Genomic DNA, 57,671 nt, shown 5'->3' on the forward strand with positions numbered 1-57,671 from the left:
AATATCAGAAAAAATATCTTTTGTATATTGTTCACTCTCATAATGCCCCAACTCTGCTAATAAAATATTTTCATCATTTCCAAAATAATCATGATACTTTATTTCGCCCGTAATAAATACGTCGGCATTCGAATTTATCGCATCTTTCATCAAAAAAGAACCAGCGCCTCCACATAAAGCAATACGCCTAACAGTCGGTTTTAATATGCGAGAGTGTTTGAGACAAGTTAGCGAAAACAGTGTTTTTAGTTTTTTCAAAAACTGAATAGTATCCATTTCTTCTGGCAAATCACCGATTACACCACTCCCGGCTTTTTGCCATGAATTCTGTAATTCAATAATATCGAAAGCCGGTTCTTCATAAGGATGAGAAGATAGTAAGGCCTTAATTACCGTTGTTTTCTTAAAGTCAGGCAATATCATTTCTAACCTTACCTCTTTCTCGGTATGCTCTGTTCCTATATAACCACAAAAAGGATGACTACTCTCTCCCGCCCTAAATGTACCATATCCCTCACTTGTAAAGCTGCATCGATCATAATTACCTATCGATCCCGCACCGGCGTCATACATTGCATTTTTTACCTGATCGACCTGTTCTAACGGGACAAAAGTAACGATCTTCAATAATCGATTTTCTAAAGGAGATAATATTTTATTATTAGTAAGGCCTATTTTCTCCGCAATTTTATCGTTTACCCCATAAAAAGCATTATCAAGATTGGTATGAGCCGCATAAATGGTAATATCATTCTTAATCGCTTTTATAACGATTCTTTCGATATATCCGTTACCCGTTATTGCTTTCAATCCTTTGAACAATAACGGATGATGAGATATAACCAAATTTATCCCTAACGAAATCGCTTCATCTATTACCTCTTCGGTAACATCGATACATAGCAAAGCACTGTTACATTCTCGATTAACACTTCCTATCTGAACGCCAGCATTATCATAATTTTCTTGCAACGAACGAGGCGCGACTTCTTCTATCGAATTTATTATTTCAGAAACTTTCATCCGTTTATTTTGCGTCTTTCAGGTCGAGTTTCAACTGCAATTCTTCAAGTTGCGAATCGTCGATAATAGATGGCGCTCCACTCATAACATCCCTACCTGAATTATTTTTGGGAAATGCAATACAATCACGAATAGAATCAAGCCCTGCAAACAAAGATACAAAACGGTCGAGACCGAAAGCCAGTCCTCCATGAGGAGGTGCCCCATATTTGAAAGCATCCATTAAGAACCCAAACTGATAATGAGCTTTTTCTTCAGTAAATCCTAATACCTTGAACATCTTATCCTGAAGTTCACCATCGTGAATACGAATCGATCCACCACCCAATTCTACACCATTGAATACCATGTCGTATGCGTTTGCTCTTACTTTACCGGGATCGGTATCAAGTAAAGGTATATCTTCTTCTTTTGGAGACGTAAAAGGATGATGCATAGCATAATAGCGTTGTGTATCTTCATCCCACTCAAGTAATGGAAAATCAACCACCCATAAAGGTGCGAATTTATTTTTATCCCGTAATCCCAAACGACTTCCCATCTCAAGACGAAGCTCACCTAAAGCTTTTTGTGTCTTCAACCTATTTCCAGCAAGAATCAGCATAAGATCTCCCGGTTTTGCTCCGAAACGGTCTGCCCAGGATTTCAACTCTTCTTGCGTATAAAATTTATCAACAGATGATTTAAGTGTCCCATCGGCATCATAACGCACATATACTAACCCTTTTGCCCCTATTTGAGGACGTTTTACAAAATCGGTCAATCCATCGATTTGTTTACGGGTATAATTAGCACATCCTTCGGCACATATTCCTGCAACATATTCGGAACTATCAAATACGACAAAATCTTTACCGGAAGTCAAATCCTTTATTTCCACAAACTTCATTCCGAAACGAATATCCGGTTTATCGCTTCCGTAATATTTCATCGCATCTGCCCAAGTCATACGTGGGAAAGGTTCTGTAAAGTCTATATTTTTTATTTGTTTAAACAGATGCTTAGTCATTCCTTCGAATATATTCAGCACATCTTCTTGTTCGACAAAAGACATTTCACAATCGATCTGTGTAAATTCTGGCTGGCGATCGGCCCTTAAATCTTCATCTCGAAAACATTTCGCAATCTGGAAGTAACGGTCGAATCCGGCTACCATAAGCAATTGTTTGAATGTTTGCGGTGACTGAGGCAATGCATAGAATTCCCCCGGATTCATTCTCGATGGAACGACAAAATCCCTTGCCCCTTCAGGTGTGGACTTTATTAAAATCGGCGTCTCAATTTCTAAGAAGTTATGTTCGTCAAGATAGCGACGTACTTCAAAAGTCATTTTATGACGTAATTCGATATTCTTCTTTACACAGTTTCTTCTCAAATCAAGGTACCGGTATTGCATTCTCAAATCATCCCCCCCGTCACTTTCATCTTCTATAGTAAATGGTGGTATTTCAGCAGAATGAAGTATATTTAACCCAGTAACTATAATCTCTATCTCACCAGTAGGGATATGAGCATTCTTATTGGATCGTTCTTTCACAACTCCGGTCGTTTGAATTACATATTCGCGGCCCAGTTTATTAGCTTTTTCGCATAATTCAGCATTAACATCCTGATTAAAAACCAACTGTGTTATTCCATAACGATCGCGAATATCCACAAATGTCATTCCTCCCATTTTACGGGTACGTTGTACCCACCCTGCTAAAGTAACGGTTTTATTTACATCCGAAAGACGTAATTCGCCGCAAGTTTGTGTTCTGAACATTATGTATTCTTTTAGTTTTATTCAATAAATTCTGATTTAAAAATGAGCAAATATTTCGCAAAATTAAAACAAAAGATCATTAATACAACAATGTTAAGACAGATTTTTACATTATATATTCACAATAATCAAATGCCAAAACCAATGTGATTTTTATTTTACAAAAATACATGTTTATGCCTTTTAATAGCATAAAAAATTAGGCATTTTATTTTTCGAGCATTATCATATAAAAATCATCATTTTCTACGGCTTCATATACACTCAATCCGAAAGCCCTAAAAATACGACATTGCTCGTTGACCTCGATTAAAACATCTGATGCGACCCTTTCATCGATATTTTTATGCATTTTGTTGAGTTCATTCCTACTCTGAGAATGAGCTATGAGTAACCGCCCTCCCTCTTTTAAATTTTTTCTTACCAACCTACGCATAGTTTCAGACTTACGCTGTAAATGCGGGAAGACCGAATATAAAATAATATGATCGAAAATACCTTCGATAACATCCCGTTCGATGTCAGCAATACAAAAATTCGTAAATTTATCAGCCTTAAATTTTTCTCGGGCAACAGATATCATTCCTGAAGAATTATCTATCCCTAATATTTTCCCTCGTGCATTAATTTCCCGAATAAAAGGGATCAGTACGCCTGTACCTGTACCTACATCGAGAATTTTGTCACCAGGACTCATATCGAGGTATCCAAGTAAAGAGCGTATTTTCCCGGCGTCATGTTCACACATCTGATCCCATTGGTGACATACCGAATCAAAAAAATATCTTTTCTCAGACATAATTTTTTTTCATTAAATGCTGTAAATAATCACACCATTCTTCCATTCCATCACCTTTAGAAGCTGAAATTTCAAAAAACTTCAGCCTTGGATTTATTTTTAAAGCATTATTTCTAATTCTTTCAATATCACTGTCCACATAAGGAAGTAGATCGATTTTATTGATGATGCAAATATCTGCACTTTCAAACATATAAGGATATTTAAGCGGTTTATCATCTCCTTCGGTAACACTAATTACCACAATGCGTTCTTTTTCACCCAGATCAAATAATGCCGGGCATACAAGATTTCCCACATTCTCGATAAACAACAAGGACCTTCCCTGTGGATTAAGTTCATGAAGAGCTTTATGCACCATAGAAGCATCGAGATGGCAACCGTTTTGAGTATTAATTTGTAAACAAGGTACTCCTGTCGCTTTTATTCGGTCGGTATCATTTGTCGTTTGCTGATCTCCTTCTATAACATATAAAGGCAATTTATCCTTTAACAACATAAATGTACGTTCAAGCAAAGTTGTTTTACCCGAACCCGGCGAACTGACCAAATTAAAGCAAATAATCTCTTTTGCTTCAAAATAACCTCTATTTCGTTCAGCGGCAAGATTATTTTTTGATAATATATCCTGCTCTACTCTATGTATTCTTTCATGCTCGTGATGATGATCATGGGCTATTCCCATACGATGCATTTCTTCGTGACTCAATCCCTCATGGGAATCATGGTCGCAACCACATGTTGTACACATTTCTTTTCTTAATTATATTATTATTCTACTAATAAAGATTTCACTCTCATTTCACGTCCCTTTATCAATTCTGATCCATAAGAATGGCATTTCGGACAAGCTGAAAACAGTGTGTCGGGAACATATTCGTTATGGCACGCTCTACAATAAGCTAAAGGAACAATCTCTTTCAGTTCTATCCGGGCTCCATCCAGCACACTGTTTTTCATGGCAATATTTAATGAAAATAACAACGCATCTTTATCGACACCGGACATTTTCCCAATTTCGAGTTCTATTTCTTTTATGGTTTCAGCATTGCTTTTTTTAGCTTCTTCCTTTGCTATATCCACAATACTCAAGGCAATAGATAATTCGTGCATAATTTATTAAAATTAGTATTATTAACTGCCGATGCAATCGCCAACTGACCTACAGGAATACCTGCATCATTACAAGGCACCGAGGAAGGCAAATAAACCTTAATATTACAATTCTTTATCTTTTTAAGTAACAGGTCGCACAAAATTTTGTTCTGAAAAACCCCTCCGCTTAACACAACCGTACTAATATTTTCTTTTTGAGAAATTCGTAATATATTTATATTCAATACTTTTGTTAAAGTATTATGAAACATTGATGCTAACATTTTTTCAGAAATACCTTTTTCATAGTCTTCACATAATCGCTTTATCAACCACCGAAAATCAAAACCCGATTCAGTATTATCGATATGATAACTTGCATTACAATTTGCGTCAGCCACCTGCTCAAGGGATATTGCCGCCTCGGACGAATAGCTATTCATATCACAAATGCCAAGCAATGAAGATACTGCATCGAATAATCTTCCTGCACCAGAAGAAAGAGGACAATTCACATTATGATCTATCATATTTTCCATAAAAGCTATTCGATCGCGTCCTATCCTCCTTACAAATTTTTCTGGATAACAAGTTCCTTTTTCACCGGGAATATGCAACATGGAAACAACCATTCTCCAAGGTTCTCGTATAGCTGCGTCCCCTCCAGGTAAAGGAAGATACGAAAAATGAGACAAACGTTCGTAACTTATTCGATCGCATTTCATGATTTCTCCTCCCCATACACATCCGTCATCTCCATATCCGGTACCATCAAGGCATACCGATAATACAGGATTCTTCAATCTGTATTCAACCATTACGCTTACTGCATGAGCATGATGATGTTGAATTTTTATAATAGGAATATTCATTTGAGATGCCATATTTTCAGCCCATTGTGTCGATGCATAATCGGGGTGCATATCAGCAGCTATACAACGAGGCGAAAATTTAAATAGTTGTTGAAAATGACTAAAAGCCTCGTCCCTAAAATCTCGATTTGCAATACGTTTCTGATCACCAAGATACTGGCTCAAGATAATTTCTTTTCCTTTTCCTATGGCAAATGCCCCTATCTGCTCAGCTCCAGTAGCCAGTATACCCTCGGTTTCATTAATATTCTCCAATGGTTCGGGAGTATACCCCCTCGCTCTTCTTATTATACGTGGCATACCATCTATTACATGGGTAACCGAATCATCGGAACGATTAAATATTTTTCTGTTATGGTCGAGAATAAAATCACATTTTCCTATAAAATCAGAAAAAGCTTTATCATTATCTTTAACAATAGGTTCACCGTAAAGATTCCCACTTGTAACCACAATTGCACGAGATGGCAACTTAGATAGTAAGTCGTAGTGTATAAGCATATAAGGAAGCATTACTCCCAGCGTACTATAAGTACCATTTATTTCTGTGGTCAATTTCTTTTTTTCCGATAACAATACAATTGGTCTTCTCCACGATTTCAACAAGCTCTGTTCTTCCTTGTTAACCCACACAAATTTTTCAAGAATAGAATCATCTCCAATCATCACTATAAAAGGTTTACGGGGCCTATTCTTTAATTTTCTCAATTTTACGATTGCTTTCTTATGTAGAGCATCACAAATAATACTATAACCACCGATTCCTTTTAAAGCTATAATATTCCCTTTCGAAAGTCCTTTTACAAGCAAAGAAATTATATTATCATACTCGGTTGCCGTGATATTTCCAGCTATATCATATAATGTATATTTGGGGCCACAATGATTACATGCTACCGGCTGTGCATGGAACCTCCGATCATTTTCGTGTTTATATTCTTTTGCACAAACTTCACACATACGAAATTCCGACATTGTCGTATTCGGACGGTCATATGGCAATCCCTGAATAATAGAAAAACGAGGACCACAATGAGTACAATTTATAAAGGGATAATGCAATCGGTGTGGTTGACGATCAGCATCCTTAATACAATCTTCACAAATTGCTATGTCTGGGCTGATACGAGTAACAGACTGTTCTCTACTCAAACTTTTCACAATGTAGAATCCTTCCAAGCCCAAATACGCATCTTCTTTATTTTCAATAATATCTATATCTTCTATTTCAGCGACACTCGGTTTTTCTTTTAACAGACGGGTAGCCAATTCCTCTGCTTGTTGCTTTGTTCCTGAAACTGAGATATAAACGCCGTCGGTAGCATTATATACAGTACCGGTCAATTGTAAATCTCTGGCCGTACGATATACAAAAGGTCTGAAACCCACCCCTTGCACCAATCCTTTAACATGTATATTATAGCATCCCATTTTATAGTTTAAATTTTTTCATTTAATCGTACAACAACAAAACTACTGATAAAATCAATAAATTAATAATTTTACATCATCAAATATGTTAATAAATAAAGTAATAGTATAAATTTAAATATATAAACTATACAAACAATATCACGACATTTATTAAAATATCAAAATGAAACATATATAAATTGAAATAAAAAATCATATAGTCAATACTATATATAACATATATTCTAAGTTTATTTTTTATATCCTCAAAAAACCATTAAAATTTTAGAATTAAACAATTACAAAATTTTAATAATATAAAACCATAAAATAAATATATTTTGTTACCTTTGAAATACTTCTTTATTTAAAAAACAAAATAGAACGGAATTTTGTTTTTACTTAAATAAATAGAATAAGAATATGTGTTTAGCAATACCTGGAAAAATAATATCCGTTGATAGATCAACCGAAGGATTAGCCATGGCAAAAGTTGATTTCGGAGGAATTTTAAAAGACATTTGCATAGAATGGGTTGATGCCGAAAAAGAAGACTATATACTGGCTCATGCCGGTGTAGCTATCACTCGTATCGATATGGAAGAAGCGATACATACATTACAAGATTTCGAAACTATAGGGAAAATAACGAAAAACAATGAATTTCGATAAAAACTTCCGAGATCCCCAACTGGCTCAAGATATTTCTGATGCTATAAAACGCATCACGAAACATCCCTGGCAAATTATGGAAATATGCGGGGGACAAACACATAGTCTTGCCAAATACCGAATAGAAGAATTATTACCAAAAGAGATAACACTGGTACACGGACCGGGATGCCCCGTGTGCGTTACCCCCATACCTATCATAGATTGCGCTCTTGATATTGCCCGAAGAAAAAATACGATCATGGTATCGTTCGGAGATATGCTTCGTGTTCCCGGTAGTAAAGACGATCTTCTTACTGTAAAAGCTGAAGGTGCAGACATACGTATTGCATATTCTCCTTTAGATACATTAAAAACGGCACGAGAAAATCCGGAAAAAGAAGTTGTTTTTTTTGCCATAGGATTCGAAACAACAGCACCCTTACACGCATTAACCATAGCAGAAGCTGAAAAGACGAAGCTGAAAAACTTCTCAATCATATCATCCCTTTTCACTGTACCCCCTGCCATCAGATCGATACTCCACGATAAAGACTGCCTCATAAACGGAATTCTTGCAGCAGGACATGTATGTACTATAACCGGACTCAAAGAATATCATAAGCTGGCAAAAGAAGAAAAAATACCCATTACTGTAACAGGATTTGAACCAATAGATCTTTTGTATGGTATATATACTTGTATACAACAACTCGAAACTAATACATTTGAAGTACATAACGCTTACAAACGAGCGGTATCAGAATCAGGAAATATCAGTGCCCAAAACCTTATACAACACTATTTCCAATCTACCGACGCAGAATGGAGAGGATTAGGAACACTTCCTAAAAGCGGATTACGATTACGTTCTGAATATGAACAATACGACGCAATAAAACGTTTTCATTTAAAACCCAAACAATCTATACTAGAGCTATTGTGTGTTTCGGGTGAGATCATGCGCGGTAAAATACAACCTACATCATGCCGTCATTTCGGCCATCGTTGTACCCCCGAACATCCATTAGGAGCAGCTATGGTTTCGTCAGAAGGTACCTGTGCTGCTTTTTACCGATATAAAAGTAATATATAATTATGATAGATTATACCTGTTCTATACCTAAAAACCGATACGAACGAATTGTATTAGGTCATGGAGGCGGAGGAAAACTGACACAAAAACTTCTTTCCGAAATATTCTTTCCGGCATTTTCCAATCAATTACTCAATCAACAACACGATGGAGCTATATTCGATGTCTCACAAGGAAAAATGGCATATACAACCGATTCTTTCGTTGTTGATCCGATTTTCTTTCCCGGAGGAAACATAGGTGATTTAGCTATTAACGGTACAGTAAACGATCTATTATGTTGTGGTGCAATTCCACGTTATTTGTCTGCAGGTTTTATCATAGAAGAAGGGTTTCCCATTTCGGATCTCACACGCATTATCGATTCCATGTCACAAGCAGCTGCCACAGCAGGTGTAACTATTGTAACCGGAGATACTAAAGTCGTAGGAAAAGGAAAATGCGACAAAATATTTATCAATACGAGTGGTATCGGCATTATCCGGTCGGGAATAGATATATCACCTTTACGAGCAAAACCGGGGGATGCAATAATTATTTCAGGACCGATCGGAGAACATGGAATCTGTATTCTATCCACCCGGGAAAGTCTGGGATTCGAAACATCGGTAAAAAGCGATACCGCTTCTCTGAACGAAATGGTAAATAATGTACTCGAGGAAATACCGGATGTACATGTTATGCGAGATCCTACTCGTGGAGGGTTATCGAGCACTCTGAATGAAATAACAGCTACTGCTCATGTTTCAATTGAATTACAAGAGGATAAAATACCTGTAAATAAAGCAGTATCGGCAGCCTGTGATCTATTGGGGCTAGACCCTTTATATGTAGCTAACGAAGGCCTTATGCTCTTTATATTACCAGAAGAGAAAGCAGAAAAAGCTCTACGTATCATACGTCAAAGTAAACATGGAAACAAAGCAGAAATTATCGGTAGAGTAACTGATAATAAAAAGGCTGAACTCAGCCTTCGAACGACATTCGGACAAAAAAGAATAATCGATATGGTATCGGGAGAGCAACTTCCCCGAATTTGTTGAAAGTAAAAAAATAAGATATGAAAGAGAAAACTTTTTATCAGGAATTAATGGATAAAGGCTATACCCGCCGCGATTTTCTGAAATTTTGCGGACTTATGGGAGCCACATTAGGATTACAGGCAAGCGGAGTCGCTCAAGTCGTAGATGCTTTACAAAGTAAACCTCGCAAACCGGTACTTTGGTATCATTTTCAGGAATGTACCTGTTGTAGCGAATCTTTTCTTCGTTCATCCCATCCTCTTGTAGGACAGATATTACTGGAGATGATTTCTCTTGATTATTCTGATACGCTTATGGCCGCTGCGGGGGAACAAGCCGAAGCTGTTCGAAGACAAGCGATGAAAGATTATTATGGTCATTACATCATGATTGTAGAAGGAGCCATACCACTTGGAAGCCCCGGTTACTGCACGATTGCAGGACATGACGCAAAATCGGTTTTCGATGAAGGTGCTGCCGGAGCCGAAGCAATCATTGCCTGGGGAAATTGCGCTTCATCGGGCTGTATACAACATGCTTACCCCAACCCTACCAAAGCGGAACCCGTTCACAAAATATATTCAGGAAAACCGATCATCAATGTTCAGGGGTGTCCTCCTATAGGAGACGTAATGGCTGGTGTAATAACCTATTTCCTTACTTTCGACAAAATACCCGAACTTGATAATATGGGACGACCCAAGGTATTTTATGGACGTCGAATTCACGATACCTGTTACAGACGTCCGGCTTACGACGCTGGGCTTTTTGTACAAACCTTTGACGACGAAAACGCCAAACGCGGATATTGTCTTTATTATATGGGATGTAAAGGCCCCAATACATTTAATTCGTGTGCAGTTATAAAATGGAATAATAGTATAAGCTATCCCATCCAATCAGGACATCCGTGTATTGGTTGTGCTGAGCCTAACTTTTGGGATTATGAACCTTTCTACAGCCATATCCCATACGTTCACGGAATTGGAATAGAAGCAACTGCCGATAAGATAGGAGCCGGACTAAGTGCCGTTGCACTAGGAGGTGTTTTGGCTCATGCAGTTGTTACAAATATACAAAAACGCAAATTAATCAAAAACCAGATGCATGATCTCGGTATCAACGAAGATGAATTCCATGCCGAAGAAAAATCGGACAAAATAAAAGAAGACAAAATCGACGCCAAAATCAATGCAACAGAAAAGAAAGAAACTAATAATCAGGAACCTGAAAACTAATTGAGTTATGGTTAAAAGAATCGTTGTAGACCCGATTACCCGTATCGAAGGTCATTTAAGAATAGAAGCCGATATTGAAAATGGCGTTATAAAGGATGCTTTCAGTACAGGAACTATGGTTCGCGGCATCGAAATTATTGCACAAAACCGGGATCCCCGTGACGTATGGGCTTTTGTTGGCCGAGTTTGTGGTGTATGCACCTCTATTCATTCACTTTGTTCGGTACGAGCTGTAGAAAATGCTTTGGGGATAATTATTCCTCCTAATGCCCAAATGGTCAGAAATCTTATGCAGGCGGCTCTGACGGAACAAGATCATGTAACGCATTTTTATACATTACAAGCACTAGATTGGGTAGATGTTGAATCGGCCCTGAAAGCAAATCCGAAAAAAACAGCTGAAATAGCACAAAGTATATCTCCTTGGCCCAAAAGCTCGGTAGGATACTTTTCCGATGTTCAGAAAAAAATAAAAAGATTTGTGGAATCAAGTAAACTCGGAATCTTTGCAAACGGATATTGGGGGCATCCCGCTTATAAACTGCCTCCTGAAGTAAATCTATTAGGGGTTGCCCATTATCTGGAAGCATTAGAAATACAAAAAGATATTGTAAAAATACAGACTGTATTCGGAGGAAAAAATCCGCATCCTAACTATCTCGTAGGTGGTATGGCTTGTGCAATTAATATAAATGATCCGAATGCCATAAATATAGAAAGATTGAGCTATGTTGCCGAAATCATACAACAGACTCAAGATTTCGTAAAACAAGTTTATTTACCCGACGTACTGGCCATTGCGTCTTATTATCCCGAATGGACAAAAATTGGAGGAGGTTTGCATAATTATATTACATACGGAGATTATCCAACAGGGAACTATGGCGAACTCAATACATATCACAGTCCGAGAGGAATTGTTCTAAACCGAGATATTTCGAAAGTTGAAGAATTTGATCCTTATGATATGGATGGTTTACAAGAATTTGTAAATAATGCATGGTATAAATACCCGCAAGGAAAAGATGTAGGACTGCATCCATCGATAGGTGAAACAATCCTCGATTACACAGGTCCTACTCCACCCTATGAATACCTCGACAATGACAAACCGTATAGTTGGATAAAAACCCCACGATATAAAGGAATGCCGATGGAAACAGGCCCATTAGCAAGATTCATTGTCGGTTATGCCTCTAAAAAAGAAGACTACAAAGAAATAACCGATCGCTGTCTGAAACAACTCGGAGTCCCATTTGAAGCAATGTATTCGACTGTAGGACGTACTCTTGCAAGAGCAATGGAATCTAACCTCGTTGCCGATTGGATGGCAGAGTCTTATGTACAGTTATTGAGTAATATAAAATCAGGTGATTACCGAATGTTCAACGAAACTTACTGGGAACCGGATACATGGCCTAAATCAGCAAAAGGGTTCGGGCTGACAGAAGCCCCGCGTGGAGCGCTTGCTCATTACGTAAATATCGAAGACCGGAAGGTGAAAAATTACCAAATGGTAGTGCCGACAACCTGGAATGCCTCTCCCAGAGACACAAAAGGCCAAAGATCAGCATTCGAAGCCTCACTTTTAGGCACTCCCGTTCACGATACGGCTGTGCCATTAGAAGTGATACGTACAATCCATTCTTTCGACCCTTGTATGGCTTGTGCTGTACACTTATACGATGAAGAAGGGAAACATATCCATCAGTTCGATACATTTTAATATAAAAAATAAAAACAATGATCAGTCGAAAAGCCCCTTTAAGAGAAGTATACGTATGGCAGCTTCCTGTAAGGATATTCCACTGGGTAAATGCCTTCGTTATAACCGTATTATGTGTCACCGGATATATCATCGGTGACCCTCCCGCTATAATGCACGGTACCGCCCCCGAATTTAATTATTGGTTCGGATGGGTCAGGCTGGCCCATTTTATTGCAGCATTCATTTTTATCATCAACTTTGCCGTAAGGATATATTGGTTCTTCGCCGGAAACGATTTTGCTAAATGGTACAATTATATTCCGTTAAAAAAGAAACAATGGCGTGGAATTTTCGAAACCATAAAAGTAGATATACTTTTACTAACCCCCAAACCAGTATATGATATAGGGCACAACAGCCTCGCTGCATTTACTTATTTCGGTCTATTCATCATTATGATTTTGCAAGCTCTTACAGGCTTTGCCATGTTCAGTGCTTCGAGTAATAATATAATGGCTCCGTTTTTTGAGAAAATGTTAATAGCCAGCGGAGGTTTTTTCCCGATCAGAGACATCCATCATATATTGATGTGGGCATTTATTTTATTCGCAATCGTTCATATATACCTCGTTTTCTACCATGATTATATAGAAAGAAACGGCATTGCATCTTCGATTATCGGAGGATGGAAATTTATCGATAATCGATTGGTCGAAGAATATGAAAAAGAAAATGAAAGCGAAAGGAAAATAAAAAATAAAGAAAAAGAATTGAAAGATATCAAAGAAGAAAGCGCATGAAAGAAAAGAAAATACTGGTACTCGGTGTAGGAAATCTCGTTCTCAAAGATGAAGGTGTGGGAATACATACCATTCAAGTTCTCGAAAAAATGGATCTGCCTCCAAATGTAGAAATACTTGACGGGGGAACAGGAGGTATTTTTCTTATAGGGACTTTACAAGAGTATGAACATGTAATTATGATAGATGCGACTCTCGACACGAACAAACCAGGTACAATAAGAAGGTTAAAGCCTAAATTCTCTTCAGACTATCCAATTCTTTTAAGTGCCCATGAAATAGGACTAAAAGATATGATAGATGCTATGTTGGTCCAGGAAAAAATCCCTGATATAGATCTATTGGCAGTCACAGCTAAAGAAGTACAAGAAATCGGAATGCAACTCTCCCCTGAAGTAGAATCTGCTATTCCCGAGATTATTTTAAAGGTCTTTTCTATAATCAACGAAATAAAAAGCTATAATTAAAGCAACAGAACCAATAATATATTTAATCGAATTTTACCGGTTCTATTTTCCCCATTAAAGATAAAATTTGCCGTTGTCTTTTCAATATATATTGAGAAGGATGTGCTGAACTATATTTAATCGGATTAGGCAATGTTGCCGCAATAAGTGCGCATCGTGCCCTCGATAATTTATCGGCGGTAATATCGAAATATTCTCTGGCAACAGCTTCTGCTCCATAAATATTTTTCCCCATTTCGATCGAATTCAAATAAACTTCCATAATACGCTTTTTACCCCAAATATGTTCGATTAAAAAAGTAAAATAAACTTCTAACCCTTTCCGGATAAATGAATGCCCTGGCCATAAAAAAACATTTTTTGCCGTTTGTTGAGAAATAGTACTTGCCCCTCTGGGCCTTTTACGTGTCTTATTTTCTTCGATCGCTTTTTGTATCTGGACGAAATCAAATCCCGAATGTTCCATAAACAAATTATCTTCCGAAGCTACAACAGCCTGAGATAACCAATGAGAAATGTTTTCTAATGAAACCCATTTATGATGCCATATAGGAGATTCTCCCTTTGAAATATTCTGTACACTCCTAATTACCATTAACGGAGTTATATATACAGGAATGAAACGGAGGAGTACTACTGATCCGATAGAAGATGTAAAAAAAACAATAAGAGCAATTTTTATAATACGTCGTATAAGTTTCATCTCGGAATATTTCTGTATTGATATAGAAAAACGATGCAAACGTAAAAAAAGTTTTTCTGAAAATACACTGAGTTTACCGATTAATTTTCCGTAATAAAGAGCAAAAAATAAGGATTATCATATTTTTAGCACGATAATCCTTACTTTGAAATCTATATTAAAGCTAACTCACTTAATTTCAATCTTTAATGGATGATTACAGAATTCTGAAAATCGGGCAAGGTACGCATCCCAATCTAATTTACTATTGTAGCCGTATTTACTCCAGCCGGCACCCCAATAATAAGTATAGTTACTCCCGGGTACATAATTATTGATAGCTAATAAATGGCCATCAGCACCCCTCTGAATAGCTTCCTTTTTATCGAAGAAAAGAGTCTCAACCCGGCTAATTCCTCCAGGAATAACTACTCCTACATATATTTTCCCATTATTGTTTTTAGGATTATCGGTAGGATCTACATAAGAAATATAGCCGTCTTTAATATTAATGGTATAATCAGCTATTCCTTTGGCTTCATGTAAAACAATACCCGCTGCTAATGGAATTTCTTTTGTTAATCCAGTATAATTTATTATAGTTTTATTCAATTGAGAGCCGGCATCGAGGGATATGATCCGAGTTTCTACAATTCCTGATTCTCCAAATGCGATGATCGGTTCGTAAACTAATTTTACAGTAAATCGTAAGGGTCCTTTATCTAATATTTCATACGTCTTGTAACAATAAGGATAAATAATCGTATTATCTGACATCAAAGCCGCTGTACCTGCTCCTAAAGTTGGGCCGACTTTATAACAATCGAGTCCGTTTCCATGATCTACATGATAAGATACAGAACGATATAACGAGTCGGCAGCTGCAGGGTTTTTCTTCTTCAGAATTTTGATCTTTGCTTTTATTTCAGGATTCAATTCATTTGCATATCTGTCTTCTATTACCAGATCGGGAACAGATTTTACCCAAATATCATAACCATATGCTTTCTCTCCTGTTGCTTGTAACGCAGGGCCATAAGTTCTGAATGCTATTTTGTCATTTTCCCAAGCAATATCATCTTCTCTTTCAGAAAATTGACGACCGTAAACCTTAGACTTAAAATGCTCCGGAATACCTTTTGTAATGTTATAAGATAAACTTTCCCCCGCTTTAACTGATACGGGAAATATCAGTTTACCATCATATGTCACCTGATATATGCATTGTTTACCATTATTATCAACAAGAATAAAAGATTCTTTATCAGACAATTGTAATTTATCTCTCACTTCTTTAACTGAAATTTCCACATTCTCATTTTCTCGGTCAAATGAAGAATCGTTAGAAATCCGGATATTTACTTTCTCTTTATTGGAGCATGAGAATGCTAAAATAGCTACCAAACACAAATATAATATCTTTTTCATAGGAATATTTGTAATAAAATAAACCTTACTTCCTTATAAAATAAAGGAGGCAAGGTCTATATTGTTGTTTTATATTTAATTATCAAGGTTGTTTACCAATATAAGCCAGTATTCCCCCATCGACATAAAGAATATGTCCATTCACGAAATTCGACGCCTCTGATGCTAAAAATACAGCTGGTCCCATTAAATCTTCAGGAGTCCCCCAACGAGCTGCCGGTGTTTTAGCAATAATGAACTGATCGAATGGATGACGGCTTCCATCGGATTGTATTTCACGTAATGGAGCCGTTTGTGGAGTGGCAATATAACCGGGACCGATTCCGTTACATTGAATATTATATTCTCCATATTCAGAGGCAATATTGCGAGTCAGCATTTTTAATCCGCCTTTTGCGGCTGCATATGCCGAAACGGTTTCTCTTCCGAGTTCGCTCATCATCGAACAAATATTAATAATTTTACCATGTCCCTTCTTTATCATACCGGGTAAAACGGCTTTTGACAATATAAAAGGTGCGTTCAGATCTACATCGATCACTTGACGAAAATCTGTAGCTGACATTTCTAACATGGGAATGCGCTTAATGATTCCCGCATTGTTTACTAAAATATCGATGACGCCTACTTCTTCTTCGATACGGGCAACCATCGCATTTACTTCATTCTCATCCGTAACATCACAGACATATCCATAAGCCTTTATCCCTTCAGCATCATAGGCAGCAAGACCTCTTGCCACAAGATCGGCTTTAATATCGTTGAAGACGATTTTCGCTCCAGCCTTTGCAAAAGCCGAAGCTAATGCAAAACCAATTCCATAAGAAGCCCCTGTTACCAGGGCAATCTTCCCTTTTAATGAAAAGTTTACCATAAAATCTTATTCGTGTGTTTCTATTAATTAAATATTTTGTTTAACGCAATTCAGTATTTTTGTAAAAATCCTGATCTCCATAATCGAGATTTTCGCCACCCATTCCCCATATAAATGTATAATTACTTGTTGCGGCCGCAGAATGAATCGACCATTCGGGAGACAAAACTGCTTGTTCATTTTGCATCCATATATGACGTGTTTCTTTTGGTTCTCCCATAAAATGACAAACAGCATTGCCCTCAGGTAGTTCAAAATAAAAATAAGCCTCCATTCTTCGACTATGCGTATGAGCTGGCATCGTATTCCATACACTACCTGGCTTCAACTCTGTCATTCCCATTTGTAGCTGGCAAGTATCTAAAACCTGTGAAACCAACATTTTATTTATATTCCGGTGATTCGACCCCTCCATTGAGCCCATTTCTGCAACAATAGCCTCGTTTTTCGTAACTTTCTTATCGGGATATGTTTTATGTGCCGGTGCCGAATTAAAATAAAATTTAGCTGGATTTTTATGATCTAAACTTTCAAATACAACAGTACGTTCACCAGCACCCAAATATAATGCTTCTTTATAATTCAGATCGAAATTTACATCCCCGACTTTTACTCTACCGGGGCCTCCGACATTAAATATACCCAATTCCCTGCGAGATAAAAAATGAACGGCTTTCAAAGGATCGATAGATTCCAACAAAAGGTCCTCATCTACAGGCTTAGCTCCTCCAACTATTAGTCGATCATACATTGAATATACCATATTTACTTCATTATCTACAAATAATCTTTCGATAAGAAAATCTCCACGAAGCCGTGTAGTATCATAGCTTTTTGCGTCTCGAGGATCACAAGCATATTTTAATTCATAATTTGTTTTCATAAATCTTTGCTATTTATATATTTTTATTCTAAACCCATCTTATAATCTTACAAATATAAAATAAATAAGTTCAAAATGCGTAATCGATTGCACAAATGTATAAAAAAATATTTTCCAACCAACTTCTAAATCTACTTTTTATACAATATTACCATTTCAAAGAAGATTTACGTACTACCAAATTTGTATCCAATACCATATGTTCAATACTATGCATATTATCAGGATCAGCTATTTTCGATAATAATAATTCAGCTACATTTTTCCCCATTTCATTATTTCTCTGATCAACAGAAGATAAAGGAGGATCAACAAAAGAATCAAACGGTTCATTTGCAAAGCCGACAACTGCAATATCTTCAGGAACACTTAAACCACCATCTTTTAATGCATGGATTAATCCGATTGCGGAATAATCTCCTGCAGAAAATACACCATCGGGACGAACGTGCATATCAAGAATTTTTATCCCTGCTGCCTCTCCGGTAACTAATGTAATACTGTTTTCTATAATAAGTTCTGGCATCATCTTTAATCCGCTATCCTCCAATGCTTTTAAATACCCTTCGTATCTCTGACGATATACACTGATAGATAAAGGACCAGCCAAATGAGCAATACGCTTACAACCTTGACTAATTAGATGACATACTACCTTATAAGCAGCCGTAAAATTATCTACTTCAACTGTACAACTGACATGCGAAAGCGGAACACGATCAAAAAAGACGAGCGGAATTCTATTTTTCATCACATTTTCGAAATGGCTGTAATCAATCGTCTCCGATGCAAGAGATACCGCAAGACCATCTATTTTTTTAGCCATCATCGTTTTTACAATCGATTTTTCATCCTCATATTTTTCATTAGACTGAGACACGAGCACCCCGTAACCGTTAGCATAAGCTACACTCTCGATTCCTCCAATCACCGAAGAGAAAAAATGTCGATCAATACGGGGCACAACGACACCGAGTACAAGTCCTTTCCCTGTTCGTAAATGATGAGCTACAGGATCGGGATGATAATTCATTTTTTCAGCTAACTCCAAAACCGCAGCTTTCATCTTAACACTTATACGGGGATGATTTTGCAAAGCCCTCGATACAGTAGATGCAGATGTATTTAGCTCTTTTGCAAGATCATATATCGTAACTTTGCGTAAATTACCCATTCAATTTATTTTTAAATATTTCGCTACAACCCACTTATTTCGCACGGTTTTATATTCAAATGCCAATCTGTTTCTTTCAGCCTCTTCATTTATCAATATTAAATCATCACTATAAAAACCGCTGAAATATATGATAGAATTTCGATGCATACACGATACATAATATTTCATGTCATTTAACAAAATATTACGATTGATATTAGCAAATATCACATCAAAAGATTCCATATCCAGCAATTCTACCCCACCCTGTTTAACTGTTATATTAGAAACGTTATTTAATGTAATATTTTTACATGCATTTTTATGAGCAAAAGCATCGATATCTATAGCGGTTACTCTCGATGCACCTCGCATAGATGCCAAAATACCGAGGATAGCTGTTCCGCATCCCATATCAAGAACTGTTTTACCGTTCAAATCAATTGAAAGTATTTCTTCGAGCAACAAATATGTCGTTTCATGACTTCCCGTGCCAAAAGCCATTTCCGGATCTATTTTTATATCATATTCAACATCTGGAATATCGTTATGAAAAGAACTATGAATTACACAACGGTTTCCGATAATAACCGGTTTAAAATAGTTCTTCTCCCATTCTTTATTCCAATTTTCACCTGGTATACGGGAAACATCGAAAGTAATCAAATTGTCCATCGGATAATCTGAAAAAATGCTTTCTATATTCCCTAGATCAAGAGATTCGAAAGGAATATAAGCTTTCAATCCATTACTATCAGACACAAAACTCTCAAAACCGATGTCGGCGAGCATTGCGCTAAGAATATCTGTTGCTACTTCGTTATAAGGCTTTATTTTGATATTTACTTCCGCATAATCATTCATAAAAACAAATTTTGGTTCGGAATTTTTAACTTTTCATCCGCTCGAGTAATCTCGGATACATTATATCGCGTACATGAGCGTAATCAGGATACATATCGAGTATTTTCTTATATGCAGCCTTAGCTGCTTCCAAATTATTCAGCTTTTCCTCTACCAGCCCGATCGAAGTCAGTAATTGTATATACATCCAATTATTTTTCATATATTTCGGATTCAATTCCATTATCTTCAATGCTTTCTTATATCCACTCAATGCTTTCTGCTTATCCCCTCCAAATATTTCAGGCATATATAACTGGATATTCGAATGCAATATGATTACCTCGGGATTACCGGGTGCCAGGGCATAAGATTTTTTTGATTTAGACAGCATTCCTTTTGCCAGTACCGTTGCTTTTATCGGAGATAAAGCTATTTGAAAACCGGTAAGATTAGATATAAGCCCCAATAAAACAGCATTATCCGGATTTTTTATATATAATTCATCAGCAAGCTTCATTGCTTTTGTAAGACATTTCGAAGCCTCATCCTTTTCTTTTTTATCAATAAGATGACCTACAAGACCATAATAATAATTCAATATTTCCAATTTATCATCTGTTGTCTTAAAATTAACGTCCGAATTCATTTTATCGATAAGACTTTGCCATTGATTCATTTTTCCATTAATATATAATTTAAAAGCAGTAGCTTTATAATCTATCGCAGCATCGGCCAACAAACTTGTTATCATAAACATGAATAAAAGTAATATCTTTTTTATCATAAGGCTCTTTTTATTAGTGTCTATTTTGTTAAATTCAATCAGCAAAGATAGTAAATTAAAATCTCAAAATAAAAATACATTTCCCGACTTGTGACTATATTCCTATTGGTTTAATTAAATAAATATACACAACTCGGAGGATATTATTTTTCTAATAATTCGACTAATTTCTGTACAAGTTCATTTCCCTTAAGATTATTAGCGACTATCTTACCCGAAGGGTCAATCAACACAGTATGAGGGATTCCTTGAATAGCATACAACATAATAACTTCGGAATCCCAACCTTTAAGGTCGCTCATTTGCGGCCAAGTTAAATGATTGTCATGTATGTATCTTAACCACTCCTGCCTGTTATTATCAAAAGAAACCCCTATCAATTCAAATTTATCACTTTTAAAACGATTATATATTGCTTTCAACTCAGGCATTTGTTTACGGCATGGCCCACACCATGATGCCCAAAAATCAATCAAAACATATTTACCATTACCTATATAATCCGATAATGTGACCTGATGACCGGAAGGATTTTGCATAACAATATCGATATAAGGCATGCCGGGTTCAACATTCTTTGTTCGTTCTAATAAGGCCTCGAAAGACTTTATCTCATGATTTTTGCGAAAATAAGGTTCACTGGTAGAAATAATCTCCCTTTGCTCCTGTGGGTCAAACAAAAAACTGTTCTGAATAAACACAAAAACACCGCTTATATTCCCTGTATTCGAAATAATATATTTTTTCGTAAGAATCTTAAGCTGGTTCTCCGTATCTGAAAATGCTTTTTTCATGACAGTTACCAAACTGTCGTTAAGTACACCGCTAATATAAGACGTTAGGTAATCGCGACTCAACACTTGTAACGTATTCTCAATTTGTAGCCTTTTCGTCATATACCTCTGAAATATATCGTTCAGAATACTTCCCGATATAACCGATAAAGTATCTATTTCAGCCTCTAATTCACCATTTTCAAGAACAAATAATAATGGAGAATAAGAACGAGCCTCCTTTCCTATTACAGATATAACAGCCATAGTCGCACTATCCTGTCTTCCTTTAAAGATAAAAGATCCGTTTTTAATCTGTACGCTATCTACTCCGACAAATGTATTTCCGGCTTGTTTTTGTAAATAAGCCCAATCACCATTAGCCGCTTTATCGACCGTACCCTGAATAACATAACTTTCGGTACATGAATACAGAGTAAATACAGTTGTAAAGAACATGACAATTTTGTTATACATAATCTCTTCTATTTATAGAATTATGCATAAAAAACAAATGACTTGTAATAATAGTTTGTAGAGAAAGGGGGATTAACGTATATGAATTATCGACGAAACAAACGACGGAGTTTTCGTATCATACGTATACCCAACATTAACCCGTCGAAAATGGCAAAACCTTTTGTAAAACCGCCTACAATAGCTGCAGGAGAAACAGACATTCTGAATACTGATGTCATTTTTTTATAGGAAGCTTGTATAACTGCTTCTTGACGTGAAATCTGTTTTTTCAATTCCCGTTTTCGGTATACCAGATATTCCAATGTCATTTGTGTATCATGTTGCTGAATATTTTCCATCGTCATATAATTTTAATCCTCCGTGTCTTTTTTTAGAAAAAGATCTGCTAAAAAACGCACAATTGGATTGATAATAAGAGATTTACGAAATGAAAAAACTATTGCCAAAATCAAAAGAAAGATGCAACCTATTATAGTAAAGCTCATTGCAATTCCACCAACGTAAGGAGCCAGCACATATGCCAACGCAAACAGTAAGTAAAATAAAGCTCCGGTACCTAAAACAATAAGTAGTGTCAGCAATAAGAATGAAGAAATCAAAATCGTAAGTTTCTCCACTCCTTCTATTTTTAGCATATCTCGTTGCAAGAACAAATATGTTTTTACCTCTTCAATCAATTGATGCAACTGATTCTTGGATGTTTCGGGTTCGGACATGTCTTCTAATTTTAATAATACAAAGCAATTATTGCCGCTCTATCGATAGGACGGCGGCAATAACTGTGTTACATTTCATTCTGCAGTCCCGGGTTTCAATTCTTCTGTAATCTGATCAACCAGATCACTCATGTCTTGATGACTCAGTTTAATACCTTTTTCACGTAAAAGTTTATTAATACGATTACGCGTATCAACACCTTTTTCAGGAGCAAAAAGTACTCCTAGTGCAGCACCGACTGCGGCACCACCTAAAAATGCAAATAAAACCGATAAATTTTTCATGTCTTCAGTTTTTAGTGTTATTACAAATATAACATAAAAACATGTGATCATACCCTCTTTGTTCGGAAAATACCTCTTTTTTGAATAATTTTTACATCTCGTTTCTGTAAAAAAAACAACAAGAGGAAAATAGATAAAATTATACGTAATATAGACTAAAAGAGAGTTTACATAAGACCGTATAAAATAGTAAAAGTGTTATCTTTGTGGTCCAAAATAAAAAACAGATATGCCAGAAAATAATATATTTATAAAAGGTGCCAGAGTAAATAATCTGAAAAATATTGATATCGAAATTCCTCGAAACAAACTGGTTGTTATTACAGGGTTGTCAGGATCGGGAAAATCATCATTAGCTTTCGATACCTTATACGCCGAAGGTCAACGACGGTATGTAGAAAGTTTATCGGCATATGCACGTCAATTTCTGGGACGAATGAGTAAACCCGAATGTGATTTTATTAAAGGTATTCCTCCTGCAATCGCTATCGAACAAAAGGTAAATACGAGAAATCCAAGATCTACAGTAGGCACTTCAACCGAAATTTATGATTATCTACGGCTGTTATATTCACGTATCGGGAAAACAATATCTCCGATATCGGGCCAAGAAGTAAAAAAACATCAGGTAGAAGATGTGATTCGCTGTATGCAATCATACCCGGATAACACCCGCTTTACAATTCTTACTGCTCTGCATATTCCTGAAGGTCGTTCTTTAAAAGCACATCTCGATATATTAATGAAAGAAGGATATAATCGGATAGAGTTTAACAACGAAATTATACGTATCGAATCTCTCGACGAGAAAAAAAATTCTTTTAGACCGGAAGAAATACGCCTTTTAATCGATAGAATGAGTAGTTCTTCATCTAAAGAGACTATAAGCCGATTGGCTGATTCGATTGAAACTGCTTTTTTTGAGGGAAATGATGAATGTATTCTTAAATTTTATACAGAGGATGGCGTTAAAGAGCATTTTTTTTCGAAACGTTTCGAAGCCGACGGTATTATTTTCGAAGAGCCGAATGATTTGATGTTCAGTTTCAATAGTCCTATCGGAGCCTGTCCTACTTGCGAAGGATTCGGGAAAGTCATAGGAATAGACGAAGATTTGGTTGTCCCCAATAAAGCTCTTTCTGTATTCGAAGACGCAGTAGTTTGTTGGAAAGGTGAAAAAATGAGTGAATGGAAAAAGAAACTTATCAAAGTATCGGAAAAAATAGGATTTCCAATACATCGTCCTTATTACCAACTAACCGAAAAAGAAAAAGATTTGCTTTGGCATGGGAATCACGATTTCGAAGGAATAGACGGTTTCTTCAAAATGCTCGGAGAAAATCAATATAAAATACAATACAGAGTAATGCTTGCCAGATATCGTGGCAAAACAATTTGCCCTGTATGTAAAGGAGGTCGATTAAAGCCTCAGGCACAGTATGTAAAAATCGGTGGTAAATCGATCTCTGAATTAGTACAACTACCCATATCGGATTTAAAATCGTTTTTTGAATCATTGCAACTCGGTGAATATGATGCCGCAATTGCAAAAAGATTATTAACGGAGATAAACAGTCGTATTAGCTTTTTACTTGATGTTGGGCTCGGATATCTTACGTTAAACAGACTTTCCTCGTCTCTTTCGGGAGGTGAAAGCCAGCGTATAAACTTAGCCACGTCTTTAGGAAGCAGTCTCGTCGGTTCGCTATATATACTCGATGAACCCAGTATAGGACTGCATTCGCGAGATACGAATCTTCTTATAAATGTACTTCGAAAATTACAAGAGTTAGGAAACACGGTTATCGTAGTAGAGCATGATGAAGATATCATAAAAGCAGCAGATTATATTATCGATATCGGTCCTCTTGCAGGACGTCTCGGTGGTGAAGTCGTTTATCAGGGTGATCTTTCCCATTTAAAAAAGGCTTCTGGAAGCTATACCGTAAAATATCTCACCGGCGAAGAACAAATTGATGTACCGGAATATCGACGTCCGTGGAATCGGAGTATAACGGTAGAAGGAGCCGCACATAATAACTTGAAAGGAATCGATGTCACATTCCCGCTAAATGTTGTTACGGTAGTTACTGGCGTTAGCGGATCGGGAAAATCTTCCCTTGTAAGAGACGTTCTTTACCGAGCGCTCGTAAGACATTATGATGAAAGCAGTGAATTGCCAGGTACATTCAATAAACTATCAGGGGATATAGATTCAATGCAACACATCGAGTTTATCGATCAGAATCCTATCGGTAAATCATCTCGTTCTAATCCGGCAACATACCTCAAAGCCTATGACGAAATTCGTAAATTATTTGCCGAACAACAATCGGCGAAACAGATGGGATTTAACCCGGCATTTTTTTCTTTCAATGTAGAAGGCGGACGTTGTGAAGAATGTAAAGGAGAAGGAACGATAACTGTCGAAATGCAGTTTATGGCCGATATAACACTCGAATGCGAAAGTTGTCATGGGAAACGTTTCAAACAGGAGATTCTTGAAATAGAATATCGAGGTAAAAATATAAACGATGTACTCGATATGACGATTAATCAAGCAATCGAATTTTTCTCAGAGCAGCCTGGAAGTACTGAAAAAAAGATTATAAAACGGTTGCAACCATTACAAGACGTCGGACTCGGATATATAAAATTAGGACAATCCTCTTCCACTCTTTCCGGAGGTGAAAATCAACGGGTAAAATTGGCATATTTCCTTAGTAACGAAAAACAGGAACCTACTATTTTCATATTCGACGAACCCACTACCGGATTGCATTTCCATGACATAAAAACTCTGTTAAAGGCTTTCAATGCCCTTATCGATAAAGGCCATACGGTTATCATTATCGAACATAATATGGATGTAATAAAATGTGCGGACTATATTATCGATATGGGACCTGAGGGAGGAAATTGTGGTGGATATTTGGTATGTTCTGGAACCCCTGAGGAAGTTGCCAAGTGTACAGAGTCTTACACAGGTGAGTATTTAAAAGATAAGTTGAAAAAATAATATTTCTGTGGACTTTAGCTACTTCTATATATCTTTCTATCGAGCTCAAATGTTTCGTAAATATCAGAGTTCGATTTTTTCAATATTTGTCCTCTTATCCTGTTTATTCTTCCCTTCCGTATAAGATGTAATAAAAAAACCAACTATATACTTTGATGTACTAAACTGATTAAGCCGATAATTATGACTTTACAAACAATTTACCAATGACCTTAATACTGTCATCATCGAGTATATTATTTAAGCATTTAGGACATAAAAATAATTCTGTTTGCAAAAACAATTCACAATCAGCTTGTTCTACACTGGCAGAGTAATTACAATTTGGACACTCAAGGGTTAGAAGTCCTTTTATCATATCGAAAAATGGGTTGTCTTTTCGTTCTCCTTTGGCTGTATATTCGAGCGAAAAAACCATTGCCAAAGTCCTCCGAAAATCTTTTAATATTTTTCGGTTAATAGATTGATCATTTTCAATAAAACTAAAAATTAGTTTATCTATTATTGCAGTCGCATAAGTTAGTAGATTCGGAATTATTGAGTAATACTGACGGTAGTATATTTCTAAGTCATTTTCAGTTGAGAAAATAAAATTAAAATTCTGGTTTTCAGTTTTGTAGTTTTTATCTCTGGTTACAATATGCAAAGCATGATTTGAGCGACCATTAATGCCATAGTTACAACTTTTATCATATCTTATTTCGTTAATGAAATCTGCATTGAACAAGGGATTATTCAATCCCTTTATTGCTTTGGAAATGATATTTAATTTGTTGATATTTCTATTCTTGGATCATATTCTTCGGGAACGCCAGAATGAAAAAATTTATTAATAAATCCCTTTCTATCAACAAGTAACTGTTCTAAAATAAGCAATTCATCAGTGAAAGGTTTACGTAATAAGGCATATGCAACTGTCATTTTACCTCTTTTAGCACAGAATAAAGATTCAAATATAAAGTTAAGCATGTCAAACACTAATGCTGTTATAAGATGCTTAGATAATACTATTTCAAGTTCATTTTGTTTACCTGTATTATTAAGCCAATCAAGAATATGGGTACCTTGCTCTTTTATGGAGTTCAAACTATCTAATTCTTTTTTATCTTTAAACGAAAATCCTGTTACAAATAACTCTTTATAAAGTTCATCTGTGTAAATTTCAGATAGTTGGTCATATAATATTGCGCACAAATTGTGGATTTTATGATACTCTTTTGGTAACTTTACATCCTCATCTTTAGAAATCTCTATATATACTTCTGACATAAAACGTGATTTTTTTTAAAGGTAATAAAAATACGGCTAAAGTATCCTGCCCTTTACTTTAGCCGTTGTGCTACATATACAGTAAGGATTTATTACCAATCAAAGGAAATCGGAACATCGGCATTGTGGCAATAATAGACGGTAATTCAATGCTACTGTCAAATTCAAATGTTCTATTACCGTTGTTTATCTCTGTAATCGATATGGATTTTGAGCTCGGATTACTTGTTAGTTTTCCATGAAATCCGTTGTTCGTTTGATAGTCGCAGGATTTGAGAATACCATTAACCACTTTGCCTGTATAGGTTATACCTTTGTATTCAATCTTGAAATTACCAGTCAGAAAACCTTTATAAATATCGAGGTTATATGAATCTTTGAGTTTCATCGCATTCCCGAATGTCGAAACCATACGAAACACTTTCTATAGGGCCCGTTGCCTTCACATTTGAAAAATCCCAAACACAACCCTCTCCCGTTGAATCGCCCGAATGATAAGTAATACGATTCCATTTTAGAACATCACCTACCCTGGGTTGATTATACTGGCAAGTCAGGCATTATTGCCCCGATAAAATTGAACTGGATAATAAAAAAAGAAAAATTAAGATATTGCGAAATTTTATATACATTTCACACATATATTAATAACACACTAAAAAATAAGGTCATAAAACAACTGCAAGTTTAATTAGTATATCTTTTTTTACCAAATATTTATTGCTATAACTTTCACAAAAAATAAAATAGCCTGTCCGATTTTCTATTAACAGACAGGCTATTTTTATGAATTTGCTTTATTACCGAATGCGATCAGCAGAACGTACCAGCATTTCATCCTGTTTGATCTTACGACGAGCGATATAACAAAGTATCAAAGCTACGATAGGCATTGTCAAAGCCGCATCTAAAGTAGGATTTGCTATTTGAAAATCTTTTTGAATCAACCACCAAAAAGAAAAGAAAACAATATAAAAAGCGAAAATCAATAACTGGACAAACGTACAGCATTTCATTTGAAGTGTTCGTTTTTTATACATGAATATAGCTAAAAACGACAGAATAGCTGATAATGCAGCCAATGCAGCCAACGGCCAAGTCTGTAATACCATTTTCGAAGGAATTCCCATCGAAACAACCCCATAAGGCAGGAATTCATAAGAAGCATCTATCGTATTAAATGATGTTAGCGGCATAAATATAACAGTAGCCATTAATAAAGCTACCAATAATAAATAAAAGGATTGAATACGTTGTATCATATTACAAAATCATATTTTTGAGTGAGTACTTAAGTTTACTTGAAGATAAAACTAAAATGCCGTAATAAAAGTTTAGATGATATTCTCTTTTTCAATGCAAATTCAATAATACGTATCATTGCACATAATTAAGCTTCATAATGTTTTTGAATGTACTATTTTCATAAATCCACTTTTATTTGTAACATTATTTTTAGTCGCCTGTTCTAAATATATTTATCTCTATGAAACAAATTGATTTCATTTAAAATTTTCGCAGCATAATATAAAAGATATACCGTAAAAACATTATTTTATATTATAAGAAAATATATTGTTTAACAAACAATGTTCAACTGATTTAGCACCTCTCTTATTTTTTCGAATGTCGTTATACGTGTGGGAACCAAAGGTAAACGAAGGCGATTATGTATATACCCCATAGCATGCAATATGCTTTTAACCCCTGCCGGATTTCCATCTACAAATAAAAGTTCGAATAATTCAGTAAAGCGATGATGTATCTGCAGAGCATTATCATAATCCCCGTTAAGAGCCAGACGTACCATACGACTGAATTCTTTCGGGAATGCATTTCCGATAACAGAAATAACTCCGACCGCTCCCAAAGTAATTAAAGGAAAAGTAATACCATCGTCTCCTGAAATCACCATAAAATCCTTCGGTTTATTTTTAATAATATCATCCATTTGGGTAATATTACCCGAAGCCTCTTTTATGGCTACGATATTAGAAAATTCACGAGCTAACCTCAAAGTGGTTTCTGCAGTCATGTTTACACCTGTACGACCTGGAACATTATAAAGAATAACAGGCAATTTAGTTGCAGATGCAATTGCACAGTAATGCTGATATATCCCTTCTTGCGAAGGTTTATTATAATAAGGAACAACAGACAAAATAGCATCTACACCCGTAAAGTCCTTTTTCAGCAATACATCTACAATACCACGTGTATTATTACCACCCAATCCCATAACAACCGGCACACGACCTTTAACCCGCTCGATAACGAACTGAAGAATCCGGTCTTTTTCATCATCGGACAATGTCGGAGTTTCAGCAGTAGTTCCCAATACTACCAAATAATCGATACCATTTTTTATCTGATATTCAAGAAGTTTCGACAAAGCTTCAAAATCGACCGTTTCGTCATCATTGAAAGGGGTGATTAACGCTACACCCACTCCTTTTAAATTTATTTGTGCCATAAAGTTGTTTAGTTCAAAATGTCTGATTTAGCGACTTCAAAATTACGAATTATTATTTTTTATATCAATGCTCCTCCAATAAAAAAACAAATTTTTAGCTAATATGGCCGATGATAATTCCTGTGTAGGCTGTAGCATCAAATCATAAGATGTAAGCCCATTCTTTTTTATGCCCAGTTTCATCGAAGCCCGAGACAAACTTGCAAGAAAAAGTAAAGGATAAACAATATTGACGGTAAGATCACATAATACGGGCCCTTGCAATGATATAAAACGTTTAATAATCGATTTCCCTGGAAAAAGTTTCCTGAATATAAGATCATCGGCCCGTATATTTATTACAGAAACGACCGGATACTCTTCCTCTATTTCTATACCCTGTACATTAAGGACAACCAATGTCGTACGTATTCCATCAGATATCAGCTCACGCATCACTGGCTTTAAATCCCCCAATTGATTTACTTCGGCAAGTATCGTCACAGTCTTTACCTCACTAAAATTATACAACCGTTTTTTTCGTTTAGAAGACGATCGCGACTGTTGCCGTATTATTTGTCTTTTTAACAGGTATGAAAACATAATCTTCTTATTTATCAATCATTCGTAAGAAATCTTCTTCCGATATTATCTTTATCCCTAACTTATTTGCTTTTTCCAATTTTGCAGGTCCCATATTATCACCTGCAAGCAAATAAGTAGTTTTAGCAGATACCGATCCGGTATTCTTACCGCCATGCTGTTCAATCATTAACTTGTATTCGTCACGCGAATGATGTGAAAATGTACCGCTGATAACAATCGTAGCTCCCTTCAATATATCAGTTTGACTCAATATACGATCTTCAGACAAAGACATTTGTACTCCGGCATTCCTAAGTCTGTTAACAAAGTCGATATTCCTTTCCTGAGCGAAATAATCCCTCACACTACGAGCAATACGAGTTCCTATTTCATCTACCGCAATCAATTCTTCCTCTTCAGCCGAAATAATTCGATCGATGTTCGTAAAAGCCATTGCCAATTTTTTTGCAACTGTTTCTCCTACATATCTTATACCGAGTGCGAAAAGTACTCGCTCAAACGGTACATTTTTAGAGTCTTCGACGGCCCTCATAATATTAGCGGCCGATTTTTCGCCCAATCTCTCAAGCCCGGCAATATCATTTTCATTAAGCGTATATAAATCTGCAGCATTCTCAACCCAACCGATATGATAAAACAAATCGATAGTTTCAGGGCCCAATCCTTCGATATTCATAGCACGTCGACTGATAAAATGCTCTATACGTCCTTTTATTTGAGGAGGACATCCAAATTCATTCGGACAATACCAGGCCGCTTCACCTTCATATCGGATTAAAAAGGTACCACATTCGGGGCATTTTTTTATAAACTTAACCCGCTCTCCCAACATGATGTTCTCACCACGGGCATCTTTATCTACACCTGTTATTTTCGGTATTATTTCTCCCCCCTTTTCAACATATACCATATCTCCGATATGTAAATCGAGACTTTGTATGATATCATCATTATGCAACGAGGCTCTCTTAACAACAGTCCCTGATAATTGTACGGGATCGAGATTGGCAACCGGTGTAATTGTCCCCGTCCGTCCTACCTGATATGAAACTGAATTTAAGCGGGTGACGGCTTTTTCCGCCTGAAATTTATAAGCAATCGCCCAACGAGGAGACTTAGCAGTATATCCCAAATTTCGCTGTTGTCTGAGCGAAGAAACCTTAAATACAATCCCATCAGTAGCTACCGGAAGGTTTTTACGGTTTTCATCCCAATAAGAAATAAAATCCATCATATCATCCAATGAATAACATTCTTTCATTGCTTCCGGTATTTTAAATCCCCACTTACGTGCCAGTTGCAGATTTTCATAATGATCTTCGGTCGGCAAATTTTCGCCCAGCATATAATATAAATATGCGTCGAGATTACGCGAAGCTACCACTGCCGAATTTTGGGATTTTAAAGTACCTGCTGCGGCATTTCTCGGATTAGCGAATAAAGGTTCCTCCTGACGCTCTCTTTCAGTATTCAACGACTCAAATACCGACCAAGGCATCAGTATTTCCCCCCTCATTTCAAATTCAGCGGGATAATCGCTACCTCTCAGTTGCAACGGAATACTGCGAATAGTCTTTACATTGTCTGTAACATCATCCCCTCGCACTCCATCTCCACGAGTAATAGCCCTCACTAATTTACCACCTATATATACCAATGATATCGAAGTACCGTCATATTTAAGTTCACCGGTTATTTTAAAATCCTCATTTAAGCCATTCCTCACTCTCTCGTAAAATGCTACTACTTCATCCTTAGTATAAGTATTACCCAAAGACAACATAGGATATTTATGAGCAACTTGAGTAAAAGATTTATTTATATCGTTACCCACTCGTTGAGTTGGTGAATGCGGATCGGAATATTCCGGATATTTCTCTTCCAGATTCTGAAGTTCGGCCATCATACGGTCAAAATCAATATCTGAAATCGTAGGAGAATTAAGAACATAATAATTATAATTATACTCGTCGAGTTGCTTCCTCAGATGTTCAATATGAGTCTTTATCTCATCCATTATCAATAGCAATTGTTTTATGCAAATATAATAAAAAGGGTTGCACAAGCGACGGTAATAATCTATTTTTGCAAATAAAAACAGATATACATCATGCGCATCGATATCATTACCGTATTACCCGAATTATTGGAAAGTCCCTTAAATTGTTCTATTCTTAAAAGAGCGCAGGAAAAAAATCTTGCAAAAATAGTGGTACACAATCTCAGAGATTACTCAACCAATAAACATCGCCGGGTAGATGATTATCCATTTGGAGGAACAGCTGGAATGGTAATGCAAATAGAACCCATCGATAGGGCAATTTCGCAACTTAAAACAGAAAGAACCTATGATGAAGTTATTTATACATCTCCTGACGGGGAACCTTTTGCACAACGAATGGCAAATACCCTTTCGATGGCTGAAAACCTTATAATTTTATGCGGTCACTATAAAGGTATAGATTACCGCATCAGAGAACACCTCATCACAAAAGAAATTTCTATTGGAGACTATGTTCTTACAGGTGGAGAGTTAGCCGCCGCTGTCATGTGCGATGCCATTATCAGATTAATACCGGGAGCTATCGGCGACGAACAATCAGCCCTTTCCGATTCTTTTCAGGATAATCTGCTCGCAGCTCCCATATATACTCGACCTGCCGAATACAAGGGCTGGAAGGTTCCCGATATTTTGCTATCGGGACACCAGCGTAAAATAGAAGAATGGGAACATGAAAAGGCAATTGAACGAACTCGACTCCGACGTCCCGACCTTCTCATCGATTAAAAAGTGTTAAATAGCTATATCGGTAAATATGGTAGCATCTTCGGCTGCACGCACAATATACTGTACCGGAATATAAGTTGTCTTTTCTCCGCCTTTGACCAAACCTTCGATGATCCATTTCTTATGTTCTCCGAATATCGGTACAAAAATAGGACATCGGCATAATATCTGAGGGCCTGTCATCGTTATACGTGCCTGTCCACTTAATGGATGATGAGAAACCGCATAATTGTCTTTTGCGGTCAGTAACGATAAATTATCAGGAAAAATAGAAGCTGTATGTCCATCATCTCCTGCACCCAATATTATCGAATGGAATCTCGGATACTTTTCAACAGGGGGAACATGATCTCTTACTACTTCTGAATATCGTTCGCTTTCCTCATACGGTTTAGATTCTCCATGAATACGGAAAATCTGTTCGGTAGAAATTTTAAGCGGATCAAAAAAAAGATCTTTAGCATGTTTATAATTACTCTCATCATCCTTTGGAGATACACAACGTTCATCTACCCAATAGAACCGAACTCTTTTCCAGTCTATTAATGAACGATATTCATCAGCCCATAATGAAAACATTTTTTTTGCCGTACCTCCACCCGAAACAGCAAGATTAAAATAAGGCTCACCTATAGCCGAGATAAGCGCTCCCAACTGATCAGTCATACTTCGAAGAGCCTGTTTTGCATCGGCATAATAATACATTTTCATCTTTTCACCTCCTAATTTTTAGTTATCAGAAACATCACATTTTGTTTTATTCCCAGAATCGAAAATCTCCGGCCCAATCAAATTTTGCCGGGGTCCGTTACTTCCAGCTTTATAATATAACAAATTTCTCGTCGGATGTTTCATCCATTCTTTCTCAATAGGATCTATAAATCTCCAGCTTGCTTCGAGAGCGTCACTTCTTGAATATAATGTCGAGTCTCCCAACATCGCATCCAATAACAAACGTTCGTATGCATCGGGTAGCTTGTCTTTTTTTAGAGAATCATAATAAAAATCCATACTTACCTGTTTTACTTCGAAACCGGCACCTGGTATTTTTAGTCCGAATTTCATAGAAATACTTTCATCCGGTTGCACCCTAATAATCAGTTGATTACAAGAAGAACCAGCACATTGTCCCTTGAAAAATTGTTGCGGAGTAGATTTAAAGTGTATGGTAATTTCCGTTCGTTTTTCCTTAAGACGTTTTCCGGTAAATATAAAAAAAGGAATTCCACTCCACCGCCAATTATCTATCATATATCGCATTGCCACATAGGTCTCGGTATTTGAGTCGGCGGCCACCTCTTTCTCTTTACGATAACCGACGACTGTCTCTCCCTCAACCTCTCCATCGGTATATTGCCCCCTAATAACACTATTATGACAATCGTGTGTAGAGAAAGCCCGTAACGATCTGAAAACTTTCGCAATTTCATCCCGAATCGATTCCGGATCAAACGAAGCAGGAGGCTCCATTGCGATAAAAGCCATTAATTGCATCAAATGATTTTGTATCATATCCCGCAACGCACCGGCTGTCTCATAATATTTACCTCTATTTTCGATACCTAATGTCTCTGAAGATGAGATTTCAACATAATCAATATAATTACGATTCCATAACGGCTCAAAAATACCATTTGAAAACCTGAGTACCAATATATTTTGTACGGTCTCTTTTCCTAGATAATGATCTATACGATATATTTCTTTTTCATTAAAAATCAATTCTAGTTTTCGATTCAGTCTTTTGGCTGATTTTAAATCGGTTCCGAATGGCTTTTCGACAATAATTTTTCTCGTTCCCCCATGCAGACTCACATTTAATTTAACAGCTTTCAAAAAAGGAGGTATAACTTCGTACATCGCCGGTGGAGTAGCCAAATAAAATATTATATTGTCTGGTATATCTTTTTCTTTTTGTAAAGAAACTATCATTTCTTTCAGTTTCACATATTCTTTACAATTATCAGTATCGAAAGCGACATAATAAATTAATTCCAAAAAAGAACCGAGTTCCTTTGAATTCAAAGAAATATTAGAAGATGCAGACAAATAATCCGATTGTTTTCGACGAAATTCTTCGTTACTCATCAGACTTCTGGCAGCTCCCAGTATTATAAATTTCTCAGGTAATAATCTACGTACATACAATTCGAATAATGCGGGAATCAGCTTTCTCCGGGTAAGATCACCTGAAGCGCCGAAAATGACCAGCATTTGATTTTCTGCCTCTTTCATTTTTCTTTCTTTAAACATTATAACTACCCGACGTCGTTTTTTCTCCAGTTCCTTTCCAATCGGTATGATAAAAAATCCCTCTCGGAGCATCGTTTCGTTCATATGTATGAGCCCCGAAATAATCTCTCTGAGCCTGAATGAGATTTGCAGTCGAATGCAATGTCTTCAGTCCATCGAAATACGAAATGGAAGCCATTGTACAAGGCATCGCAATTCCCTTCATTACACCTTCTGAAACCACATGACGCCAATCAGATTCAAGCTTTTTTATCGTGCGTACGAAAAAAGAATCGAATAATAAATTTTCAAGATCAACATTCGACCGGTACGCTTTAGTTACTTCACCTAAAAAATGGGAACGTATAATACAGCCCTTTCGCCATATCATAGCGATCGTTCCATAATCGAGATGCCAATCATATCTATCCGATGCTTGTTTTAATAATGTAAACCCTTGTGCATAAGATACAAGTTTTGCTGCATACAATGCATTCTTAACGGCTTCGCTTTCTACAAGTTTTCCACTCCATTTCACCCCAGGAATTCCAGGATATAAACGGGAAGCAATCTCTCGAGCAACAACATGATCAGACAATACACGAGCATATACTGCTTCGGTTATCAATGTCAAAGGATTATTTTCTTCTATAGCTGCTTCGACACTCCATTTTCCTGTACCTTTCTGCCCGGCAACATCCAGAATGCGATCGATTAAATAATTTCCATCGGTATCTTTGTATTTTAATATTTCCGCTGTTATCTCGATCAAATAACTATTTAATTCTCCTTTGTTCCAGTCATCGAAAATTGCAGAAATACGATCGTTTTCATCGCCATACATACTCTTTAACAATGCATAAACCTCCGCAATAATTTGCATATCTGCATATTCGATTCCATTGTGAACCATTTTCACAAAATGCCCCGATCCTCCTGGTCCTATCCACTGACAACAAGGTGTACCATCATCGAGTTTTGCCGCAATATCCTGCAACATATTTTTTATTACCGGCCAAGCTTCAGCTGCTCCACCCGGCATGATCGAAGGTCCGTTCAATGCTCCTTCCGCACCACCGGAAACTCCCGCTCCAACATATAATACTCCGAACTTTTCCATTTCGACAACTCGACGTGCAGTATCTAAAAAATAAGAATTACCACCATCAATCACGACATCCCCGGGATCGAGCAAAGGAGATAACTGGTGTAAAACATCATCGACTGGAAAACCGGCTTTTATCATCATTATTATTTTTCTCGGGCGATCTATAGACCGAACTAAATCTTCTAACGAATCAGTCCCTACAAAATTTCCACCCTTTCCCCTGGAAATAAGAAAATTACCTACAACATTTTTATCCGACTCGGTCTCACGGTTATATAATGCTACCATATATCCTTTGCTCTCGAGGTTAAGAGCCAGATTCTCGCCCATAACAGCTAATCCGATCATTCCAACATCCGCCATTCTCATAAAATAATTTTTTAATTATAAACCAAGACCATCTTGTTTTTGTTCGTATAATCAAATGACATCGAACATCTGCAGTACCTCCAAAATGTATTTCAGAAGTATTACCTACTAGGGAAAAAAGAAACATATAATGATGATTTTTTTGAACCATCGAAACTTTATAAGTAAAAATGCAATTAAAATATTTAATATGATTATTAATTGATTAATATTTAAAAACATTCATAAATACAATAAACATTATAATAATTGAAAAATGATTTTTACTAAATAAAGATTAAACCACATTGAAACTGTTTTATTTTAATGTAATTTTATATCGGAAAAATTGAATTCTTATGATTTTAAATGCAGAAAATATACTTTTTATAGGATCTATATTACTATTTATCAGTGTCATTATCGGTAAGACCGGATTCAGATTCGGAATGCCGGCACTACTTCTCTTCCTGGGTGTAGGTATGCTTTTTGGAAACGATGGTTTAGGAATACAATTTTATAATCCTAAAGAAGCACAGTTTATAGGTGTAATGGCATTAAGCATAATCTTGTTTTCTGGTGGTATGGATACAAAATACAAAGAAATAAAACCGGTTTTAGGACCAGGAATCGTACTGGCAACTTTCGGGGTTTTATTAACGACATTCATTACCGGATACTTTATTTATTTTATAACCGGCTTCCTTAGAGATTATGTTACCCTTTCGTTGACAGAATCGATGTTATTAGCCGCAGTTATGTCCTCAACCGATTCCGCTTCGGTATTCTCAATATTACGTTCTAAAGGTTTAGGTCTGAAAGAAAGACTACGTCCGGTACTCGAACTCGAAAGCGGAAGTAACGACCCTATGGCTTATATGCTTACAATTCTATTAATTCAGATTATTCAAGTCGGCGATGTTAATTTCGTACAATCTGGAACCATGCTTCTCATACAATTGACTGTAGGAGGACTACTCGGCTATTTTTTGGGAAGATTGACCGTATGGCTCTTCAACCGATTAAACATAGAAAATGAATCATTATATTCTGTACTTTTACTTGCCTTAGTATTCTTTATTTTTTCATTTACCGACCTGCTAAAAGGCAATGGATATTTAGCAGTATATATCTCGGGACTTGTTGTAGGTAACCACAAAATGGTACATAAAAGAAGTCTTACGACATTTTTTGACGGGCTTTCATGGCTTTTTCAAATTGTAATGTTCCTCACACTGGGACTACTGGTCAACCCGAGCGAATTACTTCCAGTCGCCGGAATCGGTCTTCTTATCGGAATTTTTATGATACTTTTCTCCCGCCCCATATCGGTCGTCTTATGCCTGCTTCCATTCAGACATTTCAGCAAACGGGCACGTGCTTACATCTCCTGGGTAGGATTAAGAGGGGCCGTTCCGATTATTTTTGCTACCTATCCACTTATTTCAGGAGTCGAAAACTCCCGGTTTATATTCAATATAGTATTCTTTATTACAATTATTTCCCTACTCGTACAAGGCACCACAGTAAGCGCTATGGCTCGCTGGTTACACTTGGCTAAAGCCCCCGATGCAAAAAAGAATTTTGATGTTGCGTTACCGGATGAAATAAAAACCGCAATGTCCGAAATTACAGTAAATGATAGTATTTTATCTCACGGTAATAAATTAATGGATCTCACATTACCCGACAATACACTTGTAGTAATGGTGAAAAGAGGTGAACATTTTTTTGTACCCAAAGGCCATACTCATTTACAAATAGATGATAAATTACTTTTTATTACCGACAATGACGAAGAACTGAAAAATACGTATAAAAGTTTAGGTATCAATGACTATCTAATGGAAAAGAACCAATAATTTTTTTCAATGATAAATTAAATGTAAAATAGGAAAAGGTTTACCCGAGCTATCGTTATCATCTCTTGATTGCAATACAAAACCCATACGATCATAAAAAGCAACAGCTTGTTCATTTTGTTCGTTTACGTCAACTTTATTACATTTTAACTTACAAACGGCATATTTCACAAGCTCACGCCCCAATCCCATACCTCTTTTATCTGGATCGACAAATAGCATTTCAATATTATTACCATCAACTCCTAAAAACGCCAATATACGATTATCCGAGTTTTTAATTCCCCATAGTCGCACATTTTGTAAATAACCATTTTCAAGCATACTTTTATAAAAAACGATATCATCCTCCGACAAAAAAAAGTGAGTTGCACGTACCGACTTTTCCCAAAGGGATATAATTTCCTCATAATCGCAACTTGTAAAATACGTTATGCTATAATTCTTAATCATTAGTTCGTTAATTTAAAATTTTAGATAAAAATCCCGTAACAAAGTTATAAATTCCGATGTATAAATACCAGGATCCGACTCAATAATTATTTCATCATAATGACAGACTCCTATTCCTCTTTTCCATTCGGTAAGCATTCTTTTTACAGGAAGGTCTGACCGTCCTCTCACCGAAGTAATTTTTAACGGGAAATAATCAAAACCAGCTGCAATTTCAATCACATGTTCGAGTATGTCTGCTGGAAATATGAGAAAAATACTGCCGTTTTCGTGTAGAATGGCCGAAATACCTTTAAAAAGTGAATAATAGTTTAAAGTTGTAGTATGCCTGGCATACTTTCTCGCTAAAGTCGGAGGTAACAAAGAATTTACAAAATAAGGAGGATTCGAAATTACACAATCATATTTTGATTCAGTATATGAAGTAAACACACAGAAATCTTCACATATAATCTTTATTCTCTCTTTCCATTCGCTCATATATACATTTTCAGCTGCCTGCAATGCTGCTTCCCGATCGATTTCGATACCGGTAATGCAAGCTTCAGATCGCTGTGCTGCCATTAACGACAAGATACCGCACCCACACCCTATATCGAGAATTTCACCCGTTTTTGGGAAATGACACCAAGCTCCCAATAAAGCCGAATCGGTACTTACTTTCATCGCACAACGATCCTGATTTATTGTAAAACGTTTAAATTTAAAAAAAGGATTACCCATTCTTGAATCGATTTAAGTTACAAATAAACAAAAAAATAATAATAATTTCGGTTATAGGCTACTATTGATTAACTTTGGCACGCACATTGCATAAACAAAAAAGACCTATTAGGAATAGAGGATTTGTTATAACTCAAGTATTAACTGACAAATTGACAACTTTATATATGAAAAATTTCTTTAATGACAATAATCCATTAAATGATAATGAAGAAAATGAAACGACCATTATGCCGATATTCACTGAAATAGAGGGAAGTCCTAACATAGAATGTAGTGGAGTTTCTGAAACAGACTTACCGATATTGCCATTACGGAATATGGTAATGTACCCCGGCGTTGCTTTACCGGTTTCAGTAGGTCGCCCGCAATCGTTACAACTCATAAAGGATGCGTACGAACACAAACGATTTATTGGAGTCGTGTGCCAAAAAGATATGTCTATAGAAAATCCGGAATACGGAGATCTGTATGAGATAGGAAGTATTGCCGAAATCGTTAAGATACTGGAAATGCCCGATTCTAGTTCTACGGTCATTTTACAAGGAAAGAAACGCTTTCATCTCGATAATCTGACCTCTTTAGCTCCTTATCTGAAAGGAAATATTACCATTCTTGATGAAGAGGTACCAGAAGAAAATGACAAAGAATTCGAGGCTTTAATTTCAGCTCTGAAAGATCTTACATTCAGAATTCTAAAAACATTAGGCGAACCCACCCGTGAACTTGGATTTGCGTTACGAAACATTCAGAATAATCACTATTTAGTGAATTTTCTTTGTTCGAATATTCCTATGGATTCACACCAAAAACAAGAACTTCTGAATATCGGTTCTTTAAAACAAAGAGCATTCAGCCTTTACGCTTCATTAAGTAAAGAAGCGCAGCTAATCGAAATAAAAGCCGATATACAATCGAAAACTCGCGAAGATATAAACCAGCAACAACGTGAACATTTTTTACAACAACAAATAAAAACGATTCAAGACGAGTTAGGCGGGAGTGTACAAGAACAAGATATTCAAGAATTACGGAAAAAAGCTGAAAACAAGAAATGGAACGAAACCATAGCGACAACTTTCGAAAAAGAAATTCGTAAATTAGAAAGACTACACCCTCAGTCTCCCGATTTTTCGGTTCAATACAATTATCTTGAAACTTTTGTCGATTTGCCCTGGGGAGAATATACTAAAGATAATTTTAATCTGAAACATGCTCAAAAACAACTCGATAAAGATCATTACGGACTCGAAAAAGTAAAAGAGCGCATTATAGAACACCTTGCCGTTTTAAAACTGAGAGGTGATTTAAAATCTCCTATTATTTGTCTATACGGACCTCCCGGAGTAGGTAAAACATCTTTAGGAAAATCGATTGCCGAAGCATTAAAAAGAAAATACATTCGTGTTTCTTTAGGAGGATTACACGATGAAGCCGAGATAAGAGGACATCGTCGTACCTACATTGGATCCATGCCGGGACGTATAATACAAGGTCTGATTAAAGCCGGATCTTCTAATCCAGTTTTTGTTCTGGATGAAATAGATAAAATAGGAAATGATTTTAAAGGAGATCCAGCATCAGCTTTGCTCGAAGTTTTAGATCCCGAACAGAACAACGCATTCCATGACAACTATCTGGATATAGATTTCGACCTTTCAAGAGTTCTTTTTATAGCAACAGCCAACAACCTGAATACAATTTCTCAACCGTTGCTTGACAGAATGGAATTAATAGATATAAGCGGATATATACAAGAAGAAAAAGTAGAAATTGCACGAAGACATCTCGTTCCCAAACAGCTTAATGAACATGGCTTAAAAAAAGAAGACCTCGAAATTCCTAAGAAAACGATGGATATCATTGTTGAGTCATATACGAGAGAATCGGGAGTAAGGGAACTTGATAAGAGAATCGCACAAATAATGCGTAAAGCTGCCCGCAAAAAAGCAACAGAGAAAAAATTCCGTCATACACTTCAAATATCCGACTTGCATGAATATCTGGGCCCAGCCGAATATACACGGGATAAATATGAAGGAAACGATTATGCTGGAGTAGTTACCGGACTGGCTTGGACAGCTGTCGGAGGAGAAATATTATTTGTAGAATCGAGCCTAAGCAAAAGTAAAAACGAAAAGCTTACTATAACCGGAAATTTGGGCGATGTCATGAAAGAATCGGCCGTCATTGCAATGCAATATATTCGATCGCACGCCTCACTTTTTAATATCGACGATGATATTTTTGAAAAATGGAGTGTGCACATCCATGTTCCCGAAGGAGCGATTCCCAAAGACGGTCCGTCGGCCGGCATAACAATGGCTACCTCTATAGCATCATCATTTACACAGCGTAAAGTGAAACCCCATCTCGCAATGACAGGTGAAATCACATTAAGAGGACGTGTTCTTCCGGTAGGTGGTATTAAAGAGAAAATATTGGCTGCCAAAAGAGCCAATATCAAAGAAATCATTCTTTCAGAAGAAAACAAAAAAGATATCGAAGAAATAAAAGACATTTATCTTCAGGGGCTTACATTTCATTATGTAAATACAATTAAAGAAGTACTCGATATTGCATTATTGAATGAAAAAGTAAAAGATGCCATTAAGTTAGATTAAAATAAACATAAAGAATAAAAAGCGGATAATCTTACTATTGATTTATCCGCTTTTTTATTTTTATACAACTATAAACATTAAAAAAACAAAAACATGCTTTTTTTCTGAACCGTTACCCGATAATATGTGTTTACTAATTGCTACTACTCAATAAATAGTCTGTATCCGATAATCAGCATGTGAATGCCCAGTTTGAGGATTACGGACTATTTTATTTATCTCTTATTTACTACCTTATATTACTCATTTTTTAGGTCATATTTTTGTATATTTGCACATCGAAAAGAGAAAAAAATGAGCGAAAATACATTAATAGAAAAATTAGACGGTTTATCTTTACGTTTCAAAGAAGTTGGAACACTTATTACAGATCCGGCTGTAATTGCCGATATGAAACGATTTGTGAAACTTACCAAAGAATATCGCGATCTTGAAAAAATAACAAAAGCCAGAAATAAATATAAATCATTACTGGATAACATAGAAGAGGCTCGAATTATATTAGAATCTGAAGACGATGCAGAAATGCGGGAAATGGCAAAAGAAGAACTCGATAAGAGCCAATCTCTCCTACCTTCACTCGAAGAAGAAATTAAATTATTACTTGTCCCTGCAGACCCTCAAGACGGGAAAAATGCCATTATGGAAATAAGAGGTGGAACCGGAGGAGATGAAGCTGCCATTTTTGCCGGAGACTTATTCAGAATGTACTCTAAATTCTGTGAAAATAAGGGCTGGAAAGTAGAAGTTACCAGCTTTAGCGAAGGTACTGCCGGGGGATTTAAAGAAATAATTTTTACAGTTAGCGGAGAAAACGTATACGGTATTTTAAAATACGAATCGGGAGTACACCGGGTACAAAGAGTTCCGGCAACAGAAACTCAAGGCAGAGTACATACCTCGGCGGCATCGGTTGCTGTTTTACCTGAGGCAGAAGAATTCGATGTGGAAATTAATGAAAAAGATATTCGTACCGATATATTCTGTGCATCTGGACATGGAGGCCAATCGGTAAATACTACTTATTCAGCAATACGTCTAGTGCATATTCCTACCGGTATAACTGTACAATGCCAGGATGAAAAATCTCAAATCAAGAATAAAGCAAAGGCAATGGTAGAATTGCGCACACGCATTTACAATATGGAATACCAAAAATACCTCGACGAGATTGCAGGAAAAAGAAAAACAATGGTTTCCACAGGAGACCGATCAGCAAAAATACGTACTTATAATTACCCGCAAGGCCGCATTACCGATCATAGAATTAATTATACAATTTATAACTTAGCGGCCTTTATGGACGGTGATTTACAGGATTGCATCGACCACTTGATTATTGCAGAAAATGCCGAACGATTAAAAGAGAGCGAATTATAACCTATAATAACAGGATTAAAGAATATACTTATGAACAGACAAGAACTTTTTGAAAACATTAAACGGAAAAAATCATTTTTATGTGTTGGTCTGGATACTGATATAAAAAAAATACCTTCCCATTTATTGAATGAAGAAGACCCTGTTTTTGCTTTTAATAAAGCGATCATAGACGCAACGGCTGATATGTGTGTAGCTTATAAACCCAATTTAGCTTTTTACGAAAGTCTCGGAATAAAAGGATGGGCTGCTTTTGAAAAGACTGTTAAATACATAAAAGAAAACTATCCCGACCAATTTATCATAGCAGACGCTAAACGCGGTGATATAGGTAACACTTCAGAGATGTATGCCCGTAGTTTTTTCGAACATCTCGGTATAGATTCTGTAACAGTTGCACCTTATATGGGAGAAGATAGTATAAAACCATTTCTTGTATATCCGGGGAAATGGGTAATTGTTCTTGGCCTTACTTCAAACAAAGGATCACAGGATTTTCAGTTTGCTGTTGACAATCAAGGTGAAAGACTATTTGAAAGAGTAATGCGCATTTCACAAAAATGGGCAAACAAAGACCAACTGATGTTCGTCGTAGGAGCAACGCAAGGAAAACTATTTGCCGATGTACGAAAAATAGTTCCTGATCATTTCCTGCTTGTACCGGGAATCGGAGCACAAGGAGGAAGTTTGCAAGAAGTCGTTGACTATGGGATGAATGCCCAATGTGGTTTACTGGTTAATTCTTCCCGTCAAATAATATACGCTTCTAAGGATACATCTTTTGCTAAAGCCGCCCGAGAACAAACATCAACCGTTCAGCAAGAAATGGAAAAGTTACTAAAATCTCGAAAACTTATCGGATAACAAAGAGATGTTTTTATAATACAAACAACCCTTAATCGTAACAGTTGTTTGATTTATTTCTTAAATTTGCAAACGTATAAAAGATCACTTTCTAAAATTTATTTTATATGCAAACACTTGACAGTTTTAATTTTGCCGGAAAAAAGGCATTTGTACGTGTCGATTTTAATGTTCCTTTGGATGAGAACTTTAATATCACCGATGATACTCGTATGGTAAAAGCTTTACCCACACTGAAAAAAATAATTGCAGACGGCGGTAGCGTTATTATCGGTTCTCATTTGGGACGCCCTAAAAAAGGTCCGGAAGATAAATTTTCTCTAAAACATATTGTAGGTCACCTTTCGGAATTATTGGGTCAACCGGTTAAATTTGTTGATGACTGCATAGGTCCTAAAGTGGAAGCAGCTGTCGCCGATCTAAAACCCGGTGAAGCTCTGTTACTCGAAAATCTCCGCTTTTATGCAGAAGAAGAAGGCAAGCCCAGAGGTTTGGCCGAAGATGCGACTGATGGAGAAAAAGCAGCAGCTAAGAAAGCTGTAAAAGCTAGCCAAAAGGAATTTACAAAAGCTCTTGCAAATCTTGCTGAGGTATATGTTAACGACGCATTCGGTACAGCTCACCGTGCTCATGCATCTACGGCTCTTATGGCTGAATATTTTTCATGTGATAATAAAATGTTCGGTTATCTGATGCAGAAAGAAGTAGAAGCCGTTGAAAAAGTCATGAATGACATCAAACGTCCTTTTACAGCTATAATGGGAGGTTCAAAAGTATCTTCAAAAATAGAAATCATTGAGAACCTTCTCACGAAAGTCGACAATTTAATTATTGCCGGTGGTATGACTTATACCTTTACAAAGGCTTTAGGTGGAAAAATCGGAGATTCGATCTGTGAAGACGACAAGCTCGATCTGGCTCTCGATCTGATAAAAAAAGCAAAAGAAAATAATGTAAATTTAATTCTGGCTGTAGATGCAAAAATAGCCGATAAATTCGCAAATGACGCCAATACACAATTTGTAGATGTTGATAAAATACCCGACGGCTGGGAAGGTCTTGATATAGGTCCTAAAAGCGAAAAACTTTTTGCAGATGTGATTAAAAATTCGAAAACAATTTTATGGAACGGCCCCACAGGTGTATTTGAATTTGAAAACTTCACATCAGGTTCAAGAGCTGTAGGTGAAGCAATTGTCGAAGCTACCAAAAACGGAGCATTCTCCCTTGTAGGAGGTGGTGATTCTGTAGCTTGTGTAAACAAATTCGGTTTAGCAAGCGGTGTTTCTTATGTATCGACCGGGGGGGGTGCCTTACTCGAAGCTATCGAAGGCAAAGTATTACCGGGAATAGCAGCTATTAAAAATTGCTAATCGATTTAAAACAAAATAGTTCATAAAAAAACCGGAGAATAAATTCTCCGGTTTTTTTATGAACTATTATTTCCTGAGATTTCAAAATAACTCCGCTTTTTATAAATAATGAATTAAAATAAAAGAAATCTTTGTATCAGACAATTTTAATTTGTAAATTTGTATACAGGTGTCGAAAAGTATAAAATATTTTCATCATCATTTTATGCTAAAGAGTATTCATTAAAAAATTCATACGATTATGAAAAAGGCGGCGTTTTTCTCTCTCCTAATTTTAACCATGAATTCTTGTATTAATTCTCCGGAGGTATCTGAAAAAACAATAAAACCGGAAAAATTTATAAATACAGAACCATATTCTGTTAATGTTAAGTCTGATTATGTTACAAAAGTATCGATAAACGGAGTTCTACTTGCAGAAGTTATAACACCTACTTCGATTATGATCCCTAAAGGTACACAACCTACCGAAGAGTATATTCCTAAATCGGAATATCCGAATATGATAACAGAAAACAAATCGAAACTATATCAGGTCGTTTGCTTTGAGGATTCAAGATCGGGCGATTACGATTATAACGATCTTGTCATACATGTAAAATACCAAAGGCAAGGAAATATTTTCGGATTTGGAGTACAACCTATTGCATTAGGCTCTACAAAAGATATACGTTTAGGATGCACAGTATATTGTGGAAATACACAAATTTTTGATGGACTTCTTTCTGAAAATACTGTAAGAGTCCAATTATTTAAAGGAATTGACGGTATTATTAATACATTTGATCCCCAAATCAAACCGGTTGAGCAAATACATAAATACTTTTTAGGTTCTACCATACGAAATTGGGATATTTCAAAATTTGGATCGGGAATTCCGAATGTCGAATGGTATATACTAGTTGATGGAAATACAAAATTATACGCATTATCAACATCACATCTTAATCAATCTTTCAATAAAGAAGGGATACCGTACGGAATTGTAATCACCTGTACTGGAGTAAGTTATACTGATAAAGGATTAGAATGCGGATTCGATTGGTTTAACTATCCCAAAGAAACAGTACACATTAAGGATGTTTATCCCGACATATGGAAATGGCTATCTACCGATGCAACATTTGATTTTTCCGATTTTTACAGCAAAGACAATATACCTGAAAACGCTCTCGCCGCTTCGGATCTAGGTTTATTCATATCAGACGAAGTGAACGTATGCGACAGTAAATTCAGAGTGGAATAACAAAACAGAATAAAATATATAATAAAACGCCTGTTACTCTTAGAGAACAGGCGTTTTAAATAATATAAAGTTATAAAAATTATTGAGTCATTCTTCTAAAGTGATCTATGATCATTCGCCCCATATTCATCCGCGTACTATCGATTTCTCTAATTTGAGCCGGTGATACCAAATTTTTATACTTAGCTCTTGTTATACGGAATTTTACCTTATCGATATTACCGTAAATATCTACACCGGCCTTAAACGGTAACGGAGATTTCAAAATAGACACATGATAGTTAAACGTCATATCCAGTTTCTGTTCCCCGCCTACAGCGGCTTTATAACGGTCGATTTCCACTAAGAACGGATATACTTTTACATTCCCTTTATCTACTGTAATATTTACCGAAATACTATCAAAAAGATTCTGTTTTTTGTTTTTAAACATCAGCAACTTCGACAACTTTCTAAAAGTATCTCCATCCAGTAATACCAAACTATCTCCCTTTACATATATTGCCGATCTTAAAGATGGTATATGCACATTCATTACAGAGTCGAGCTCTGCTTCAGCTGCAATATTAAAATCTACCAGCCCTTTAAAAGACCTCAACATAGGAACAATCGTATCAAGCTCGGGTATAAAATATACTAACTTTCCTATATTGATATTCTTTATATTAAAATCAAAACCTGTATAAGCATTTTCCCGATCGGTAGCCTTATATAATAAATGAGTACTCATATTTGCATCTAAAGCTCTCATGCTTAAATTCTTAAGATGCACTGCACGATCTTTTACCTCAATAAGACCGTTTACTTTCTCAAATACCATCTTATTATAGAGGGCCTTTTTTACCTTAGTATGCAGCACCAACTCCAAATTGTCAGGTATTATGAAAAGATGAAGATTATCCGAAGCCTGCTCCTCTTCTTCCCCCTCCTTTATTTCGTCCTCAAACGTCATAGAATCGTCATCGATATCGGTAGAGGTCATAATATCAGGAGATAATGCCGATAGTATCTGATTACAATTTATCATATCCGATGTTATATCGAGATTAGCCATTAAAATTCCTTTTCCTGTCATCGCTTTAAGCAGATTACGGACAGATCCGCTTGCAAGAAGATTCGATTCACCTATTCTCATACGAGCACTGTTAAGAGCAATTGTGTGACGTTCCATCGTCAATCGTGTATTGCCCATATAAATCGGTAGGCTCAAAGCATCTGTTATCATTTTCAAACGTCTGAAACCGATCACACCGGAAGGTATCCATAATGAATCCTTATTTTGTCGCAATGTAATATTAAATCCGGCTTTATCCATACCCATTTTATTTTTACCGGCTTTCATAAATAAAGAATCAGTCTCGAAAATGAAATTAAATATAGGCTTTTTCTTATCCTTTTTTGAAGGTTTTACATTAATTTTCAGATCGGTAAGTCCACTAAATACTCTTATACTATCCCCCAATGACCCTTTCAGTTTTTTCAGCGATATATTCCCTTTCATAGGAATGATTCCTGTAGTATCGGGAATCCCATTCAGAGAAACACCGGCAGAAAAATCTGCCATATCAATCTTTATACGAGGGCTCGTCATCAATATATTCTGTATCGAAGCTGATGTTTCAAGAGTTTTATTACCTTTGAATAACACTGAGGCATCTGCCCTAAAATCGAACTTATGCAAAGTGTCTTTGAGAAGAACATTTTTCATATTAACTTCCCCTTGAGCAAATAAACGGCCAATATCCTTATTCTTTAACGAAGACAAATGACCTTTAAAATGCAAATCGGCAAAAAGCTCACCTCCGATACTTACTCCGGCACTCAATGGAAATATTTTTGAAAGACCATTGAAATCGATCTTTGATTTAGTATTAAATGTTATAAAAGGATCACCCAATAGATCGCTTACTTTACCATCAGCAAGAATGTCGGTTTGTGCACCACGGAAACGAAATATTTTTAAAGTTGCATAAGATTGTTTCTTACGCATCATATCTACAAAGAAATCAAAATCGGCACTAAGATTATCGATCCCATAAGGCATACCTTTATATTTTCCGGAAGCATCCTTAATCTTCACGTTCAAAGTAACTTCAGGAATTTGATCTTTTCCGTATATCCCCTTTATATTTCCTGAAAATTCAACTGACCCGTTCGCCTTCAAACCGTCTTTTTTTACAACTGAGGCCGGAATCATTTCTAATAATGTCTCTACAGAAGGCACCGCAAGTTCATAGTTCAAATCTACTGCCAACGTATTATTTACCGTATCTCGTTGAGCACTGCCATTTGTTTTAAAAGAAAGATTATTTACATTTACAAACGCATCCTTGACTTCATATTTATTGTTTTCCGAATCTACCGATATATCACCAGAAAAGCCCAACGACAAACGCCGTGCAAGCAATTCTCCATTTTGCCAAAATATGAGGTTATTACAATTAGTTTTTATTGCCAATTTTGAAATTCGGGAAGTCAATGACGCCTTCAATTTTAAATTAAGGCTATCGATACTTGTATATATACCATTACTTCTGTCATCAAAAACTAATGATATATTTTCAAATTCCACTTTTCTTATTTGTATGGATCCATTAAATTGAGCATTAGAAGTTGAAGTATCTGTTACTGCCGTATCCGGTTTTATTATATTCCAGTTAGCCTTTCCATCCGGTGCAACATAAGCATATATTCCCGCATTTTTAAACATTAAACGGTTAAGAATAAACTCGTTTTTAAAAAAATAACGCATCGGATTAACCGCAATCTCGCAACGACCGAAATGGATCAAAGAATCACGCTTCTGAGGAATTACAGAATCTGATAAAAGGGTTTGTATAGAACCATCTGACAATTGAAGTTCGAAACGAGGAAAAGAAGAAAAGAAAGTCAATTCAACTTTTTTGATATCTACTTTTGCATTTAACATTTTATTTGAAACCTCGACAACAACCGGAGTCAACTTTTCGGGAGTAAAAATAAAATGTAAAGCAAATGCAATAATCCCCGATAAAATAAGGAATATACTAAGTAAAGAAATAAAAGTTATTTTGATGGTCCTTTTTATTCTTTTGTTCATTTTCATAGTTTTAAAATCATTATTCGAACAAAGATAAGAATTTATAGAAGTACATCAAAAAAGAAATGATATAACGAATTATATTAACTGAAAACGAAGTTTATCATCATCTTTTATTCTTTTTTCTAGTTGACCAATATACCATTTCAGCATCCGAATATAAGCTGTATTTTTTTCTGCAGATAAAGAAAATATTCTAAATGAACGATTTGCCCATTCGAGAGCTGTCGAATAATTATCCTGTAATTCGTAATACAAAGCTAAATTAGCCGCAGCTTTTGCTCGTTTTTTATTTTTTTTCGAATTTTCCCACGCATATTCCCATAAATAAGAAGCATCTTCATATTTACCTTGTTTCCAATAAATGGCAGCATCTTTCATTAAGGGGTCAGAGGATGTAAAATAAAACCTCTTCACACTCTCATTATAAGGAACCAATAATTTAACCAAATGATCGGCCGTGTAACCCGCCATATCTTTTATACAATTATCAAGAGAAAAGCCGATCTCTGTATCTCCTACTATTTCACCTACATTATCCCAATACAAAGTATCCGAGTAACTAATTGTCTCATATTTATTATCAGGAGCATATAATTCATATTTAGAATGAGCAACCAAGTCGAGTGTCAAAACCGGAGAATAAGTATTGTACCAGCGTTCTCTAAGTGTAGGCTCTATATAGAAATCGGAAAGAACCAATACCATCTCATTTCCCGTACTATCCCGTATAGCATCCAGCTCTTTATCCGTCATCTTTTTATTCAACAAATTAGTACGGTCAAAAAGTGTAAATAAAGAAATGTTCGAGAAATATCCCGATTTTCCCAAATAATCATTCAACATTTGGACTAAGTTTCCTGAAGGATCGGTGTACTCCAATCGCAGCGGCCTTTTACTACCGTAAGCATCAATAAATACCCCTTCACTCCCTTCATTCTTTTTACTAAGATTTACCAAAGTAACGGTCCGGGTAAAGACAGGTAGCGTAATTTCTGCAGGTCTTACAACATTCAAAGTCATTTCAGAAATTGAACTACACGAAGTTAAAATACAGATGCTTGTCAATAATATAAATCCCAACCCTGGTTTCATAGCATAATTAATTTATAATCTTTACTTACAAACATACTAATTTATTTTATCTCTGTTACTCTATTCAGGAAACAAAAATATCGTCCGGCATAATAATTATGCCGGACGATATTTAATCTATTTTCATTTTATGATCAATAATTCCATTGACAAGCTATCATACGAAGATTATCATCTCCCATTGTTCTTAAATTGAATAATTGATTATACTTGCAATTAATATACACCAAATTCGGGCAGAAGGATACATCAAGTGTATTCAATTGATTCTGATTACAAAGTACACGCTGCAACATAGGACGATTACTCAAATCGAGAGTTGTCAAATCGTTATAAGAACAATCGACAAATAAAAGATTATCGGTGCCGTTAAGATTAAGACGCGTCAACTGATTATATGAGCAAACCAAATCGAGTAAAGCATCACAATTCAATACATCGAGAGTCGTCATATTATTATCACTGCAAAATAATGACTGTAATGAAGGTTGTTTAGACATTATCATAGTGGCAATCTCATTATTATCCATATTCAGGTTTTGTAAACCGACAGTTCCTAACAAATTAAGATTAGTTAGCTTATTATAACCACAATATAAATTTTTCAGATTCACACAACTGTCTACATTCAGAGATTCAAGATGACAACCTTGCACATTTAACGACTGTAATGTCGTCGCTTTCGAAACATTTAATTCTACAAAGAGATTATTTGAACAATTCAGATTTTTTATTTGGGTAGGAGCAGATAAATCAAGATCTGTCAATCTGTTTTTATAACAATCGAGTTTAATCAACGAAGTACATCCTGTTAAATCGAGATTACTAAGTTTATTACGACTTACATTTAAAGTGCTGAGTAAAGAACAACCTCTAACATCGATAGCTGTTATTTGATTACGCGAACAATCGAGTTTCTGCAATCTAGTAAAGCCCATTAAATTTAATTCACCGGCCAAATCTTTATCTTTCCAATTTATTTCTTGAACCCGGCCATTATTCCACACGACACCTTTCCAGGTTTGCGGCGAATCGATACTTGTAATTTCCAATCTGTCAGCATTAGAATCTCCCTTTGCCGACTTTTGCTGCAAAAAGCTTTGCAAGTTTTTAACTTCTGTCTTATTTAACTTCTGTGCAAACAAAACTACGCTTCCCAGCAATAATACAACTGTAAACAATACACGTTTCATAACTTTTTAATTTTTTGTCCTTGATTGCTGTAAATCTTAACATTTCAGCTGATTAACTTTACACAGATTAGAACAAAGAATTAAAAAAAAAGTTCTCGAACCGTATTTTATTTAAATAATAGAATGAGAAAATTAACAATTAGATTAGTCGTATTCCGTCTTCCAATATTAGTATTAAATGCTGCTTATATAAATAACCGATCGCTTTTTTAAAGTTCTTTTTGCTACATGCAAAATAACCGCCTATTTCTTGGGCAGACGTTTTATCACACAACGGTAAATATCCTTCATGCTCTTTCAATGTTTTAAGAATTTCTCCTGCAAGACCCTCAATTTTCTCATACCCTAAGGGCTGTAACGAAACATCTATTTTTTCATCTTCACGTACTTGTTTTACATACCCTTTAAGCCGATCTCCCTTCTCAATTTCACTAAATATTTCATTATGGTATATCATACCCCAATGAAGATTGTTTATAATAACTTTATATCCAAGTTCTGTTTCTTGTACGATTAATAGATCTACCTCTTGATTCGGTTCGTACCTTACCATCGTATTATCGAGAAACTTCTCCAATTTTGCAGAAGCTACAATTCTCTCGGTAACATTATCAAGATATATATAAACAATATAAGAGCGGCCTTCTTGCATTTTCATTTTCTGTTCACGGAAAGGCACTAACAAATCTTTTGCCAATCCCCATTCAAGAAAAGCACCTACATTATTTACCGATTTCACTTCAAGTAAAACAAAATCACCGACCTGTGCATAAGGGTGTTCTGTTGTAGCAATCAATCTATCTTCAGAATCCTTATATACGAATACATCTATATTTTCACCTATCAGATACCCTTCGGGGACGTAACGGGAAGGTAATAATATCTCACCTTTCTCTTCTCCATCGAGATAGAGTCCAAAATCTACCTCTTTTACAATCTTAAGGGTATTATATTTACCGATGTTCACCATATATATTTTTTAGTCAAAGATACGATTTTATATTTATATATATTCTTAATATCCTTGTATAAGAAAATACAAGAGGACGCATATTTTCAAGGAAAAAATTGTAAGTTTATGACAAGTTTCCTGTAATTATACCGCATTGAAAAAATAGCAGAATAGGGATCTAATTCTTAAGTTGCGAGATTTTGACGTTTAATTACTCTATTCTGATAACCCGGCTTAAATATACGAATTAAGACAATTTATAACTGCTCGATGACACTGACGGGAAAATCGGTACACTCGGCAATAGTAGCGGTGTCTATCCCTTTCTCTTTAAATTTGCGGGCAATCTCTATGGTATTGTCATGTTTCTTACGTGCATTAAATACTAAGCCACAAAGATAGTCGAGTGCAGTGTACAGTCGTTCACGGTTCTCCTTACGCTGGTAGTCCACACCCCAGAAGGTTGAACGGCGACGGTGCAGTATCAGATAATACGTTCCGGCAGTAAGTAGTCCGGCTATAATATCGACCGGGATGTCGGTACCCTCGAACAGTCGTTTCAATTCCTCTATTGCTGTACGGTAGTGTTTCTCCCGACTTCGGGCAATACGACGTGTAGTCGGATTGTCGGCTTCGAGCTCCCACACCAACAGGTGCTGCATGTCTATGTTGTCATAGAGATAAACAGCCAATGATTTCAAAGTGCTTTTCAGTATATCCTCACCTGCTTTGTCGGTGGGATGTTCCTCGTCGAATAGGTCGTGTAGCCAGTAATCGGAAAAATAAGCATACTTATCCAGTACCCTTTCCATGCTCTTATAATTGTTGAGAAGGACAGACATTTGAATGCCTGCCCTCTGCATAATGTCTGTAAAGGTGATTTGTGCCAGTCCTTTCTCACTTGCCAACTGTCGGACGGCATCAAACACGTCCGCTTCCAGTTCGGCACGGGTACGACGGTTGCGTTTATTCTTCGATTGTTCCATGTTTATTTATACTATATATACGCAAAAGTAGAAAAAAATAAGTTTAAGCCGTCTTTTTTCTACTATAAAACAGATTTCAATACATGCAACGAAAAAAAAACCTTCTTTTGTTGTAGACATATCATTAATAATGTATTTTTATAGCTAATTATATAGTTTATCATATATAATAAATTTTTAATTAATTGAATTTCATATTTATATAATACAATATATAAATAGTATAATATACATACACTTATCAAGAATCAGAAAAAAAATTACAACGAAGATTTAATGTGTTACTGTTAACGTAATACTATCGATAAAATTAAAAATAAGAAATATGAACATATTATTTGCTAAATATATTCTCGTAGATAATAGACGGATAATATACCGATGATATATCCTAGAGATAAAGCCATAAAAAGAATAATAAGGAAATGACGTGAATTTTTGAGACATAAATTTAAAACATTAAAACGAATCGGTTAGCCGAAAAACATTATCCAACAAATAAAATTATTAAGAAAATGGAATTAACATTGAATTTAAATGCTCGTTTACAACCTATGCACAGACATATATTGGAAGATAAACTCCAAGAAATACTTGAAAAAGAGAAACTGGGAGAAGTAACCGGTGGTGGAACTCTTCAAAGTTCTAAAGGTGGAGAAATCGTATCTTGCGACATAGAAATACACCTGAATAATAGCAGCCTCAACAATATAGACCGTTTAGCGGAGTTGACTAATCAATTAGGTATCCCCAAAGGGTCGGCTCTATTGAGCACTGAGTCAAAGATAAAAGTGGGAACTTTAGAGGGGCTGGCTTATTATTCCAACGGTACGGAATTGACTGACGAAGTTTACGAGAATTGCGACATTAATCACGTCATTGAACAAATGGAAACTGCCATGGAAGGCATAGGCCGTTTTTATAGCTATTGGGAAGCCGACGAATGGACAGCCCTCTATTTTTACGGTACTTCATTTTTTGAAATGAAAAAAAGAATAGAACCTTTTATCACTTCCTATCCTTTATGCCAAAAGAGTCGTATCGAGCAAATTGCGTAGCTGGTTAACACTTAGTACTTCGGAGAGAAAGAGGTAAAAGTAAAGACAATCATTTTGTCGGTCATCATTATTTGCAGTATTACAAAGTTTGTATGATGTTATGATTAAATGAATGAAGAATCGGTATATATATTAGTATTACACTAATACTTTTTACATTTGTTTATTGGATTGACTGGCAAGGAACAATAAGAGATTGGCTATCTATCGGCTCATTTCATTCGGCTACCAAATTACGCCTTATACCTTTCCTTTTATGATATTGGAGAAATACTCCACAACATAACGATCCCATACAATAAATAATGGGTGAGTGTCCTCAATGTATCCTTATATACCTATGAATCAAACTATCAAAATAGGATACATCCCTTACCGGGATGTATCCTAAATATTCTGATTGAATATATCTCACAATCGTTATGTTTATAAACAGCCTTTTACGAAAAATTTAGCTTAAATTCTTAAAAACAATATTTTATTTCTCTGACCGGTATAGTTCAATTCCCCGTTGCTCTATAATCCACCGGCCGTCTTTTTCTCTTACATTATAAGTATCATCGTCTTCTTCATTCCAGGAATACCCACCCGAAGACAATTTCCGACGATCAAGCAATGGTCTTCGACCATCATCCGGTAAAAACAATTCGACCTGAGCAGAATCTGCCGAAAAAATTATAAAAGCAGACGTCGTTGAATTTTTATCAGTCACTGAATTCATACGGATGCCATCCTCAAATATGCGTATACAATCACCCTTTAAATTCGACCAGGTATAACCGGCCGCCGAATTGCAATCGTGAGAATCCAAATCTACTCCGATTAAAGGATTGTCACCTTTCAACTTCATTTTTATAATAAAGTTTTTATTCTTGTCGGCAAGAATAAGGATACTGTCTTTTATCGAATATATTCTTGTTTCTTCAAGTGCTTTTACAAATTTATCCTCAAAAGGCATATCGGGACAAAACATCATCGTACGGCCTAATGGACTGATTGATATCGTATCGTCTCCTACATCATAATTACCAAAATAACGGTTACATCCTGCAGCTCCAAATATGGTATTTGTATCGGTAAACTGAATTGTAGCAGATCTTTCCGGTAATGGAATCGTATCATGATCATATACAAATTCTTTCACCTGCCACTCCCCAATTGTCAATGCGGGCTCTTCCACAGATTTACAACCTACCATTGTAAGAGTCATTATAAATGACACTCCTATAAAAAATTTTGCATTCATATTATATATTTTCAATTATACTAATTCAAAACGATATAAGATATTCTATTTTTTCCCGATATAATTTACAGCCCTCCTCTATACTCACTGCAACAGAAGCTGTAGATAAACCACAAACCGCCAAGGGAGTCTGCCACACCATTCCCAAGTGATTTGCCAGCAATTGGTAAGGTCGCAACAATTCATCTATTGTAAAGTGATTACGGCCCCCCGACCGATAAGCCCCGGCTTCCGAAGCAGTTGTGGTCACAATTAATAAAGGTTTTCCTTTTACTATGTCGGTTTTAGCAATCGGAGTAAAAATTTCATCAATCCATTTTTTCATAGAGGCAGGAGCACTTGCCCAATAAAAAGGGAACTGAAATATAACAGCCTTCGACATATTTATTTTTTCGGCAAATTCTTCAGCATCAAAAAAATTTTCTTCGCACAAATTTACAACATCTACCTGAGGATAATCTTTTATAGCCTCTATCAACGCCTTATTGCCTTGAGACCTTTCCATATCTGGATGCGCCAAAAGCACCATAATCCTTTCCCTTTTCATAGGCATCATATATTATAAAATTCATCAAATATAAATACTAAATTTAAAACCGCTATATTTTTAAAATAATTTCTACGCATCAACAGCTTTCCAATTGTTTACTGATAAAAATTCCGGTAACGTCATAAGTTTATAGTTCAAAGATAAAGTCGAATCATCTTTTCGTTTAAACCAATCCATCACATTTTGTTTAATCGTTTTCCCATTATGAGGATTAAGCAAACTTTGCAGCATTCCGTCCGTAACATCAAATTCATTGTTTTGTATCGATTTAGCGACTGAGCAAAAACGGTCTATCACTTGCTCCGATAA

At 36.0% G+C, this 57,671-nt stretch carries 53 protein-coding genes (2 of these 53 cut by a window edge); 16 read left to right on the forward strand and 37 right to left on the reverse strand.

Annotated features, from left to right (window positions below; all coding sequences use genetic code 11):
* The 6 genes from NMU02_RS08430 to hypF form a co-directional block, all read right to left on the reverse strand.
* Window positions 1-1,023 carry the 5' portion of a Nif3-like dinuclear metal center hexameric protein gene (locus tag NMU02_RS08430; RefSeq protein ID WP_255027361.1) on the reverse strand. It extends 72 nt beyond the left edge of the window, so only the first 1,023 of its 1,095 coding nucleotides appear in the window; the start codon lies at window positions 1,021-1,023; the stop codon falls past the left edge of the window.
* A gap of 4 nt (window positions 1,024-1,027) precedes the next feature.
* On the reverse strand, window positions 1,028-2,788 hold the full coding sequence (gene aspS / locus NMU02_RS08435; protein ID WP_255027362.1) for an aspartate--tRNA ligase: 1,761 nt from the start codon (window positions 2,786-2,788) through the stop codon (window positions 1,028-1,030).
* A 208-nt stretch (window positions 2,789-2,996) separates the two neighbouring features.
* Window positions 2,997-3,587, reverse strand: a complete 591-nt coding sequence (locus NMU02_RS08440) for a class I SAM-dependent methyltransferase (RefSeq protein WP_255027363.1) — start codon at window positions 3,585-3,587, stop codon at window positions 2,997-2,999.
* Window positions 3,580-4,338, reverse strand: coding sequence for a hydrogenase nickel incorporation protein HypB (hypB, locus tag NMU02_RS08445; RefSeq protein ID WP_435522029.1), 759 nt, complete (start codon window positions 4,336-4,338; stop codon window positions 3,580-3,582). The genes NMU02_RS08440 and hypB overlap by 8 nt, the downstream gene beginning before the upstream one ends.
* 20 nt (window positions 4,339-4,358) lie before the next feature.
* Window positions 4,359-4,700: a hydrogenase maturation nickel metallochaperone HypA gene (gene hypA, locus NMU02_RS08450; RefSeq protein WP_255027364.1), complete on the reverse strand. Its 342-nt coding sequence runs from the start codon at window positions 4,698-4,700 to the stop codon at window positions 4,359-4,361.
* Entirely contained in the window at window positions 4,676-6,985 is a 2,310-nt protein-coding gene (gene hypF, locus NMU02_RS08455) for a carbamoyltransferase HypF (protein ID WP_255027365.1), read from the reverse strand. The genes hypA and hypF overlap by 25 nt, the downstream gene beginning before the upstream one ends.
* 405 nt (window positions 6,986-7,390) lie before the next feature.
* Between hypF and NMU02_RS08460 the strand changes: the two genes are divergently transcribed.
* The 7 genes from NMU02_RS08460 to NMU02_RS08490 are packed head-to-tail and all read left to right on the forward strand — an operon-like array spanning window position 7,391 to window position 13,949.
* Window positions 7,391-7,639 carry a HypC/HybG/HupF family hydrogenase formation chaperone gene (locus NMU02_RS08460; protein WP_255027366.1) on the forward strand — a complete coding sequence of 83 codons (249 nt, stop codon included), beginning with the start codon at window positions 7,391-7,393 and terminating at the stop codon, window positions 7,637-7,639.
* Window positions 7,626-8,714 (forward strand): hydrogenase formation protein HypD, encoded by a 1,089-nt coding sequence (gene hypD, locus NMU02_RS08465; protein ID WP_255027368.1) that lies wholly within the window; start codon window positions 7,626-7,628, stop codon window positions 8,712-8,714. Before NMU02_RS08460 ends, hypD begins: the two co-directional genes overlap by 14 nt.
* Window positions 8,714-9,757 carry a hydrogenase expression/formation protein HypE gene (hypE, locus tag NMU02_RS08470; protein ID WP_435522030.1) on the forward strand — a complete coding sequence of 348 codons (1,044 nt, stop codon included), beginning with the start codon at window positions 8,714-8,716 and terminating at the stop codon, window positions 9,755-9,757. The genes hypD and hypE overlap by 1 nt, the downstream gene beginning before the upstream one ends.
* Window positions 9,758-9,774: 17 nt before the next feature.
* Window positions 9,775-10,974 carry a hydrogenase small subunit gene (locus tag NMU02_RS08475; protein ID WP_255027371.1) on the forward strand — a complete coding sequence of 400 codons (1,200 nt, stop codon included), beginning with the start codon at window positions 9,775-9,777 and terminating at the stop codon, window positions 10,972-10,974.
* Window positions 10,975-10,981: 7 nt separating this feature from the next.
* Entirely contained in the window at window positions 10,982-12,700 is a 1,719-nt protein-coding gene (locus tag NMU02_RS08480) for a nickel-dependent hydrogenase large subunit (RefSeq protein ID WP_255027373.1), read from the forward strand.
* A 17-nt stretch (window positions 12,701-12,717) separates the two neighbouring features.
* Window positions 12,718-13,482 carry a Ni/Fe-hydrogenase, b-type cytochrome subunit gene (cybH, locus tag NMU02_RS08485; protein ID WP_255027375.1) on the forward strand — a complete coding sequence of 255 codons (765 nt, stop codon included), beginning with the start codon at window positions 12,718-12,720 and terminating at the stop codon, window positions 13,480-13,482.
* The gene (locus tag NMU02_RS08490; RefSeq protein WP_255027377.1) at window positions 13,479-13,949 is read left to right on the forward strand and encodes a hydrogenase maturation protease; all 471 of its coding nucleotides are present in this window, start codon (window positions 13,479-13,481) and stop codon (window positions 13,947-13,949) included. The genes cybH and NMU02_RS08490 overlap by 4 nt, the downstream gene beginning before the upstream one ends.
* 22 nt (window positions 13,950-13,971) lie before the next feature.
* On the opposite strand, the gene mtgA is transcribed toward NMU02_RS08490, so the two are convergent.
* The 11 genes from mtgA to NMU02_RS08545 all read right to left on the reverse strand — a co-directional run bounded on the left by mtgA (window position 13,972) and on the right by NMU02_RS08545 (window position 22,856).
* Window positions 13,972-14,652 carry a monofunctional biosynthetic peptidoglycan transglycosylase gene (mtgA, locus tag NMU02_RS08495; protein WP_255027379.1) on the reverse strand — a complete coding sequence of 227 codons (681 nt, stop codon included), beginning with the start codon at window positions 14,650-14,652 and terminating at the stop codon, window positions 13,972-13,974.
* A 168-nt stretch (window positions 14,653-14,820) separates the two neighbouring features.
* Window positions 14,821-16,059 (reverse strand): BT3233 family polysaccharide utilization protein, encoded by a 1,239-nt coding sequence (locus NMU02_RS08500; protein ID WP_255027381.1) that lies wholly within the window; start codon window positions 16,057-16,059, stop codon window positions 14,821-14,823.
* Window positions 16,060-16,141: 82 nt separating this feature from the next.
* Window positions 16,142-16,933: a gluconate 5-dehydrogenase gene (locus NMU02_RS08505; protein WP_255027382.1), complete on the reverse strand. Its 792-nt coding sequence runs from the start codon at window positions 16,931-16,933 to the stop codon at window positions 16,142-16,144.
* 40 nt (window positions 16,934-16,973) lie between these two features.
* On the reverse strand, window positions 16,974-17,816 hold the full coding sequence (gene kduI / locus NMU02_RS08510; protein WP_255027383.1) for a 5-dehydro-4-deoxy-D-glucuronate isomerase: 843 nt from the start codon (window positions 17,814-17,816) through the stop codon (window positions 16,974-16,976).
* A 148-nt stretch (window positions 17,817-17,964) separates the two neighbouring features.
* Window positions 17,965-18,990, reverse strand: coding sequence for a LacI family DNA-binding transcriptional regulator (locus tag NMU02_RS08515; RefSeq protein ID WP_255027384.1), 1,026 nt, complete (start codon window positions 18,988-18,990; stop codon window positions 17,965-17,967).
* Window positions 18,991-19,836 (reverse strand): 50S ribosomal protein L11 methyltransferase, encoded by an 846-nt coding sequence (prmA, locus tag NMU02_RS08520; protein WP_255027385.1) that lies wholly within the window; start codon window positions 19,834-19,836, stop codon window positions 18,991-18,993.
* A gap of 25 nt (window positions 19,837-19,861) precedes the next feature.
* Complete coding sequence (locus tag NMU02_RS08525; protein WP_255027386.1) at window positions 19,862-20,602, reverse strand: hypothetical protein; 741 nt, start codon at window positions 20,600-20,602, stop codon at window positions 19,862-19,864.
* 143 nt (window positions 20,603-20,745) lie between these two features.
* Entirely contained in the window at window positions 20,746-21,852 is a 1,107-nt protein-coding gene (locus NMU02_RS08530) for a TlpA disulfide reductase family protein (RefSeq protein WP_255027387.1), read from the reverse strand.
* Window positions 21,853-21,938: 86 nt separating this feature from the next.
* Window positions 21,939-22,193 carry a hypothetical protein gene (locus tag NMU02_RS08535; protein ID WP_255027388.1) on the reverse strand — a complete coding sequence of 85 codons (255 nt, stop codon included), beginning with the start codon at window positions 22,191-22,193 and terminating at the stop codon, window positions 21,939-21,941.
* 12 nt (window positions 22,194-22,205) lie between these two features.
* A complete protein-coding gene (locus NMU02_RS08540) occupies window positions 22,206-22,571 on the reverse strand; it encodes a phage holin family protein (RefSeq protein WP_255027390.1) in 366 nt (121 codons plus the stop codon).
* 75 nt (window positions 22,572-22,646) lie between these two features.
* Window positions 22,647-22,856: a YtxH domain-containing protein gene (locus NMU02_RS08545; RefSeq protein WP_255027392.1), complete on the reverse strand. Its 210-nt coding sequence runs from the start codon at window positions 22,854-22,856 to the stop codon at window positions 22,647-22,649.
* Window positions 22,857-23,085: 229 nt separating this feature from the next.
* Here NMU02_RS08545 and uvrA point away from each other — a divergent pair, with 229 nt between their 5' ends.
* The gene (gene uvrA / locus NMU02_RS08550; protein WP_255027393.1) at window positions 23,086-25,875 is read left to right on the forward strand and encodes an excinuclease ABC subunit UvrA; all 2,790 of its coding nucleotides are present in this window, start codon (window positions 23,086-23,088) and stop codon (window positions 25,873-25,875) included.
* 181 nt (window positions 25,876-26,056) lie between these two features.
* Here the strand turns inward: uvrA and NMU02_RS08555 are convergent, their stop codons facing one another.
* The 7 genes from NMU02_RS08555 to ligA all read right to left on the reverse strand — a co-directional run bounded on the left by NMU02_RS08555 (window position 26,057) and on the right by ligA (window position 32,219).
* The gene (locus NMU02_RS08555) at window positions 26,057-26,614 is read right to left on the reverse strand and encodes a transcription initiation factor IIE subunit alpha family protein (RefSeq protein WP_255027394.1); all 558 of its coding nucleotides are present in this window, start codon (window positions 26,612-26,614) and stop codon (window positions 26,057-26,059) included.
* Window positions 26,615-26,640: 26 nt separating this feature from the next.
* Window positions 26,641-27,144, reverse strand: a complete 504-nt coding sequence (locus tag NMU02_RS08560) for a hypothetical protein (RefSeq protein ID WP_255027395.1) — start codon at window positions 27,142-27,144, stop codon at window positions 26,641-26,643.
* 70 nt (window positions 27,145-27,214) lie between these two features.
* On the reverse strand, window positions 27,215-27,556 hold the full coding sequence (locus NMU02_RS08565) for a hypothetical protein (RefSeq protein WP_255027397.1): 342 nt from the start codon (window positions 27,554-27,556) through the stop codon (window positions 27,215-27,217).
* 388 nt (window positions 27,557-27,944) lie between these two features.
* Window positions 27,945-28,406 (reverse strand): DUF4293 domain-containing protein, encoded by a 462-nt coding sequence (locus NMU02_RS08570; RefSeq protein WP_255027398.1) that lies wholly within the window; start codon window positions 28,404-28,406, stop codon window positions 27,945-27,947.
* 317 nt (window positions 28,407-28,723) lie between these two features.
* Window positions 28,724-29,617 (reverse strand): 4-hydroxy-tetrahydrodipicolinate synthase, encoded by an 894-nt coding sequence (gene dapA, locus NMU02_RS08575; protein ID WP_255027399.1) that lies wholly within the window; start codon window positions 29,615-29,617, stop codon window positions 28,724-28,726.
* Between the two features lie 42 nt (window positions 29,618-29,659).
* Window positions 29,660-30,199: a DUF6913 domain-containing protein gene (locus tag NMU02_RS08580; RefSeq protein ID WP_255027400.1), complete on the reverse strand. Its 540-nt coding sequence runs from the start codon at window positions 30,197-30,199 to the stop codon at window positions 29,660-29,662.
* A 7-nt stretch (window positions 30,200-30,206) separates the two neighbouring features.
* Entirely contained in the window at window positions 30,207-32,219 is a 2,013-nt protein-coding gene (gene ligA / locus NMU02_RS08585) for an NAD-dependent DNA ligase LigA (RefSeq protein ID WP_255027401.1), read from the reverse strand.
* A gap of 93 nt (window positions 32,220-32,312) precedes the next feature.
* Between ligA and trmD the strand changes: the two genes are divergently transcribed.
* Window positions 32,313-32,990 carry a tRNA (guanosine(37)-N1)-methyltransferase TrmD gene (trmD, locus tag NMU02_RS08590; RefSeq protein ID WP_255027402.1) on the forward strand — a complete coding sequence of 226 codons (678 nt, stop codon included), beginning with the start codon at window positions 32,313-32,315 and terminating at the stop codon, window positions 32,988-32,990.
* Window positions 32,991-32,996: 6 nt separating this feature from the next.
* Here trmD and pgl read toward each other — a convergent pair whose 3' ends face one another.
* From pgl to gnd, 3 genes are read right to left on the reverse strand one after another with little or no spacing between them, the layout of a single operon-like run.
* A complete protein-coding gene (gene pgl / locus NMU02_RS08595) occupies window positions 32,997-33,701 on the reverse strand; it encodes a 6-phosphogluconolactonase (protein ID WP_255027403.1) in 705 nt (234 codons plus the stop codon).
* A gap of 18 nt (window positions 33,702-33,719) precedes the next feature.
* Window positions 33,720-35,225 (reverse strand): glucose-6-phosphate dehydrogenase, encoded by a 1,506-nt coding sequence (gene zwf / locus NMU02_RS08600; protein WP_255027404.1) that lies wholly within the window; start codon window positions 35,223-35,225, stop codon window positions 33,720-33,722.
* 10 nt (window positions 35,226-35,235) lie between these two features.
* Window positions 35,236-36,699 (reverse strand): decarboxylating NADP(+)-dependent phosphogluconate dehydrogenase, encoded by a 1,464-nt coding sequence (gene gnd, locus NMU02_RS08605; protein WP_255027405.1) that lies wholly within the window; start codon window positions 36,697-36,699, stop codon window positions 35,236-35,238.
* A gap of 338 nt (window positions 36,700-37,037) precedes the next feature.
* On the opposite strand from gnd, the gene NMU02_RS08610 reads away from it, so the two are divergent.
* Window positions 37,038-38,540 carry a potassium/proton antiporter gene (locus NMU02_RS08610; RefSeq protein WP_255027406.1) on the forward strand — a complete coding sequence of 501 codons (1,503 nt, stop codon included), beginning with the start codon at window positions 37,038-37,040 and terminating at the stop codon, window positions 38,538-38,540.
* A gap of 6 nt (window positions 38,541-38,546) precedes the next feature.
* Here NMU02_RS08610 and NMU02_RS08615 read toward each other — a convergent pair whose 3' ends face one another.
* Both NMU02_RS08615 and NMU02_RS08620 read right to left on the reverse strand, forming a co-directional pair.
* Window positions 38,547-38,993, reverse strand: coding sequence for a GNAT family N-acetyltransferase (locus NMU02_RS08615; protein ID WP_255027407.1), 447 nt, complete (start codon window positions 38,991-38,993; stop codon window positions 38,547-38,549).
* A 12-nt stretch (window positions 38,994-39,005) separates the two neighbouring features.
* Window positions 39,006-39,716 carry a tRNA1(Val) (adenine(37)-N6)-methyltransferase gene (locus tag NMU02_RS08620; protein ID WP_255027409.1) on the reverse strand — a complete coding sequence of 237 codons (711 nt, stop codon included), beginning with the start codon at window positions 39,714-39,716 and terminating at the stop codon, window positions 39,006-39,008.
* A 167-nt stretch (window positions 39,717-39,883) separates the two neighbouring features.
* On the opposite strand from NMU02_RS08620, the gene lon reads away from it, so the two are divergent.
* From lon to NMU02_RS08645, 5 genes are all read left to right on the forward strand, one after another.
* Window positions 39,884-42,340 carry an endopeptidase La gene (gene lon, locus NMU02_RS08625; protein WP_255027411.1) on the forward strand — a complete coding sequence of 819 codons (2,457 nt, stop codon included), beginning with the start codon at window positions 39,884-39,886 and terminating at the stop codon, window positions 42,338-42,340.
* Between the two features lie 294 nt (window positions 42,341-42,634).
* Window positions 42,635-43,720, forward strand: a complete 1,086-nt coding sequence (prfA, locus tag NMU02_RS08630) for a peptide chain release factor 1 (RefSeq protein WP_255027413.1) — start codon at window positions 42,635-42,637, stop codon at window positions 43,718-43,720.
* 30 nt (window positions 43,721-43,750) lie between these two features.
* Window positions 43,751-44,584 carry an orotidine-5'-phosphate decarboxylase gene (gene pyrF, locus NMU02_RS08635; RefSeq protein ID WP_255027414.1) on the forward strand — a complete coding sequence of 278 codons (834 nt, stop codon included), beginning with the start codon at window positions 43,751-43,753 and terminating at the stop codon, window positions 44,582-44,584.
* Window positions 44,585-44,691: 107 nt separating this feature from the next.
* Window positions 44,692-45,957, forward strand: a complete 1,266-nt coding sequence (locus NMU02_RS08640) for a phosphoglycerate kinase (RefSeq protein WP_255027415.1) — start codon at window positions 44,692-44,694, stop codon at window positions 45,955-45,957.
* 241 nt (window positions 45,958-46,198) lie between these two features.
* Window positions 46,199-47,203, forward strand: coding sequence for a hypothetical protein (locus NMU02_RS08645; RefSeq protein ID WP_255027416.1), 1,005 nt, complete (start codon window positions 46,199-46,201; stop codon window positions 47,201-47,203).
* Window positions 47,204-47,282: 79 nt separating this feature from the next.
* Here NMU02_RS08645 and NMU02_RS08650 read toward each other — a convergent pair whose 3' ends face one another.
* From NMU02_RS08650 to NMU02_RS08670, 5 genes are all read right to left on the reverse strand, one after another.
* Complete coding sequence (locus NMU02_RS08650) at window positions 47,283-50,282, reverse strand: AsmA family protein (protein ID WP_255027417.1); 3,000 nt, start codon at window positions 50,280-50,282, stop codon at window positions 47,283-47,285.
* A 78-nt stretch (window positions 50,283-50,360) separates the two neighbouring features.
* Complete coding sequence (locus NMU02_RS08655; RefSeq protein ID WP_255027418.1) at window positions 50,361-51,377, reverse strand: DUF6340 family protein; 1,017 nt, start codon at window positions 51,375-51,377, stop codon at window positions 50,361-50,363.
* A 134-nt stretch (window positions 51,378-51,511) separates the two neighbouring features.
* A complete protein-coding gene (locus NMU02_RS08660; protein ID WP_255027419.1) occupies window positions 51,512-52,570 on the reverse strand; it encodes a leucine-rich repeat domain-containing protein in 1,059 nt (352 codons plus the stop codon).
* Window positions 52,571-52,709: 139 nt separating this feature from the next.
* Complete coding sequence (locus tag NMU02_RS08665; RefSeq protein ID WP_255027420.1) at window positions 52,710-53,540, reverse strand: CvfB family protein; 831 nt, start codon at window positions 53,538-53,540, stop codon at window positions 52,710-52,712.
* Between the two features lie 239 nt (window positions 53,541-53,779).
* Entirely contained in the window at window positions 53,780-54,508 is a 729-nt protein-coding gene (locus tag NMU02_RS08670; RefSeq protein WP_255027421.1) for a TetR/AcrR family transcriptional regulator, read from the reverse strand.
* 515 nt (window positions 54,509-55,023) lie between these two features.
* Between NMU02_RS08670 and NMU02_RS08675 the strand changes: the two genes are divergently transcribed.
* Window positions 55,024-55,566 (forward strand): hypothetical protein, encoded by a 543-nt coding sequence (locus tag NMU02_RS08675; RefSeq protein WP_255027423.1) that lies wholly within the window; start codon window positions 55,024-55,026, stop codon window positions 55,564-55,566.
* Window positions 55,567-56,044: 478 nt separating this feature from the next.
* Here NMU02_RS08675 and NMU02_RS08680 read toward each other — a convergent pair whose 3' ends face one another.
* The 3 genes from NMU02_RS08680 to NMU02_RS08690 all read right to left on the reverse strand — a co-directional run.
* Window positions 56,045-56,812 carry an META domain-containing protein gene (locus tag NMU02_RS08680; RefSeq protein ID WP_255027424.1) on the reverse strand — a complete coding sequence of 256 codons (768 nt, stop codon included), beginning with the start codon at window positions 56,810-56,812 and terminating at the stop codon, window positions 56,045-56,047.
* A gap of 25 nt (window positions 56,813-56,837) precedes the next feature.
* The gene (locus NMU02_RS08685) at window positions 56,838-57,365 is read right to left on the reverse strand and encodes an NAD(P)H-dependent oxidoreductase (RefSeq protein ID WP_435522031.1); all 528 of its coding nucleotides are present in this window, start codon (window positions 57,363-57,365) and stop codon (window positions 56,838-56,840) included.
* Between the two features lie 66 nt (window positions 57,366-57,431).
* Window positions 57,432-57,671 carry the 3' end of an NmrA family NAD(P)-binding protein gene (locus NMU02_RS08690; protein ID WP_255027426.1) on the reverse strand. 708 nt of this gene lie beyond the right edge of the window, so 240 of the gene's 948 nt are visible here — the last part of the coding sequence; its start codon lies off the right edge, out of view; its stop codon occupies window positions 57,432-57,434.

The sequence above is a fragment of the Coprobacter tertius genome (genome assembly GCF_024330105.1).
Lineage (GTDB): Bacteria > Bacteroidota > Bacteroidia > Bacteroidales > Coprobacteraceae > Coprobacter > Coprobacter tertius.

Coding starts and splice junctions, on each gene's coding strand:
- prfA (WP_255027413.1), top strand. CDS start 42,635: ATGAGCGAAAATACATTAATAGAAAAATTAGACGGTTTATCTTTACGT.
- NMU02_RS08650 (WP_255027417.1), bottom strand. CDS start 50,282: ATGAACAAAAGAATAAAAAGGACCATCAAAATAACTTTTATTTCTTTA.
- NMU02_RS08610 (WP_255027406.1), top strand. CDS start 37,038: ATGATTTTAAATGCAGAAAATATACTTTTTATAGGATCTATATTACTA.
- hypB (WP_435522029.1), bottom strand. CDS start 4,338: ATGTGTACAACATGTGGTTGCGACCATGATTCCCATGAGGGATTGAGT.
- NMU02_RS08565 (WP_255027397.1), bottom strand. CDS start 27,556: ATGGTTTCGACATTCGGGAATGCGATGAAACTCAAAGATTCATATAAC.
- hypA (WP_255027364.1), bottom strand. CDS start 4,700: ATGCACGAATTATCTATTGCCTTGAGTATTGTGGATATAGCAAAGGAA.
- zwf (WP_255027404.1), bottom strand. CDS start 35,225: ATGAAAGAGGCAGAAAATCAAATGCTGGTCATTTTCGGCGCTTCAGGT.
- NMU02_RS08570 (WP_255027398.1), bottom strand. CDS start 28,406: ATGATACAACGTATTCAATCCTTTTATTTATTATTGGTAGCTTTATTA.
- NMU02_RS08640 (WP_255027415.1), top strand. CDS start 44,692: ATGCAAACACTTGACAGTTTTAATTTTGCCGGAAAAAAGGCATTTGTA.
- uvrA (WP_255027393.1), top strand. CDS start 23,086: ATGCCAGAAAATAATATATTTATAAAAGGTGCCAGAGTAAATAATCTG.
- NMU02_RS08475 (WP_255027371.1), top strand. CDS start 9,775: ATGAAAGAGAAAACTTTTTATCAGGAATTAATGGATAAAGGCTATACC.
- NMU02_RS08660 (WP_255027419.1), bottom strand. CDS start 52,570: ATGAAACGTGTATTGTTTACAGTTGTATTATTGCTGGGAAGCGTAGTT.
- trmD (WP_255027402.1), top strand. CDS start 32,313: ATGCGCATCGATATCATTACCGTATTACCCGAATTATTGGAAAGTCCC.
- NMU02_RS08490 (WP_255027377.1), top strand. CDS start 13,479: ATGAAAGAAAAGAAAATACTGGTACTCGGTGTAGGAAATCTCGTTCTC.
- mtgA (WP_255027379.1), bottom strand. CDS start 14,652: ATGAAACTTATACGACGTATTATAAAAATTGCTCTTATTGTTTTTTTT.
- NMU02_RS08680 (WP_255027424.1), bottom strand. CDS start 56,812: ATGAATGCAAAATTTTTTATAGGAGTGTCATTTATAATGACTCTTACA.
- NMU02_RS08480 (WP_255027373.1), top strand. CDS start 10,982: ATGGTTAAAAGAATCGTTGTAGACCCGATTACCCGTATCGAAGGTCAT.
- NMU02_RS08665 (WP_255027420.1), bottom strand. CDS start 53,540: ATGGTGAACATCGGTAAATATAATACCCTTAAGATTGTAAAAGAGGTA.
- NMU02_RS08620 (WP_255027409.1), bottom strand. CDS start 39,716: ATGGGTAATCCTTTTTTTAAATTTAAACGTTTTACAATAAATCAGGAT.
- dapA (WP_255027399.1), bottom strand. CDS start 29,617: ATGGCACAAATAAATTTAAAAGGAGTGGGTGTAGCGTTAATCACCCCT.
- pyrF (WP_255027414.1), top strand. CDS start 43,751: ATGAACAGACAAGAACTTTTTGAAAACATTAAACGGAAAAAATCATTT.
- NMU02_RS08545 (WP_255027392.1), bottom strand. CDS start 22,856: ATGAAAAATTTATCGGTTTTATTTGCATTTTTAGGTGGTGCCGCAGTC.
- NMU02_RS08535 (WP_255027388.1), bottom strand. CDS start 22,193: ATGGAAAATATTCAGCAACATGATACACAAATGACATTGGAATATCTG.
- NMU02_RS08505 (WP_255027382.1), bottom strand. CDS start 16,933: ATGGTAAACTTTTCATTAAAAGGGAAGATTGCCCTGGTAACAGGGGCT.
- NMU02_RS08440 (WP_255027363.1), bottom strand. CDS start 3,587: ATGTCTGAGAAAAGATATTTTTTTGATTCGGTATGTCACCAATGGGAT.
- hypD (WP_255027368.1), top strand. CDS start 7,626: ATGAATTTCGATAAAAACTTCCGAGATCCCCAACTGGCTCAAGATATT.
- NMU02_RS08645 (WP_255027416.1), top strand. CDS start 46,199: ATGAAAAAGGCGGCGTTTTTCTCTCTCCTAATTTTAACCATGAATTCT.
- kduI (WP_255027383.1), bottom strand. CDS start 17,816: ATGAAAACAAATTATGAATTAAAATATGCTTGTGATCCTCGAGACGCA.
- NMU02_RS08675 (WP_255027423.1), top strand. CDS start 55,024: ATGGAATTAACATTGAATTTAAATGCTCGTTTACAACCTATGCACAGA.
- NMU02_RS08685 (WP_435522031.1), bottom strand. CDS start 57,365: ATGCCTATGAAAAGGGAAAGGATTATGGTGCTTTTGGCGCATCCAGAT.
- NMU02_RS08515 (WP_255027384.1), bottom strand. CDS start 18,990: ATGGGTAATTTACGCAAAGTTACGATATATGATCTTGCAAAAGAGCTA.
- cybH (WP_255027375.1), top strand. CDS start 12,718: ATGATCAGTCGAAAAGCCCCTTTAAGAGAAGTATACGTATGGCAGCTT.
- ligA (WP_255027401.1), bottom strand. CDS start 32,219: ATGGATGAGATAAAGACTCATATTGAACATCTGAGGAAGCAACTCGAC.
- NMU02_RS08615 (WP_255027407.1), bottom strand. CDS start 38,993: ATGATTAAGAATTATAGCATAACGTATTTTACAAGTTGCGATTATGAG.
- NMU02_RS08670 (WP_255027421.1), bottom strand. CDS start 54,508: ATGGAACAATCGAAGAATAAACGCAACCGTCGTACCCGTGCCGAACTG.
- NMU02_RS08560 (WP_255027395.1), bottom strand. CDS start 27,144: ATGTCAGAAGTATATATAGAGATTTCTAAAGATGAGGATGTAAAGTTA.
- gnd (WP_255027405.1), bottom strand. CDS start 36,699: ATGAGAATGGCGGATGTTGGAATGATCGGATTAGCTGTTATGGGCGAG.
- prmA (WP_255027385.1), bottom strand. CDS start 19,836: ATGAATGATTATGCGGAAGTAAATATCAAAATAAAGCCTTATAACGAA.
- NMU02_RS08540 (WP_255027390.1), bottom strand. CDS start 22,571: ATGTCCGAACCCGAAACATCCAAGAATCAGTTGCATCAATTGATTGAA.
- lon (WP_255027411.1), top strand. CDS start 39,884: ATGAAAAATTTCTTTAATGACAATAATCCATTAAATGATAATGAAGAA.
- NMU02_RS08500 (WP_255027381.1), bottom strand. CDS start 16,059: ATGAAAAAGATATTATATTTGTGTTTGGTAGCTATTTTAGCATTCTCA.
- aspS (WP_255027362.1), bottom strand. CDS start 2,788: ATGTTCAGAACACAAACTTGCGGCGAATTACGTCTTTCGGATGTAAAT.
- NMU02_RS08580 (WP_255027400.1), bottom strand. CDS start 30,199: ATGTTTTCATACCTGTTAAAAAGACAAATAATACGGCAACAGTCGCGA.
- NMU02_RS08530 (WP_255027387.1), bottom strand. CDS start 21,852: ATGTATAACAAAATTGTCATGTTCTTTACAACTGTATTTACTCTGTAT.
- NMU02_RS08525 (WP_255027386.1), bottom strand. CDS start 20,602: ATGATAAAAAAGATATTACTTTTATTCATGTTTATGATAACAAGTTTG.
- NMU02_RS08460 (WP_255027366.1), top strand. CDS start 7,391: ATGTGTTTAGCAATACCTGGAAAAATAATATCCGTTGATAGATCAACC.
- pgl (WP_255027403.1), bottom strand. CDS start 33,701: ATGAAAATGTATTATTATGCCGATGCAAAACAGGCTCTTCGAAGTATG.
- NMU02_RS08655 (WP_255027418.1), bottom strand. CDS start 51,377: ATGAAACCAGGGTTGGGATTTATATTATTGACAAGCATCTGTATTTTA.
- hypF (WP_255027365.1), bottom strand. CDS start 6,985: ATGGGATGCTATAATATACATGTTAAAGGATTGGTGCAAGGGGTGGGT.